At 72.7% G+C, this 57671-nt stretch carries 42 protein-coding genes and 17 pseudogenes (1 of these 59 cut by a window edge); 7 read left to right on the forward strand and 52 right to left on the reverse strand.

Annotation, left to right across the window (positions count from 1 at the left end; translation table 11 throughout):
- Window positions 1-247, reverse strand: a pseudogene (locus DEJ15_RS18525) (methionyl-tRNA formyltransferase) (its annotated part extends 56 nt beyond the left edge of the window); the annotation flags it as partial.
- A gap of 301 nt (window positions 248-548) precedes the next feature.
- On the opposite strand from DEJ15_RS18525, the gene DEJ15_RS11545 reads away from it, so the two are divergent.
- Window positions 549-875: a DUF8129 domain-containing protein gene (locus tag DEJ15_RS11545; protein ID WP_110825057.1), complete on the forward strand. Its 327-nt coding sequence runs from the start codon at window positions 549-551 to the stop codon at window positions 873-875.
- 207 nt (window positions 876-1082) lie between these two features.
- Window positions 1083-1472: a DUF4383 domain-containing protein gene (locus DEJ15_RS11550; protein WP_502866165.1), complete on the forward strand. Its 390-nt coding sequence runs from the start codon at window positions 1083-1085 to the stop codon at window positions 1470-1472.
- Window positions 1473-1615: 143 nt separating this feature from the next.
- Here the strand turns inward: DEJ15_RS11550 and DEJ15_RS11555 are convergent, their stop codons facing one another.
- The 26 genes and pseudogenes from DEJ15_RS11555 to DEJ15_RS11675 all read right to left on the reverse strand — a co-directional run bounded on the left by DEJ15_RS11555 (window position 1616) and on the right by DEJ15_RS11675 (window position 28576).
- A complete protein-coding gene (locus DEJ15_RS11555) occupies window positions 1616-3532 on the reverse strand; it encodes a primosomal protein N' (RefSeq protein ID WP_284175013.1) in 1917 nt (638 codons plus the stop codon).
- Window positions 3450-3767, reverse strand: coding sequence for a primosomal protein N' family DNA-binding protein (locus tag DEJ15_RS11560; protein WP_284175014.1), 318 nt, complete (start codon window positions 3765-3767; stop codon window positions 3450-3452). Before DEJ15_RS11560 ends, DEJ15_RS11555 begins: the two co-directional genes overlap by 83 nt.
- 8 nt (window positions 3768-3775) lie before the next feature.
- Entirely contained in the window at window positions 3776-4987 is a 1212-nt protein-coding gene (metK, locus tag DEJ15_RS11565) for a methionine adenosyltransferase (RefSeq protein ID WP_110825060.1), read from the reverse strand.
- Window positions 4988-4992: 5 nt separating this feature from the next.
- Window positions 4993-5256: a DNA-directed RNA polymerase subunit omega gene (gene rpoZ / locus DEJ15_RS11570; protein ID WP_110825061.1), complete on the reverse strand. Its 264-nt coding sequence runs from the start codon at window positions 5254-5256 to the stop codon at window positions 4993-4995.
- A 29-nt stretch (window positions 5257-5285) separates the two neighbouring features.
- Window positions 5286-6248: a guanylate kinase gene (gene gmk / locus DEJ15_RS11575; protein WP_110825062.1), complete on the reverse strand. Its 963-nt coding sequence runs from the start codon at window positions 6246-6248 to the stop codon at window positions 5286-5288.
- Between the two features lie 336 nt (window positions 6249-6584).
- Window positions 6585-7022 (reverse strand): annotated as a pseudogene (gene pyrF, locus DEJ15_RS11580) (orotidine-5'-phosphate decarboxylase); the annotation flags it as partial.
- Between the two features lie 81 nt (window positions 7023-7103).
- Window positions 7104-10383: pseudogene (carB, locus tag DEJ15_RS11585) on the reverse strand (carbamoyl-phosphate synthase large subunit).
- A 90-nt stretch (window positions 10384-10473) separates the two neighbouring features.
- Window positions 10474-11599, reverse strand: a pseudogene (gene carA, locus DEJ15_RS11590) (glutamine-hydrolyzing carbamoyl-phosphate synthase small subunit); the annotation flags it as partial.
- Between the two features lie 103 nt (window positions 11600-11702).
- Window positions 11703-12143, reverse strand: a pseudogene (locus DEJ15_RS19555) (PH-like domain-containing protein); the annotation flags it as partial.
- Window positions 12140-13496, reverse strand: a pseudogene (locus DEJ15_RS11595) (dihydroorotase). The pseudogenes DEJ15_RS11595 and DEJ15_RS19555, both read right to left, overlap by 4 nt.
- Window positions 13493-14452: an aspartate carbamoyltransferase catalytic subunit gene (locus DEJ15_RS11600; protein WP_110825067.1), complete on the reverse strand. Its 960-nt coding sequence runs from the start codon at window positions 14450-14452 to the stop codon at window positions 13493-13495. The pseudogene DEJ15_RS11595 and the gene DEJ15_RS11600 overlap by 4 nt, the downstream one beginning before the upstream one ends.
- The gene (gene pyrR, locus DEJ15_RS11605) at window positions 14449-15018 is read right to left on the reverse strand and encodes a bifunctional pyr operon transcriptional regulator/uracil phosphoribosyltransferase PyrR (protein WP_110825068.1); all 570 of its coding nucleotides are present in this window, start codon (window positions 15016-15018) and stop codon (window positions 14449-14451) included. The genes DEJ15_RS11600 and pyrR overlap by 4 nt, the downstream gene beginning before the upstream one ends.
- Window positions 15019-15095: 77 nt before the next feature.
- On the reverse strand, window positions 15096-15548 hold the full coding sequence (gene nusB / locus DEJ15_RS11610) for a transcription antitermination factor NusB (protein WP_110825069.1): 453 nt from the start codon (window positions 15546-15548) through the stop codon (window positions 15096-15098).
- Between the two features lie 11 nt (window positions 15549-15559).
- Window positions 15560-16120, reverse strand: coding sequence for an elongation factor P (efp, locus tag DEJ15_RS11615; protein WP_110825070.1), 561 nt, complete (start codon window positions 16118-16120; stop codon window positions 15560-15562).
- Window positions 16121-16219: 99 nt separating this feature from the next.
- On the reverse strand, window positions 16220-17911 hold the full coding sequence (locus DEJ15_RS11620; RefSeq protein WP_110825071.1) for an ABC1 kinase family protein: 1692 nt from the start codon (window positions 17909-17911) through the stop codon (window positions 16220-16222).
- A 57-nt stretch (window positions 17912-17968) separates the two neighbouring features.
- Entirely contained in the window at window positions 17969-19066 is a 1098-nt protein-coding gene (gene aroB, locus DEJ15_RS11625; RefSeq protein WP_375232115.1) for a 3-dehydroquinate synthase, read from the reverse strand.
- Window positions 19063-19347 carry a hypothetical protein gene (locus DEJ15_RS11630; RefSeq protein WP_349814701.1) on the reverse strand — a complete coding sequence of 95 codons (285 nt, stop codon included), beginning with the start codon at window positions 19345-19347 and terminating at the stop codon, window positions 19063-19065. The genes aroB and DEJ15_RS11630 overlap by 4 nt, the downstream gene beginning before the upstream one ends.
- Window positions 19304-19576 (reverse strand): shikimate kinase, encoded by a 273-nt coding sequence (locus DEJ15_RS11635; protein ID WP_284175016.1) that lies wholly within the window; start codon window positions 19574-19576, stop codon window positions 19304-19306. The genes DEJ15_RS11630 and DEJ15_RS11635 overlap by 44 nt, the downstream gene beginning before the upstream one ends.
- Window positions 19577-19648: 72 nt before the next feature.
- The gene (gene aroC, locus DEJ15_RS11640; protein WP_110825072.1) at window positions 19649-20869 is read right to left on the reverse strand and encodes a chorismate synthase; all 1221 of its coding nucleotides are present in this window, start codon (window positions 20867-20869) and stop codon (window positions 19649-19651) included.
- A gap of 56 nt (window positions 20870-20925) precedes the next feature.
- Window positions 20926-21945, reverse strand: a complete 1020-nt coding sequence (mltG, locus tag DEJ15_RS11645) for an endolytic transglycosylase MltG (protein ID WP_284176200.1) — start codon at window positions 21943-21945, stop codon at window positions 20926-20928.
- Window positions 21842-22630, reverse strand: coding sequence for a hypothetical protein (locus tag DEJ15_RS11650; protein WP_284176315.1), 789 nt, complete (start codon window positions 22628-22630; stop codon window positions 21842-21844). The genes mltG and DEJ15_RS11650 overlap by 104 nt, the downstream gene beginning before the upstream one ends.
- 176 nt (window positions 22631-22806) lie before the next feature.
- Window positions 22807-23151 (reverse strand): annotated as a pseudogene (gene ruvX, locus DEJ15_RS11655) (Holliday junction resolvase RuvX); the annotation flags it as partial.
- A 2-nt stretch (window positions 23152-23153) separates the two neighbouring features.
- A pseudogene (alaS, locus tag DEJ15_RS11660) lies at window positions 23154-25813 on the reverse strand (alanine--tRNA ligase).
- Between the two features lie 115 nt (window positions 25814-25928).
- Window positions 25929-26126: a hypothetical protein gene (locus DEJ15_RS11665; protein WP_110825076.1), complete on the reverse strand. Its 198-nt coding sequence runs from the start codon at window positions 26124-26126 to the stop codon at window positions 25929-25931.
- 169 nt (window positions 26127-26295) lie between these two features.
- Window positions 26296-26925: a 30S ribosomal protein S4 gene (gene rpsD, locus DEJ15_RS11670; RefSeq protein ID WP_110825077.1), complete on the reverse strand. Its 630-nt coding sequence runs from the start codon at window positions 26923-26925 to the stop codon at window positions 26296-26298.
- A gap of 284 nt (window positions 26926-27209) precedes the next feature.
- A pseudogene (locus tag DEJ15_RS11675) lies at window positions 27210-28576 on the reverse strand (replication-associated recombination protein A).
- Window positions 28577-28716: 140 nt separating this feature from the next.
- On the opposite strand from DEJ15_RS11675, the gene DEJ15_RS11680 reads away from it, so the two are divergent.
- The 3 genes from DEJ15_RS11680 (at window position 28717) to DEJ15_RS11690 (ending at window position 30874) form a co-directional block, all read left to right on the forward strand.
- Window positions 28717-28986 carry a hypothetical protein gene (locus tag DEJ15_RS11680; protein WP_284175017.1) on the forward strand — a complete coding sequence of 90 codons (270 nt, stop codon included), beginning with the start codon at window positions 28717-28719 and terminating at the stop codon, window positions 28984-28986.
- 266 nt (window positions 28987-29252) lie between these two features.
- The gene (locus DEJ15_RS11685) at window positions 29253-29528 is read left to right on the forward strand and encodes a peptidylprolyl isomerase (protein ID WP_284175018.1); all 276 of its coding nucleotides are present in this window, start codon (window positions 29253-29255) and stop codon (window positions 29526-29528) included.
- A 113-nt stretch (window positions 29529-29641) separates the two neighbouring features.
- Window positions 29642-30874: a DUF349 domain-containing protein gene (locus DEJ15_RS11690; RefSeq protein ID WP_110825080.1), complete on the forward strand. Its 1233-nt coding sequence runs from the start codon at window positions 29642-29644 to the stop codon at window positions 30872-30874.
- A gap of 69 nt (window positions 30875-30943) precedes the next feature.
- On the opposite strand, the gene DEJ15_RS11695 is transcribed toward DEJ15_RS11690, so the two are convergent.
- The 5 genes from DEJ15_RS11695 to DEJ15_RS11715 all read right to left on the reverse strand — a co-directional run bounded on the left by DEJ15_RS11695 (window position 30944) and on the right by DEJ15_RS11715 (window position 34365).
- Window positions 30944-31906 carry a bifunctional riboflavin kinase/FAD synthetase gene (locus DEJ15_RS11695; protein WP_110825081.1) on the reverse strand — a complete coding sequence of 321 codons (963 nt, stop codon included), beginning with the start codon at window positions 31904-31906 and terminating at the stop codon, window positions 30944-30946.
- 17 nt (window positions 31907-31923) lie between these two features.
- Window positions 31924-32448: a hypothetical protein gene (locus tag DEJ15_RS11700; RefSeq protein ID WP_258365880.1), complete on the reverse strand. Its 525-nt coding sequence runs from the start codon at window positions 32446-32448 to the stop codon at window positions 31924-31926.
- 81 nt (window positions 32449-32529) lie between these two features.
- Window positions 32530-32895, reverse strand: coding sequence for a hypothetical protein (locus tag DEJ15_RS11705; protein WP_110825082.1), 366 nt, complete (start codon window positions 32893-32895; stop codon window positions 32530-32532).
- On the reverse strand, window positions 32892-33833 hold the full coding sequence (gene truB / locus DEJ15_RS11710; protein ID WP_110825083.1) for a tRNA pseudouridine(55) synthase TruB: 942 nt from the start codon (window positions 33831-33833) through the stop codon (window positions 32892-32894). The genes DEJ15_RS11705 and truB overlap by 4 nt, the downstream gene beginning before the upstream one ends.
- Window positions 33834-33918: 85 nt before the next feature.
- Window positions 33919-34365 carry a hypothetical protein gene (locus DEJ15_RS11715; protein ID WP_110858047.1) on the reverse strand — a complete coding sequence of 149 codons (447 nt, stop codon included), beginning with the start codon at window positions 34363-34365 and terminating at the stop codon, window positions 33919-33921.
- Between the two features lie 98 nt (window positions 34366-34463).
- On the opposite strand from DEJ15_RS11715, the pseudogene DEJ15_RS11720 reads away from it, so the two are divergent.
- Window positions 34464-35319: pseudogene (locus DEJ15_RS11720) on the forward strand (iron-sulfur binding domain-containing protein).
- A gap of 56 nt (window positions 35320-35375) precedes the next feature.
- On the opposite strand, the gene rbfA reads toward DEJ15_RS11720, so the two are convergent.
- The 14 genes and pseudogenes from rbfA to DEJ15_RS18530 all read right to left on the reverse strand — a co-directional run bounded on the left by rbfA (window position 35376) and on the right by DEJ15_RS18530 (window position 49456).
- The gene (rbfA, locus tag DEJ15_RS11725) at window positions 35376-35852 is read right to left on the reverse strand and encodes a 30S ribosome-binding factor RbfA (RefSeq protein ID WP_110825086.1); all 477 of its coding nucleotides are present in this window, start codon (window positions 35850-35852) and stop codon (window positions 35376-35378) included.
- 75 nt (window positions 35853-35927) lie between these two features.
- Window positions 35928-38798: pseudogene (gene infB / locus DEJ15_RS19560) on the reverse strand (translation initiation factor IF-2).
- 186 nt (window positions 38799-38984) lie between these two features.
- Window positions 38985-39248: a YlxR family protein gene (locus DEJ15_RS11745; protein WP_349814702.1), complete on the reverse strand. Its 264-nt coding sequence runs from the start codon at window positions 39246-39248 to the stop codon at window positions 38985-38987.
- A gap of 33 nt (window positions 39249-39281) precedes the next feature.
- Window positions 39282-40279, reverse strand: a pseudogene (gene nusA, locus DEJ15_RS11750) (transcription termination factor NusA).
- A 144-nt stretch (window positions 40280-40423) separates the two neighbouring features.
- A pseudogene (locus tag DEJ15_RS11755) lies at window positions 40424-42177 on the reverse strand (proline--tRNA ligase).
- 100 nt (window positions 42178-42277) lie between these two features.
- The gene (gene ispG, locus DEJ15_RS11760) at window positions 42278-43408 is read right to left on the reverse strand and encodes a flavodoxin-dependent (E)-4-hydroxy-3-methylbut-2-enyl-diphosphate synthase (RefSeq protein WP_110825091.1); all 1131 of its coding nucleotides are present in this window, start codon (window positions 43406-43408) and stop codon (window positions 42278-42280) included.
- A 66-nt stretch (window positions 43409-43474) separates the two neighbouring features.
- The gene (locus DEJ15_RS11765) at window positions 43475-43657 is read right to left on the reverse strand and encodes a cysteine hydrolase family protein (RefSeq protein WP_284175021.1); all 183 of its coding nucleotides are present in this window, start codon (window positions 43655-43657) and stop codon (window positions 43475-43477) included.
- 436 nt (window positions 43658-44093) lie between these two features.
- Window positions 44094-45627, reverse strand: a pseudogene (locus DEJ15_RS11775) (purine-cytosine permease family protein).
- A gap of 37 nt (window positions 45628-45664) precedes the next feature.
- Window positions 45665-46597 (reverse strand): site-2 protease family protein, encoded by a 933-nt coding sequence (locus DEJ15_RS11780; RefSeq protein WP_284175022.1) that lies wholly within the window; start codon window positions 46595-46597, stop codon window positions 45665-45667.
- 214 nt (window positions 46598-46811) lie between these two features.
- Window positions 46812-47021 (reverse strand): annotated as a pseudogene (locus tag DEJ15_RS11785) (site-2 protease family protein); the annotation flags it as partial.
- Between the two features lie 75 nt (window positions 47022-47096).
- Window positions 47097-48185, reverse strand: a pseudogene (locus DEJ15_RS11790) (1-deoxy-D-xylulose-5-phosphate reductoisomerase).
- 5 nt (window positions 48186-48190) lie between these two features.
- Window positions 48191-48766 carry an FKBP-type peptidyl-prolyl cis-trans isomerase gene (locus DEJ15_RS11795; protein WP_284175023.1) on the reverse strand — a complete coding sequence of 192 codons (576 nt, stop codon included), beginning with the start codon at window positions 48764-48766 and terminating at the stop codon, window positions 48191-48193.
- The gene (locus DEJ15_RS11800) at window positions 48717-49169 is read right to left on the reverse strand and encodes a hypothetical protein (RefSeq protein ID WP_284175024.1); all 453 of its coding nucleotides are present in this window, start codon (window positions 49167-49169) and stop codon (window positions 48717-48719) included. The genes DEJ15_RS11795 and DEJ15_RS11800 overlap by 50 nt, the downstream gene beginning before the upstream one ends.
- A complete protein-coding gene (locus DEJ15_RS18530) occupies window positions 49166-49456 on the reverse strand; it encodes an OsmC family protein (protein WP_349814703.1) in 291 nt (96 codons plus the stop codon). The genes DEJ15_RS11800 and DEJ15_RS18530 overlap by 4 nt, the downstream gene beginning before the upstream one ends.
- A 385-nt stretch (window positions 49457-49841) precedes the next feature.
- Between DEJ15_RS18530 and DEJ15_RS11810 the strand changes: the two genes are divergently transcribed.
- On the forward strand, window positions 49842-50693 hold the full coding sequence (locus tag DEJ15_RS11810; protein WP_284175025.1) for an asparaginase: 852 nt from the start codon (window positions 49842-49844) through the stop codon (window positions 50691-50693).
- Window positions 50694-51745: 1052 nt separating this feature from the next.
- Here the strand turns inward: DEJ15_RS11810 and DEJ15_RS11815 are convergent.
- The 6 genes and pseudogenes from DEJ15_RS11815 to DEJ15_RS18545 all read right to left on the reverse strand — a co-directional run.
- Window positions 51746-52090, reverse strand: coding sequence for an FHA domain-containing protein (locus DEJ15_RS11815; RefSeq protein WP_284175026.1), 345 nt, complete (start codon window positions 52088-52090; stop codon window positions 51746-51748).
- A gap of 1478 nt (window positions 52091-53568) precedes the next feature.
- Complete coding sequence (locus DEJ15_RS18535; RefSeq protein WP_349814704.1) at window positions 53569-53898, reverse strand: zinc-ribbon domain-containing protein; 330 nt, start codon at window positions 53896-53898, stop codon at window positions 53569-53571.
- 60 nt (window positions 53899-53958) lie between these two features.
- Complete coding sequence (locus DEJ15_RS11820) at window positions 53959-54639, reverse strand: hypothetical protein (RefSeq protein ID WP_284176316.1); 681 nt, start codon at window positions 54637-54639, stop codon at window positions 53959-53961.
- 19 nt (window positions 54640-54658) lie between these two features.
- Entirely contained in the window at window positions 54659-54775 is a 117-nt protein-coding gene (locus DEJ15_RS18540) for a hypothetical protein (protein ID WP_349814882.1), read from the reverse strand.
- A 1558-nt stretch (window positions 54776-56333) separates the two neighbouring features.
- Entirely contained in the window at window positions 56334-56678 is a 345-nt protein-coding gene (locus DEJ15_RS11830) for a hypothetical protein (RefSeq protein WP_284176318.1), read from the reverse strand.
- Between the two features lie 79 nt (window positions 56679-56757).
- Window positions 56758-57645 (reverse strand): annotated as a pseudogene (locus DEJ15_RS18545) (DUF58 domain-containing protein); the annotation flags it as partial.
- Between the last annotated feature and the right edge of the window lie 26 nt (window positions 57646-57671).

Here is a 57671-nt window from a genome sequence, read left to right on the forward strand (position 1 = left end):
GGGCCTCGACGAGCTGGAACACCGTCGCCGCGGTGGTCGTCTCACCGGCCATCACGGCGCGCTGCACCGGGGCGGCGCCGCGGTACGCGGGAAGGTCCGAGAAGTGCAGGTTCACCCATCCGAGCCGCGGGGCGTCGAGGGCCGGACGGCGGAGCAGCGCCCCGTACGCGACGATCACGCCGAGGTCGACGTCCAGGTCCGCGATCCGGGCGGTCACCTCGTCGTCCACGCGGGCGGCCTCGATCACCGGGAGCCCGAGCTCCGACGCGACCTGCGCGACCGGCGTGGGGGGTGAGCACGCGCTTCCGTCCCTGCGGCGTCGGCGGCCGGGTGAGCACCGCCGCGATCTCGTGGTCGGACGCCGCCAGAGCGCGGAGGGTGGGGACCGCGGCAGCGGGGCTGCCGGCGACGACGAGACGCATCGGACCAGTCTCCCACGAGACCCGGACGGGACGGGCGGCCGAGGTCGCGCTCGGTCCGCGCCGGGACTGGGTGTGTGCGGAGGCGGTCCTGCCTACGGTCGCTGGCACCTCGACGGAAGGACCACCATGACCAGCGACGCACTGCCCCTGCCCGACTTCGACCACCTCCCGCTCGGCAACCTCGCCGAACACGTCCGCCCGCTCGACCGCGACCAACTGCAGACCCTGCTCGACCACGAACGGGGCCACGGCGACCGACTGCCGGTCGTGCAGGTGCTGACCTCCCGCATCGCAGCCCTCGACGCCGGCGCCGAGCCGACCGGGACGGTCCCCGAGCACCTGCCCGAGGTCCAGCAGGGCACCGCCTCGCCCGCCGTCACGCCAGCGACCTCCGGCCCGGTGGTCAACCCGCCGTCGCACGGCGACCCGACCAACCCCGCCCAGCCGCGCTGAGCCCGGCAGCCGGAGGTTCCGTCGGCCGCTCCGTCCCCGGGACGAGGGCCCGCGGCACCTCCGGACGTCCCCGTCGTCGCACGGGTACGGTCACAGGCAATCCGCTGAAAGGAACGACCATGTCAGACCGACTGTCCACCCCCCGCTCCCACCAGCTTCGCCGAGACGCCCGTCCAGAAGGGCGCCCTCGTCGTCGGGATCGTCTTCCTGCTCGTCGGCCTCGCCGGCTTCGTCCCCGGCCTCACGACCGGTGACCTGGGCGGCGCCGGCAACGACTCCATGGGCATGCTGCTCGGCATCTTCCAGGTGTCGGTGCTGCACAACATCGTCCACCTGCTGTTCGGTGTCGTCGGGGTCCTCGCAGCACGTCGTGCCAGCGGGTCCCGGTTCTACCTGGTGATCGGCGGCGTCGTGTACTTCGTCCTCTGGATCTACGGCCTCTTCACCGCGAACAGCGACAGCGCGGCGAACTTCGTGCCGCTCAACTCGGCCGACAACTGGCTGCACCTCGTCCTCGCGATCGGCATGGTCGCGCTCGGCGTCGTGCTGTCCCGCGGCCGTCGCGCACCGGTCGGTGCGGAGCGCACTGCTCGCTGATCCGCGTCGGTGACGGACGGGAGGCCCGTGGCGGGATCGCCACGGGCCTCCCGTCCGTCCGGGCGGCACAGCGCGGGGGGCGCGTACAGCGCGGGGCCCGTGGAGCGCCGGGCGCGTACAGCGCGGGGCCCGTGCAGCGCGGGTCAGACCTCGGAGAAGGGTTCGGCGTCGTCCATCCGGACCCGGAGCGCCGGGGCCGCCCGCCGCTTCGTGCCACCGGCGACGACCCGTCGCGTCGAGGAGCGCCGGATCACCTCCGCCTTGAGCGTCGCCGCGACCTCGGCGCCGTGTCCGTACGGGAACCGCACGATCGCGCGGACCGTGCCCGGCGTCGGGTCCTCCACCGGGACGGGCCCGAGGACGGGCCCCACCGGAGCGTCGCCGAGTGCCTCGACCGCGCCGGTGACGGCCTCGTCGGTGCCGGTGAGGGTCGCGACCCGGACGGCCGGCGGGAAGAACAGCTCGCGGCGGTCGGTCAACTCGTCGTGCGCAGGCAGGTCGAGCCGCCAGAGTGCCATCGCGTTCGCGAGCTTCCCGCCGATCCCGACCAGGTAGACCGGAGCACCGGGCGCGCCCTTGGCCGCGGCGTTCGCCCACACGCGCAGGACGTCCTCCTGCACCCGGAGCCCCTCCCGCGCCAGCATCCGCTCGCCGTCGAGGAGCAGGACGCACGCGTACCCGCCGGCGACGTCCGGCTCGGCTCCGCGGGTCGCGACGACGACCGCGGGACGCGCCGGGACCTCGTCGATCGGGCGGGACCCGTCGGCGACGACGATGCGGGTGTTCGGGAAGGCCCGGCCGAGTTCGTCGGCGGTGCGCTGTGCCCCCTGGCCGACCGGCTTGAGCGTGCCGTTGCCGCACGTCGGGCAGCGGTAGCCGGCGGCGAGGGCACCGCAGAACCGGCACTGCGGGGTCGACCCCGCGTGTGGACTGCCGAGCGGGCCGCCGCAGACCCGGCAGTGCGCGCGCTCCCCGCACTCGGAGCAGACCAGTCCCGTCCCGAACCCGGGGTTCGACACCTGGACGAGGACCGGACCCTCACGACTCGCCTCGCGGGCGGCCCGCCACGCGCTGCTCGGGATCCGGGCCTGCGCGGCGTACCCGTCGGCGTTCGTCTGGTGCGCCGTCGGCACGACCTTCGGCACCCGGACCCGGTGCGGAGCGAGCTCCTGCAACCAGCCGAGCTCGACGAGCCGCTGCACGTCGGTGCTCCGGGCGTGCGAGAGCATGAGCAGCGCCGCGCCCGACTGCGCGGTCCGCACGAGGGCGACGTCCCGGGTGTGCACGTACGGTGCACGCTGCTCGGCGAAGGACGGGTCGCCGTCGTCCCACAGCGCGATGAGCCCGAGGTCGGCGGCCGGGGCGTACACGGCGGCCCGGCTGCCGATCGCCACCACGGGGTGGGTCCGGGCGGTCAGGAGCGCGCGGGCCCGCTGCCCGTTCGTCTGCTTGGCGTCGAAGCGGACGACCCGCTCCGGCGGCACGAGGACGTGCAGCGCACGCTCGAGGTCGGCGACGTCCCGGAAGTCGGGGACGGCGAGCACGGCGGAGCGCTCGCCCGCCAGGGTGTGCGCCGCGGCCTGGGCCAGGGTGGCGGCCCAGCCCGGCACCCAGACGCCGTCGGGCGCGTCTGCGGCGACCGGCTGCGGACCGCCGTCGGCGGGAGCAGGGCCGTCCGCTGTCGGGTCGGCGTCAGCGCCGGCGTCAGCGTCAGCGTCAGCGTCAGCGTCGACGTCTGGCTCCGTCGCGGGCGTCGGTGCCGGTGCCGGTGCCGGTGCCGGTGCCGCGAGCAGCACCGGGTGCGGGACGGCACTGACCGCCGCACGGCCACCGGCGTCGATGACGGCCTCGAGCGCGCCGTCCGCGTACCCGGTGACCGGGACCGCCTCGACCGCCGGCGGTACGTGCTCCGGGTCCCGCTCGAGCCAGGCCTTCTCGGGCCGGACCTGCCGGGTCGGCACCGCGAGCCGCAGCACGTCACTCGCGACCCCGGCGGCACGGTCGGCCACGGCCCGCGCGAGTCGCCAGACCTCGGGCGCGAGCACCGGCACCGGGCTCACGAGTTCCTCGATGACGCTGAGTTCCCCCCGGGAAGTCGTGTTCCGGGGACAGGGCGTCGTCCGACACGACCTCGACCACGTAGGCGTCGGTCATGCGCGCACCGGAGCGCAGCGGCACCTTCACGCGGACCCCCGGCACGCAGTCGTCCTCGAACTCGGCCGGCACCCGGTAGTCGAACAGACGGTCGAGCTGCGGGAGCGGCGAGTCGAGGACGACGCGCGCGACGGTGGCCACGGAGGGCCTCAGGCGGTGGCGGGGACGAGTCCTGCCGCGGTGCGGAGCTCCTCGACGCGGTCGAGCTGCTCCCAGGTGAATCCGGGCAGGTCGCGACCGAAGTGCCCGTAGGTCGCCGTCTTCGCGTACTTCGGCGTGAGCAGGTCGAGGTCGCGGATGATCGCGGCCGGTCGGAGGTCGAACACCTCGGTGATCGCGGCTTCGATCGTGGCGTCGTCGACGTGGCCGGTGCCGAAGGACTCGACGTACAGACCGACCGGCTTGGCGCGACCGATCGCGTAGGCGACCTGCACCTCGAGCCGGTCGGCGAGTCCCGCCGCGACGGCGTTCTTGGCGACCCAGCGCAGGGCGTACGCCGCCGAGCGGTCCACCTTCGAGGGGTCCTTGCCGCTGAACGCGCCACCGCCGTGCCGCGAGGCCCCACCGTAGGTGTCGACGATCACCTTGCGCCCGGTCAGGCCGGCGTCGCCCTGGGGCCCGCCGATCTCGAACCGACCGGTCGGGTTCACGATGACGTCCACCCGGGACGAGTCGAGGTCCACCAGGTCGAGGACCGGACGGATGACGTGCTCGGTGATGTCGGCCGTCAGCTGCTCGAGCGTGACGCTCGGCGCGTGCTGCGTCGACAGCACCACGGTCTCGACGGTCTTCGGCGTGATGCCGTCGTACCCGACCGTGACCTGGGTCTTGCCGTCCGGGCGCAGGTACGTCAGCTCACCGGACTTGCGGACCGCTGCGAGCTTCTCCGCCAGGCGGTGTGCGAGCCAGATGGCGACGGGCATGTACTCGGGCGTCTCGTTCGTCGCGAAGCCGAACATGATGCCCTGGTCGCCCGCGCCCTGGCGGTCGAGCGGGTCCACCCCGGCACCCGAGCGGGTGTCGAGCGACTCGTCGACGCCCTGCGCGATGTCGGGCGACTGCGCTCCGATCGAGATCTCGACGCCACAGGTACGGCCGTCGAAGCTCACGTCGGAGGAGTCGTAGCCGATGCCCGTGATGACGTCACGGACCAGCTGCGGGATCTCGACGTAGCCGGAGGTGGTGACCTCGCCGGCGACGTGCACGAGCCCGGTCGTCACCATCGTCTCGACGGCGACCCGGGCGTGCGGGTCGACCGTGAGGAGGGCGTCCAGGATGGCGTCCGAGATCTGGTCGCAGATCTTGTCGGGGTGGCCTTCGGTCACCGATTCCGACGTGAAGAGACGGAGTGCGCTCGTCACCGGGATCAGACGGTGGGCTGCTGCTGCTTGGTGACGGTCAGCTTGTCCTCGTTGATCTCGTGGAGCGCGACCGAGAGCGGCTTGTCGTCGATCGTCGAGTCGACGAGCGGACCGACGTTGTCGAAGAGCGAGCCCTCGTGCAGGTCGGCGTAGTAGTCGTTGATCTGGCGGGCGCGCTTGGAGGCGAAGATCACGAGCGCGTACTTCGACTCGACCTTGCTGAGCAGGTCGTCGATGGGCGGGTCGATGATGCCCTGGGGGTTGGCCATGGGGTTGCTCCTCGTCGTCGGTGCACCCGTCAGGGCGCAGAGAACAAGTCTACGACCTCGCGTGCCGCCGTGCTGACATCCGAGTTCACGATCCGCACGTCGAACTCGTCCTGCGCGGCGAGCTCCACCTTCGCGGTCTCGAGCCGCCGGGCCTGCTCCTCGGCGGACTCGGTGCCGCGGCCGATGAGCCGTCGGACGAGTTCGTCCCAGGTCGGCGGCAGCAGGAACACGAGCACCGCCTCGGGCATGGCGTCCCGCACCTGCCGGGCACCCTGCAGGTCGATCTCGAGCATGACCTTCTCGCCGGCGTCGAGCGCACGGTCGATCGGCGGCCGCGGGGTGCCGTACCGGTACGAGTTGTGCACGGTGGCGTACTCGAGCAGTTCGCGGTCGCGGATCATCCGGTCGAACTCGGCGTCGTCGACGAAGTAGTAGTGCACGCCGTCGACCTCGCCCGGGCGGGGCTTGCGGGTCGTCGCGGACACGCTGAGGTTCACCTCGGGGTACTGCTCGCGGATGTGCGCACTGACGGTGCCCTTCCCGACCGCGGTCGGCCCCGCGAGCACGACGAGCTTCGAGGCCCCCCGCTTGCGCCCACGTGCCGCCAACCAGTCCGCGAGCTCGGTGCGCTGTCGACTGCCGAGGCCACCCAGGCGCTTGGACGGCGCGATGCGGAGGGCGCCCATCACGGCCTCGGCCCGGGCCGGACCGACACCGGGCAGGCTCGTGAGGAGGTCCCGCACCCGGAGCGACCGCTCGGCGGCGGTCGCCGCGACGACCGACTCGTCCTCCGACCACGCGGCCTTGGCGACCTCGAGCGGCGACCGCTCCCCCGACGCCACCGCGGCCTTGACGGCGGCACGTGCTCGTCGTGCGGCGACGGCGGCCTTCGCGGCCGCGACACGGTCGACCTCCGGCGGGTTCCGGTGCGCGGGGAGCTCGGCGCGGTCGTCCGTGGACGTGTCGGGCGCTGCCCCGGTCTGCTCGGTCACGCGGCCACCGCCAGGGCGCGCGCGATCCGCTCCGCGCGGTCCGCCACCAGGCCGGCGACGGCGTCCGGACCGTCGACGAGCAGGCCGCGCGACTCGTTCACCAGGACCTGCTCGGCACGGCTGCCGTACAGCCCGCGGAGGTCCCCGATGCGTGCGCCCTGCGCGCCGAACCCGGGCGCGAGCACCGGCGCCGCGCCGATGTCGTCGGCGGTGATGCCGAAGTCGTCGAGGTCGAGCGTCGCGCCGAGCACGAGCCCGACGTCCCCCCAGGGCCTGGTCGGCCGTCGTCCGGTTCTCGTCTGCCACGTCCACGACGATACCGGCCGCCACGGTCCGACCGGCACGCGGCCCCTCGGCCACCACCGCCGTCTGGAGCACGCGTGCCTCCGGGTTGCTCGTCGCGGCGAGCACGAACACACCCGCTCCGTGCGCACGGGCGACGCGGATCGTCCCGGCGAGCGAGGCGTACCCCAGGTACGGCGACACGGTCATCGCGTCCGCCGCGAACGGCCCGTCGCGGTCCAGCCAGGCGAGCGCGTAGTCGTCCCCGGTGGACCCGATGTCGCCGCGCTTCACGTCGGCCACGACCAGGAGGCCCGCGTCCCGCGCCCGACGGATCGTCGCCTCGAGCGCCCGGAACCCGGCCGCCCCGGCGGCCTCGAAGAACGCGACCTGCGGCTTCACGACGGCCGCACGGCCCGCGGCCGCGTCGACGAGGGTGGCGCCGAACGCCGTGAGGCCCTCCTCGTCGCGGCCGAGCCCCCACGCCGCCAGGGTGGCGGCGTGGGGGGTCGATCCCGACGCACAGGGCCGAGCGCGCGTCGATGGCGGCCGCGAGCCGGACGCCGAACGGCGTCACCACCCGGCTCGCTCGAGCGCGTAGTCCTGCAGGCTCCGGACGCTGTGCGGCGTCCCGATCGTCTCGATCGCCGCGACCGCCGCGCCGAGCTGCGAGATCGTCGTGAACAGCGGCTTGTCGGCCGCCACGGTGGCCGCACGGATCTCGTACCCGTCCGCACGACCCGAGGCACCGCTCGGCGTGTTGATGACGATGTCGACCTCGTTGCGGGCGAGCAGGTCGACGACGCTCTCCTGCCCCTGGCTGTACTTGCCGACCGTGCCGACCAGGATTCCGTTGCGGCGGAGCACCTCGGCGGTGCCCTCGGTCGCGATGATCCGGAACCCGAGCTGCTGCAGGCGGTGCACCGGCAGGACGATGGCGCGCTTGTCCGTGTCGGCGACGCTCACGAAGACCGTGCCGCTGGTCGGGAGCCCGCCGTACGCGGCCTCCTGGCTCTTCAGGAACGCCCGCGGGAAGTCGCGGTCGATGCCCATGACCTCGCCGGTCGAGCGCATCTCCGGGCTGAGCACGGAGTCGACGACCTGCCCGTCGGCGGTGCGGAAGCGCCGGAACGGGAGCACGGCCTCCTTGACGGCGACCGGCGCCTGCGCCGGGACGAACGCGCCGTCGCGGGCGGGCAGCATCCCCTCGTCGACCAACCCGTCGATCGTCGAGCCGGTCATGATGCGCGCGGCGGCCTTCGCCAGGGCGATGCCCAGTGCCTTCGACACGAACGGCACCGTGCGGCTGGCACGCGGGTTCGCCTCGAGGACGTAGAGCACGCCCGCACCGATCGCGAACTGCACGTTGAGCAGACCGCGGACGCCGACGCCCCGCGCGATCTCCTCGGTCGCGTCCACGACGGCCTGGATCTCGGCTCGACCGAGGCCGACCGGGGGCAGGGTGCAGGACGAGTCACCGGAGTGGATCCCGGCCTCTTCGATGTGCTCCATGATGCCGCCGACGTACAGCCGCTCGCCGTCGTACAGGGCGTCGATGTCGATCTCCACCGCGTCGTCGAGGAAGCGGTCCACCAGCAGCGGCAGGTCCGGGCCGATGATCGCCTGGTCGGCCATCCGGTCGAAGTAGTCGGCGAGGGCGGCGGAGTCGTAGACGATCTCCATGCCGCGCCCACCGAGCACGAAGGACGGGCGGACGAGCACCGGGTAGCCGATGCCCTCGGCGACGGTGGTCGCGCTCGCCAGGTCGTGGGCGGTGCCGTTCTTCGGGGCGAGGAGGCCGGCGTCGTCGAGGATGCGGGAGAAGGCCCCGCGCTCCTCGGCGAGGTCGATGGCGTCCGGGCTCGTGCCGAGGATCGGGATGCCCGCGGCCTCGAGCGGCTTCGCCAGGCCCAGCGCGGTCTGCCCGCCGAGCTGCACGACGACGCCCACCACCTGCCCGGACGCCTGCTCGGCCTCGATGACCTCGAGGACGTCCTCGGCCGTGAGCGGCTCGAAGTACAGGCGGTCCGAGGTGTCGTAGTCGGTCGAGACCGTCTCCGGGTTGCAGTTCACCATGATCGTCTCGAACCCGGCGTCGCTCAGCGCGAAGGACGCGTGCACGCAGGAGTAGTCGAACTCGACGCCCTGGCCGATGCGGTTCGGGCCGGAGCCGAGGATGACGACCTTCTTGCGGTCGCTCGGGGCGACCTCGGTCTCGGTGTCGTAGGACGAGTAGTGGTACGGCGTCAGGGCGGGGAACTCGCCCGCGCAGGTGTCGACGGTCTTGAACACCGGCCGGATGCCGAGCGCGTGCCGCTGGTCGCGGGCCTCCTGCTCGGTGATGCCCCGGAGCGCGGCGATCTGCACGTCGCTGAAGCCGTGCTCCTTCGCCCAGCGGACCGTGTCGGCGTCGAGCGTCGCGGCGTCCCGGACCTCGGCCGCGACCTCGTTGATGAGGACGATCTGGTCGATGAACCAGGGGTCGATGCCGGTGGCGTCGAAGACCTCCGCCGTGGTGGCGCCGGCGACGAGGGCCTGCTGGACCGTGACGATCCGGCCGTCCGTCGGGACGCGCGACTTCTCGAGCAGGGCGGCCTTGTCGAGCTGGTCCGCCGGGACGTCCCAGTGGAAGCTCGACCCGCGCTTCTCGAGCGACCGGAGCGACTTCTGCAGCGCGGTGGCGTAGTTGCGGCCGATGGCCATCGCCTCGCCGACGCTCTTCATCGTCGTGGTGAGCGTCGCGTCGGCGGCGGGGAACTTCTCGAACGCGAAGCGCGGGGTCTTCACGACGACGTAGTCCAGCGTCGGCTCGAAGCTCGCCGGGGTGACCTGCGTGATGTCGTTCTGGATCTCGTCGAGCCGGTACCCGATGGCGAGCTTCGCGGCGATCTTGGCGATCGGGAAGCCCGTCGCCTTCGACGCGAGGGCCGACGAGCGGGAGACGCGCGGGTTCATCTCGATGACGATCACGCGACCGTTCGAGGGGTCGACCGCGAACTGGATGTTGCAGCCGCCGGTGTCGACGCCCACCCGACGGATGATGTCGATGCCGATGTTCCGCATGTTCTGGTACTCGCGGTCGGTCAGCGTGAGCGCGGGGGGCGACCGTGATCGAGTCACCGGTGTGCACGCCGACCGGGTCGACGTTCTCGATCGAGCAGATGACGACGGTGTTGTCCGCGTTGTCCCGCATCAGCTCGAGCTCGTACTCCTTCCAGCCGAGGATCGACTCCTCGAGCAGGACCTCCGTCGTCGGGGACGACTGCAGGCCGTCGCCGACGAAGCGGACGAGCTCCTCCTCGTTGTAGGCGAAGCCCGAGCCGAGCCCGCCCATCGTGAAGGAGGGCCGGACCACGAGCGGGTAGCCGAGGTCCTGCGCGAACTCCTTCGCCTCCTCGAGCGTGTGCGCGATGTGGCTGCGGGCGACGTCCGCGCCCGACTCGAGGACGAGCTCCTTGAAGAGCTGTCGGTCCTCACCGCGCTGGATGGCGTCGACCTTCGCGCCGATGAGCTCGACGCCGTGCTTCTCGAGGATGCCGGCCTCGTCGAGCGCGATCGCGGCGTTCAGGGCGGTCTGCCCGCCGAGTGTCGGCAGGACCGCGTCGGGCTGCTCGATGCGGATGATCTCCTCGAGCGACGCGTTCGTGATCGGCTCGATGTACGTCGCGTCGGCGAAGTCCGGGTCGGTCATGATCGTCGCCGGGTTCGGGTTCACGAGGATGACCCGGACGCCCTCGGCGCGCAGGACGCGGCACGCCTGGGTGCCGGAGTAGTCGAACTCGGCGGCCTGCCCGATGACGATCGGACCGGAGCCGATGACCAGGACGGAGCTGATGTCGGAGCGCTTGGGCATCAGTTGCCCTCCTTCGTGGTGTCGGCGGTCGTGACGTCGGCGGCGGGGGGTGGTCGCGTCGGCGGTGGCCGCGTCGAGCGGCTCCCCCTGTCGTCGGGCGAGGACCATGTCCCGGAAGCGGTCGAACAGGTACATGCTGTCGTGCGGTCCGGCGGCCGCCTCGGGGTGGTACTGCACGCTGAACGCGGGCATGTCGAGCGCGCGGAGGCCCTCGACGACGTTGTCGTTCAGCGAGTAGTGCGACACCTCGACCCGGCCGAAACCGACCGGCGACTCGAGGGTCTCCCCGACCGGGGCGTCGACCGCGAAGCCGTGGTTCTGACTCGTGATCTCCACCTTGCCCGTCGTGGTGTCGAGCACCGGCTGGTTGATCCCGCGGTGGCCGAACGGCAGCTTGTAGGTGCCGAAGCCGAGCGCGCGGCCGAGCAGCTGGTTGCCGAAGCAGATGCCGAAGAACGGTCGGCCGTCGCGCAGGCTGTCCTGCAGGAGCGACACCTGGGCGTCGGAGGCGGCCGGGTCGCCGGGGCCGTTCGAGTAGAACAGCGCGTCGGGGTCGAGCTCGCGTAGCCGCTCGACGGTGACGTCCTGCGGCAGCACGTGCACCTCGAAGCCGCGCTCGGACAGGTACCGCGTGGTGGACGCCTTGACGCCGAGGTCGAGGACGGCCAGCGTGCCGATCCGCTCCCCGACCGGCGCGACCACGTACTCCTCGGCCGTGGAGACCTCGGCGGACAGGTTCCTGCCCGTCATGCCGGTCTGCTCGGTGACGATCCGGAGCTGCTCGTCGGCGTCGAGCGTCGCGTCGGCCCCGCTGAAGACACCGCCCTTCATCGCGCCGGCGTCGCGGATGCGCCGGGTCAGGGCCCGGGTGTCGATCCCGGAGATGCCGACGATGCCGTCGCGCACGAGGTGCTCGTCGAGCGAGGCGTTGGCCCGGTGGTTCGACACCACCCGGCTGGGGTCGCGCACGACGTACCCGGCGACCCAGATGCGCCGGGACTCGGGGTCCTCGTCGTTCACCCCCCGTGTTGCCGATGTGCGGTGCCGTCTGCACCACGATCTGGCCCGCGTACGACGGGTCGGTGAGCGTCTCCTGGTAGCCGGTCATGCCGGTCGCGAAGACCACCTCGCCGAGCGTGCGCCCGCGGGCGCCGTAGGCCCAGCCGTCGTACCGGGTGCCGTCCTCGAGGACCAGTACGGCCCGTTCGCGTGTCATCAGTTCGTCCCTTCGCCCGCGGTGTGCGGGGGAGTCGTTCGTCATCGCCGGTCCCTGCAGCGCGCGGAGCGCGTCCGCGTCGCCCTGGGGGGAACCGGAAGTAGGTGTCGAGGTCCGTCGCAGCTGCGGCGCCGGTCGCCGTCCATCGCAGTCGGACCAGTCCCCCGGGCTCGACCACCCGGTCGATGGCCCACGTGGCCCGGTCGGCACCGCGCACCGCGCTCCGGGCGATCCAGCGGTCGTCCGTGCCGGCGTGGTGCAGCACGACGCCGGACCGGTGGACCGTCACACCGCCGCGGCCGCGGAACCCGAGGCCGCCGGCCGTGATGCGTTCGAGCGGCTCGTCGGCGCGGGTCGTCGCGACGGTGAACCCGTCCCACGACCCGACCACGGGCCCGGGGTCCGCTGGGACCGGGACGGGAGGCACGGCCTCCGCCTGCCGTCGGCTGCGCGTCCGCCACGTGCGGGCCATCACGACGAACAGCGCCGCCACCGCGAGCAGGATCACCCCGCCGAGCAGCCAGCGCGCCGTGTCACCGCTCATGCGGTCGCCGCCCGCTCGTGCGCGGCCCGTGCCGCGACCGTCCCGGCGTCGAGCAGTTCACCGTCGAGGACGGTGGGCATGCCGTGGTGGAACGTGGCGACCACCCGGCCGGGCAGGCGCATGCCGAGGTACGGCGAGTTCTGCGACTGTCCGTGCAGGTCGTCGACCGAGAACGTGCGCACGGCGGCCGGGTCGTACAACGTGACCTCGGCCGGTGCCCCCCTCGGCGATCGCGTGCCCGTGGCCGGCGACCTGGCCGATCCGGGCCGGCGCGCTCGAGAGCACCCGGGCGACGTCGGCCCAGTCGAGGCGACCGTCGGCCACCACGGCGGCGTGCACGACGCTGAGCGCCGACTCGAGCCCGACCATCCCGTTCGCGGCGGCCGGCCACTCGCAGTGCTTCGCCTCGGCCGGGTGCGGCGCGTGGTCGGTGGCGACGATGTCGATCGTGCCGTCGGCGAGGGCCGCGCGGAGCGCGTCGACGTCCTCACGACTGCGGAGGGGCGGGTTGACCTTGTAGCGGGCGTCGTACCCGGGCGCACCGTCGTGGCCCGCGATGAGGTCCTCGGTCAGGACGAGGTGGTGCGGGGTGACCTCCGCCGTCACGTCGATCCCGCGGGACTTGGCCCAATGGATCACCTCGACGCTGCCCGCAGTCGAGACGTGGCAGACGTGCAGCCGGGCACCGACGTGGTCGGCGAGCAGGACGTCGCGCGCGATGATCGACTCCTCGGCCACGGCGGGCCATCCGGCGAGGCCGAGCTCGGAGGACAGCCGGCCCTCGTTCATCTGCGCGCCGATGGTCAGACGGGGTTCCTGGGCGTGCTGCGCGAGCACCCCGCCGAAGCCCTTGATGTACTCGAGCGCGCGCCGCATGAGCAGCGGGTCGGCGACGCACGAGCCGTCGTCGGAGAACACCCGGACGGCCGCGCGCGAGGTCGCCATCGCGCCGATCTCGGACAGGTGCGTGCCCTGCAGGCCCTGCGACACGGCGCCGATCGGCCGGACCGTGACGTAGCCGGCGTCGTCCCCGAGCGCCTGCACCTGCTCGACCACCCCGGCGGTGTCGGCGACCGGCGAGGAGTTCGCCATCGCGTTGACCGCGGTGAACCCGCCGGCGGCGGCGGCCCGTGAGCCGGACAGCACGGTCTCGGACTCCTCGTGGCCGGGTTCGCGGAGGTGGGTGTGCAGGTCGACGAGACCGGGCAGGGCGAGCAGCCCGTCGGCGTCGACGACCGTGGCACCGGCCGTGTCGAGACCGGACCCGACCGCGGTGACGAGCCGACCCTCCAGGCGGATGTCGGCCCGGGTGCCGTCGACCAGCTGCGCGCCGCGGATGAGGTGTGCGGTCATGCGACGGTCTCCTTCTGGTGGTCACCGGTGAGGGCGAGGTAGAGCACGGCCATCCGGACCGAGACGCCGTTCGCGACCTGCTCGACCACGGTGGAGCGGGCGTCGTCGGCGGCCACGCCGGCGATCTCGAGCCCGCGGTTCATCGGGCCGGGGTGCATCACGAGCGTGCGCTCGGGCAGCCGGGCGAAGCGCGCGGCGGTGAGCCCGAAGTGGCGGGTGTACTCGCGCGGGTTCGGGAAGAAGGCGTCGTTCATCCGCTCCTGCTGGATGCGCAGGGTCATCACGACGTCCGGGTCCTCGGCCAGTGCGGCGTCGAGGTCGTGCTGGACCGCGGCACCGAAGGGGCGGTCCACCGCGGGCAGCAGCGTCGGCGGCGCGGCGAACGTGACGTGGGCGCCGAGGGTCCGGAGCAGCCAGGCGTTGCTGCGGGCCACGCGGCTGTGCAGGACGTCGCCGACGATGAGCACGCGGACGCCGTCGAGGCCCTGCCCGCGGCTCGCCGTGCCGTGCAGCCGGCGGCGCATCGTGAACGCGTCGAGGAGCGCCTGCGTGGGGTGCTCGTGGGTACCGTCGCCGGCGTTCACGACCGGCACATCGATCCAGTCGGCCTCGGCCAGGACGCGCGGGGCGCCGGACGCCCCGTGGCGGATGACGATGCCGTCGATGCCCATCGCGTCGAGGGTCTGCACGGTGTCCTTGAGCGACTCGCCCTTCGAGACGCTCGAGCCCTTCGCGGCGAAGTTGATGACGTCCGCGGAGAGGCGCTTGGCGGCCGCCTCGAACGAGATCCGCGTGCGGGTCGAGTCCTCGAAGAACAGGTTGACGACCGTCCGGCCGCGCAGCGCCGGCAGCTTCCGGACCTCGCGCGTGTTCACCTCCGCCATCTCCTCGGCGACGTCGAGGATGCGGACGGCTTCCTCCCGCGACAGGTCCGCGGTCGAGAGCAGGTGCCTCATGCCGCACCGCCCTGCTCGATGACGACCTCGTCGACGCCGTCGGTCTCGGTCAGGTGCAGCGAGACCCGCTCGTCGCCCGCGGTCGGCAGGTTCTTGCCGACGTGGTCGGCCCGGATCGGCAGCTCGCGGTGGCCCCGGTCGACGAGGACCGCCAGGCGGACGGCGCGTGGGCGGCCGATGCCCTGCAGGGCGTCGAGCGCCGCGCGGACCGTCCGGCCGGAGTAGAGGACGTCGTCGACGAGGACGACGACCTTGCCGTCGACGCCGCCGGCGGGGATGACCGTCCGGTGCGGGGACCGACCGATGCCCCGACCGAGGTCGTCGCGGTACATCGTCACGTCGAGTGCTCCGACGCGCTCGGTGCCGATGCCGCCGGACGCGGACTCCCACCCGGGCTCGATGTCGGCGAGGACCCGACCCAGGCGCTCGGCGAGGACGGCCCCGCGGGTCGGGATGCCGAGCAGCACGAGGTCCGAGCCGCCGTGGTTGGCCTCGAGGATCTCGTGTGAGATGCGTGTCAGGGCACGCGTGATGTCGGACTGCTGCAGGACCGTTCTGGTGCCCACGCCGACCTCCTTCCTCGTCTCTCTGGACGACCCCCGCCTCACTGGACGGCATCAAAGGATGCTGGTTGCGTTCGAGCCTAGCGGGACTCCCGGTCCTCCGCGACAGTCCGACCGGACGGTCCACGGCCCTCCGCGACGGCGCCGAGGACGCCGTTCACGAAGCCGGCCGAGTCGTCGGTGGACAGCGACTGGGCGAGCTCGACGGCCTCCGCGATCGCCACGGCGTCCGGGACCTCCGGGTTGAACCGGATCTCCCACACGCCCATGCGCAGGATGCAGCGGTCGAGGACCGGCATCCGGGCGATCGCCCAGCCCTGCGCGTGGTCGGAGATGACGCCGTCGATCTCGTACCGGGCCTCGTCGACGCCCGTCACGATCTGCCGCGCGTAGTCCCAGCTGGAGGCGCGCTCCGGCTGGTCGAGGTGGCGGACCGTCTCGGTCGCGAGGACGTCCGCGATCGGCAGCTCGCGCACCTCGGCCACGTACAGCATGTCGAGGGCGCGCTTGCGGGCCTTCGAACGAGCACTCATACGGTCAGCGCCTAGTCGTTGACGCGGCCGAGGTAGTTGCCGTCGCGGGTGTCGACCTTGACCTTGGTGCCGGACTCGAGGAAGAGCGGGACCTGGATCTGGTACCCCGTGACGATCGTCGCCGGCTTCGTGCCGCCGGAGGAGCGGTCGCCCTGCAGGCCGGGCTCGGTCTCGATCGTGGTGACGATCGAGGTCGGGAGCTCGACGTAGAGCGGGTTGCCCTCGTTCATCGCGATGGTGACCTGCGCGGACTCGAGCAGGAAGTTGCGCGCGTCACCGACGACGGCCGCCGGGACGTTGACCTGGTCGTAGGTGTCCTGGTCCATGAAGACGTACGAGTCGCCGTCCTCGTAGAGGTACTGGAAGTCGCGACGGTCCACCGTGGCGGTCTCGATCTTCGCGCCGGCGTTGAAGGTGCGGTCGACGACCTTGCCGGAGACGACCTGCTTGAGCTTGGTGCGCACGAAGGCGCCGCCCTTGCCCGGCTTCACGTGCTGGAACTCGACGACCGACCAGAGCTGCCCGTCGATGATGAGAACGGCGCCGTTCTTGATGTCAGTGGTACTCGCCATGGGTCTTCCGTTCGATGGTGTTGTGAAGGTGTCCAGGCTCGTGGAGCCCCGGACGAGTGTAGCGGACGGGGCCCGGCGTGCCGGGACCGGACCGCCGGCCTACTGCCGTCTCCGCGCCAGCCACGCGTCGACGGCCGCCCACGCGAGCAGCACGACACAGGTGCCGCCGAGCAACGCCCCGGCCACGAGCGTGCTGATCACGGCCGTCGGCCGGGCCGGCGCGGCCAGGTAGACCACGGCCAGGAGGCCCGCCCCGGCTCCCAGGAGCACGAGCAACACCCGGCGGATCATGCCGGAGACGGTCTGGCGGTCACGCCGGTCGCTGAGCAGCCGGATGTTCACCGACAGCCGCCCCGCCTCGACCGCCTCGGTGATCTTGTCGATGCGGCGCGGCAGCCGCCGCGCCGAGGTCACCAGCCCGAAGAGCTCGCGGACGAGGACGCTCCGCACCGCGGCGGGCCGGAGCTGGTCGCGGATCTGCTCCGCCGCGAGGCCGCGCGACTCCTCGAGCAGGTCGAACGACGGCGCGAGCGTGCGGAGCGTCCCCTCGAAGATCGCCAGCGCGCGGGCGGCCGCCACGAAGTCGGCCGGAGCACGCAGCCGGTAGCGACCGAACACCTCGACCGCGTCGTCCACCGTCTCGACGCCGATCCGCGCGCCCGGACCGAGTTCCTCGGCGACGAACCGCGCCATGTCGCGCCGGAAGTCCGCTTCGTCCTCGGGGTCGCGGACCGGCGCCATCCGGAGGACCGCGTCCGCGATGCGTGAGGTGTCGTCCTGCAGGTAGGCGGCGAGCAGTTCCTGGACCGTGTCCCGGAGACCCGGGTCGAGCCTCCCGACCGATCCGAAGTCGATGAGCGCGGGCCGTCCGTCGGGCAGGAGCAGGACGTTCCCCGGGTGCAGGTCCGCGTGGTAGACGCCGTCGAAGACGACCTGACGGAGGAACGCGCGGAGGACCGAGCGCATCGGCTCGTCGAGGTCGCGGTCCGAGCGCTCGGCTCGGATCGCGCTGAGCGTGTCGCCCTCCAGGAACTCCATCACGAGCACGCGTCGCGTCGACAGGTCGCGGTACGGCTCCGGGAACCGCACCTCGTCGGGACGCGCGCTCCGGGCCTGGGCCGCGCGGAGCGACTCGAGGTTCCGCAGCTCCGCGGTGAAGTCGACCTGTCGGACGAGGTCGGCGCCGTACTGCTCGGCCACCTCGACCACGCCGAGCTGCCGCGCCTGCGCGGACGTCCGGGTCAGGAAGCGCACGAGCCGCAGGGCGATGTCGACGTCCCGCCGGACCGCGGCGTCGATGCCCGGCCGCTGCACCTTGACCGCGACCGCGGTGCCGTCGGCGAGCCGTGCGCGGTGCACCTGCGCGATGGAGGCCGCGGCGACGGGCTCCGGGTCGAAGGACGCGAACACCCCGGCCACCGGCGCGCCGAGCTCGGCCTCGAGCAGCGCGGCGACCTCGTCGGGCGCGGCGGGACGCACGCTCCCCTGCAGGAGCGCGAGGCGCTCCGTCCACTCGTCGGGCAGCAGGTCGTCGCGTGTGGACAAGACCTGGCCCATCTTCACGAAGCCACCGCCGGCCTCCTCGAGCGCCAGGCGCAGGTGGTCGGCCTGGTCCCGGCGGAGGTCGGCCGTGGCCGGCTCCCGCGAGAAGTCGAGCCGACGGATCGGCAGGAGCCCGTGGCGCCGTGCGATCCCGAGCACCTCGGCGAACCGACGGGCCCGACCGCGGGCGGTCCCCGCGTCCGGACGCTGCTGGGTGGAGAAGTCGCTGAGACGGGGCGGGTTCGGCACGTCCTCAGTCTGCTCCGTGGGCCTGGGGCGGACCGGGGTGCCGGGACCCGTCGGACCTCAGGCGCCGACCTCCTGGTATGCGGTGAAGAGCAGGTGGTCCTCCGGGCCCTCGAGCGTCACCGGCTTGCCGATCCCGTCGAGGATGATGAACCGGAGCATGCCGGCGCGTGCCTTCTTGTCCCGACGCATGGTCGCGAGGAGGCTCTGCCACCGTCCGAGCGGGTAGGTGGTGGGGAGCGAGAGCGAGTCCAGCACCGCCCGGTGTCGGTCCACGGTGGCGTCGTCCAAGTGCCCGGTCAGGCGTGCGAGTTCGGCGGCGAAGACCATCCCGACGGAGACCGCAGCGCCGTGTCGCCACTGGTACCGCTCGGCGTGCTCGATCGCGTGACCGAGGGTGTGCCCGTAGTTGAGCACCTCGCGACGGCCCTGCTCCGTGAAGTCGTCCGACACGACCTGCGCCTTGAGACCGATCGCGAGTTCGACGACGCGACGGAACTCGGGCGTCGTCGGGTCGGTGACGCGATCGACGTCCGCCTCGATGACGTCGAGGATCTCCGGGACCGCGATGAAGCCGGCCTTGACGATCTCGGCGAAGCCCGCGAGGACCTCGTTCCGCGGCAGGGTCCGGAGGAGGTCCAGGTCGGCGACCACCGCGCGCGGGGCGGCGAAGGCGCCGACGAGGTTCTTGCCCTCGTTCGTGTTGATGCCGGTCTTGCCGCCGACGCTCGCGTCGACCATGCCGAGCACCGTGGTGGGCATCGACAGGTACGGCACGCCGCGCAGCCACGTGGCGGCGACGAACCCGGCGAGGTCGGTGACGGCGCCGCCGCCGAGCCCGATCACGGCGTCGGTGCGGGTGAAGTCGGACTGGCCCATGACCTGCCAGCAGAACGAGGCGACCTCGATCCGCTTCGCGGCCTCGGCGTCGGGGACCTCCGCGATGAGGGCCTCGAGCCCCGCGTCGACGAGCAACTGCCGGAGGTCCTCGGCCCGGGCCCCGAGTGTCGGTGCGTGCACGATGAGGACCTTGGCGACGCGCGGGCCGAGCAACGCGGGGACGGCCCCGAGCAGGCCGTTCCCGACCGCGACGACGTAGCCGTCGTCGCCGCCGACGCGGATCTCGGTGGTGCCCTCGGGCAGGGTCGACTCGGTCACGGTGCTCCTTCGTCGGAGGTGGTGGGGCTGCTGGGTCGGCCGTCGGTCCGGCCATCGGTCCGGGCGCTCGACGGTGCCGTGCGCCGGACCCACGCGACGACGTCCTCCGCCACGCGGGACATCGGCCGCCGCGAGGTGTCGAGCACCAGGTCGGCCAGCCGCTCGTACGTCGGTGCCCGCTCGTCGAGGATCGACTGCCACGCCGTGATGCCGCCGGTCGCGATGAGCGGCCGGTCGCTACCGAGGATCCGGGGCGCGACCGCCTCGGCCGAGACGGTCAACAGGACGACGTGCGCGTCCGCGATCGCCGCGCGCGTGCCCTCGTGCATGACGGCTCCCCCCGCCGAGGGACACGACGCCACCCGTCTCGACCGCTCGTCGGACCGCCTCGGCCTCGAGCTCGCGGAACACGGGCTCGCCGCGCTCGGCGAACAGCCGCGGGATCGGGCCGTGCTCGCGGGCGATCACCCGGTCGGTGTCGGTGAACGGGACGCCGAGTGCCTTGGCCACCCGGCGGCCGACGCTCGACTTCCCCCGCGCCCATCGGTCCGATGACGACCACAGGCCGGGGCACGGCCACGTTCACCGTGCTGGCGTCGGCGCGGTCGGGTCGCTCCGGCGCGTCCGGAGCGTCTCCGGGATCGCGGCGAGGTAGCCCTCGAGGTTCCGCTTCGTCTCGGCCACGCTGTCACCGCCGAACTTCTCGAGCACGGCGTCGGCGAGCACCAGGGCCACCATCGCCTCGGCGACGACGCCGGACGCCGGCACCGCGCAGACGTCGGAGCGCTGGTGGTGCGCACTCGCATCCTCGCCCGTCGCGACGTCGATGGTCTGCAGCGCGTGCGGGACGGTGGCGATCGGCTTCATCGCGGCACGGACGCGGAGGACCGTACCGGTGGACATGCCGCCCTCGGTGCCGCCCGCACGGTCGCTCGTGCGCACGATCGCACCGTCGGCGCGCTGCAGTTCGTCGTGCGCGGCGGACCCGCGGCGGGCCGCGGTCGCGAAGCCGTCACCGACCTCGACGCCCTTGATCGCCTGGATGCCCATGATCGCCGCTGCCAGGCGCGCGTCGAGCCGACGGTCCCACTGCACGTGCGACCCGAGTCCCGGCGGGACCCCGTAGAAGAGCACCTCGACCACGCCGCCGAGGGTGTCGCCGTCCTTCTTCGCGGCCTCGACCTCGGTCACCATGCGGGCGGAGGTCGCGGGGTCGGCGCAGCGGAGCTGGTCGTCGTCGAGGCGGTCGACGTCGGCGGGCACGGGCAGTGCGGCGTCCTCTGGCACGCGGACCGTACCGACCTGCAGCGTGTGCGCGACCGAGGTCATCCCGAGTTCGGCGAGGAAGGACTTCGCCACGGCGCCGAGCGCGACCCGGGCCGCGGTCTCACGGGCGGACGCGCGCTCGAGGATCGGTCGGGCCTCGTCGAAGCCGTACTTCTGCATCCCGACCAGGTCCGCGTGCCCGGGGCGCGGGCGCGTCAGCGGGGCACCGCGGCCGCGGGAGGCGTCGGTCTGCTCGACGGGCTCGGGGTTCATCACCTCGACCCACTTCGGCCACTCGGTGTTGCCGATGCGGATCGCGATCGGGCTGCCCATCGAGAGACCGTGGCGGACGCCACCGGACAGGTGCAGCTCGTCCTGCTCGAACTTCATGCGGGACCCACGGCCGTAGCCGAGCTTGCGGCGCGCGAGGTCGGCGCGGATGGACTCGTACGACACCGGGACGCCGGCCGGGAGGCCTTCCATCATGGCGATGAGTTCGGGTCCGTGGGACTCTCCAGCGGTCAACCAACGAAGCATGGAGCCATCCTCCCACAGCGCACGGCCGTGCGACGTGCCGTGCGCTGCGGGAGGGACTACTGGTACTCCGGGTGCGCCCGCAGCCAGCTGCGGAAGCGCTCGACCGCGACGAGGTGCTGGTCGTACGTGTCCGAGAACACGGTCTCGCCGGTCTCGAGGTCGACCGTGACGAAGTACAGCCAGTTGCCCGTCGCCTGGTGCACGACCGCGTCGATCGCGATGTCACCGGGGTTCGAGATCGGCGCCGGCGGCAGTCCGTCGTGCTGGTAGGTGTTGTACTCGTTCGACGCGTCCGCACGCTCGGCGTCCGTGGTCGTCACGGTGTGCGTGTTCCCGGTGCCGTAGGCGACGGTCGCGTCGGACTGCAGCCGCATGCCGTCGTCCAGCCGGTTCTGGAACACCCGCGCCACCTTCGGGTAGTCCGCGGCGAGACCGGCCTCCTTCTGCACGAGCGAGGCGAACACCACGACGCGCTCCTGGTCGGCCTCGGCGACGCCGGCCTTCTCGAGCCGCTGCTTCATCGTGTCGACCATGGCCTGGAAGTACTGCTTCGCGGTCCAGTCGGGCTTGATCGGGTAGGTCGCCGGGAACAGCCAGCCCTCGAGGGTCGTGACGCCCGCCGGGAGACCGTACGCCGAGACGTCCTCCGCCGCGGCGGCGACCTCGGCCTTGCTCAGGCCGGCCTTCGAGACCATGCCGGCCTCGATGTCCTGCAGGGCCGTCCCCTCCGGGATGACGAGTGACGGGTCCTCGACGCGGTTCGCCTTGTCCTGCAGCGCCGAGAGCGCGGCCTTCGAGCTCATCTTCTTCTTGAGCGCGTAGGAGCCCGGCTGGAACTGGACCTCGGGCGACGCGAGCAGCAGTTCGTAGAACGCGCTCGAGGTCTTCACCACGCCGCTGCGTTGCAACGTGGCGGCGACGTCCTCGCCGATGTCGCCCTCCTTGATCGTGATGGTCACCTTCGAGGTGCCGTCACCGGTGTAGTCGTCGGTCTCCTTCGCGCCGGAGATCGCGCTCATCACCGCCTGGACCTTCGGTGCGGCGAACGCGTAGGCACCGCCGGCGGCGGCGAGCACCAGCGCGACGATGACGATCCCCGCGATGAGCGGACCCTTGCGACGGGCGGGACGGTCGTCCCGCGGCGGACGGGAGGCTCCCCCCGCGTCCGCCCCGTCGGCCGCCGTCGTCCCCGCCCGCGCCACCGCGTCCGGCACCGCCGCGGGGCCCGTCGCCACCGGATCCGTCGGCACCGGACGCGTCGTCGTCCGTGGCGCCGCTGCCCGTGCCGGTGGACCCGACCGGAGCTGCTGCGACGGTGCGTGCGGCAGGAGCGACGCCGTCGTCGGCGCCGACCCCTTGCCAGGTCCCGCGACGGCGGACCGGGGTCTCGTCGTCCGCCTCGTCGCGCGTTCCTCGACCGGCGGCAGCCGGCACGTGACCGCTGTGCAGGGTGCCGCCGAGCAGGGCGTGCACGTCGGGGTGGACGTCGTCACCCGCCGGGGCGGTGCCGACGCTGCGACGCGGGCCGGGCCTCCCGGGCTCGCCCGCCGACTGCTCGGCCGGTGCCGCTGTCGGCTGATCGCGCTGCGTCGCCGCCGACGCGGCCTCCTGTCGCTCTCGTGCCGCACGGGCGGCTCGGCGCGAGAGCGGCGCGTGGCCGCTGCTCTGGCCGGAGCCGTCCGTCGGGGTCCCGGTGCGCTCACGGCGCTCGGCGTCGTTGCCGGTCGCGATGATCGCGTTCCAGTCCAGATCGTCTGCCAACGGTCCTCGGTCTCTCGGTCGGGAACTCCGCGGCTCCGGGCCGCGGGTGCGACGTCGGGAGGGCAGCCGATCAGGGGGAGCTCGGCCCCGGGTGGGGCGCCGGATGCGCGCTCGTGGTCGAGCGCATGTTGCAGAATGATAACAGCGGCCGCTTGGTCGATCACGGCGCGCGACTTCTTCGTGTTCTTGCCGGCCTGGTGCAGGCCCCGCTGGGCGGTGACGGTGGAGAGTCGCTCGTCCACGAGCCGGACCGGCCGGTGCGCGGCGATGCGGCCGGCGAAGTCGCGCGCGTCGGCGGTGGAGGCGGTCTCCCCGCCCGACATCGACAGCGGGAGCCCGACGACGACCTCGAGCACGTCGTACTCCTCCGCGATCGCCAGGATCCGTCGGAGGTCGGACGAGTCGTCCCGTCGCACGGTCGCCACCGGGGTCGCGAGCAGACCGTCGCGGTCGCACACCGCGACCCCGATCCGGGCACGGCCGACGTCGACGCCGAGCCGCCGCCCGGAGCGGATCGCCACGATCAGGCCGCGATGCGGTCGGTCACCGCACGGAGCGCAGCGGGGAGGGCCGACGCGTCGGTCCCGCCGCCCTGCGCCAGGTCCGGCTTGCCGCCGCCGCCACCACCGAGCACGCCGGCGGCCTCCTTCGCGAGGGGGCCGGCCTGCACGCCCGCGGCGCGGGCCGCGTCGTTCGTGGCGACGATCACGACGGGCTTCCCGCCGACGACGGCGCCGAGGACCACGACGGCCGCATCCGAGCCGAGCTGACCGCGGACGCCGGTGGCGAGGGAGCGGAGGTCGTCGCTCGACGTCAGCCCCTCGACCACCTGCGCGACGACCGAGACGCTCCCGGTGCGCTGGGCCGTGCGGGCGATCGACGGCACGCGCTGCTGCAGGTTCGCCGACTCGAACTCGGCGATCCGCTTCTGTGCGGTCTTGAGGTCCTCGAGCAGCGCCTGCACGCGGCCCGGCAGGTCGTCACGCTGTGCCTTGAGGGCGCTCGAGAGCTGCGAGACGATCGTCCGCTCCACGGCGAGCTCGCGGAAGCCCTCGAGTCCGACGAGCGCCTCGACGCGGCGGTTCGTCGATCCGACGCTCGCCTCGCCGACGAGGTTGACGAGGCCGACCTGCGCGCTCGACGCGACGTGGATGCCACCGCAGAGCTCGCGGGACCACGGGCCGCCGATGTCGACCATGCGGACCTCGGCGCCGTACTTCTCGCCGAACAGCGCCTGCGCGCCGAGTGCCTTCGCCTCGTCGATCGGCAGGATGCGGGTCGACACCTCGAGGTCGGAGCGGATCGCCGTGTTCACGACCTCCTCGATCTCGGAGCGGGTCTCGAGCGACACCGGCTGGCTCCAGGAGAAGTCCAGGCGCATGTAGCCGGCCTTGTTGTACGAGCCGGCCTGGAGCGCCTCCGGACCGAGCACGTCCCGGAGCGCCGCGTTCACGAGGTGCGTCGCCGAGTGCGCCTGCGTCGCGCCGCGGCGGTACTCGGCGTCCACGACCGTGGTGGCGGGGTCGCCCACGCCGACCTCGCCCGAACGCACCTGCACCGTGTGGCTCCACAGCCCGGAGACCGGGCGCTGCACGTCGAGGACCTCGAGGTCGAACCCGTTGCCGACGATCGAGCCCTGGTCGGCGTCCTGCCCACCGGACTCGGCGTACAGCGACGTCTCGCCCAGGATGACCTCGGCGATGTCCCCGGCGACCGCGCGGTCGACGCTGCGCCCGTCGACGATGAGGCCGAGCACGCGGCTCTCGGCCTGGAGGGCGTCGTAGCCGAGGAACACGGTCTCACCCGCGGCCCGGAAGGCGCTGTAGACGCTGAGGTCCGCGAGCGCGGTCTTCTTGCTCTTGGCGTCGGCCTTCGCGCGGGCGCGCTGCTCCGACATGAGCGTCTCGAAGGCGGAGCGGTCGACGTGGACGCCGGCCTCCTCCGCCATCTCCATGGTCAGGTCGATGGGGAACCCGAAGGTGTCGTGCAGCAGGAACGCGGTGTCGCCGCCGATCGCCTGCCGGCCGTCCTGCTTGGCTCGGTCGACCGCGACGTCGAGGATCGTCGTGCCCTGTGCGAGCGTGCGGAGGAAGGTCTCCTCCTCGGCGTAGGCGATGCGGGCGATGCGGTCGTACTGCTCACCGACCTCCGGGTAGGCGTCGCGCATGGCGTCGCGGGAGGCCGGGAAGAGCTGCGGGAAGGTCGCGCCCTCGACGCCGAGCAGGCGCATCGCACGGACCGTGCGACGGAGCAGCCGACGGAGGATGTACCCGCGGCCCTCGTTCGACGGCGTGACGCCGTCGGTGATGAGCATGAGCGCCGACCGCACGTGGTCCGCGACGATGCGCATCCGGACGTCGTCCTCGTGGTCGGCACCGTAGCGCCGTCCGGAGACCTCGGCAGCCTTGTCGAGCACCGGGCGGACCTGGTCGATCTCGTACATGTTGTCGACGCCCTGCTTGATGAAGGCGACGCGCTCGAGCCCCATGCCGGTGTCGATGTTCTTGCTCGGCAGCTCGCCGGTGATCTCGAAGTCGACCTTCGACCGCACGTCGGCGATCTGGTACTGCATGAAGACCAGGTTCCAGATCTCGACGTAGCGGTCGTCGTCGGTGGCCGGACCGCCGTCGACGCCGTACTCGGGACCGCGGTCGAAGAAGATCTCCGAGCAGGGCCCGGCCGGCCCGGGCTGGCCGGTGGACCAGTAGTTCGTGTCCTTGCCGAGCTTCTGGATGCGGTCGTCGGGCAGCGTCGAGTGGCGCTTCCAGAACGCGATCGCCTCGTCGTCCTCTTCGTACACGGTCACCCAGAGGTCGTCGGCGGAGAACCCGAGCCCGCCGTCGGACTCCGGGTCCGTCAGGAACTGCCAGGCGTACTGGATCGCCTGCTCCTTGAAGTAGTCCCCGAACGAGAAGTTGCCGTTCATCTGGAAGAACGTGCCGTGCCGGGGGGGTCTTGCCGACCTCTTCGATGTCGTTCGTGCGGATGCACTTCTGCACGCTCGTGGCACGGGGGGTACGGCGCCGGGATGAGCCCGGTCAGGTACGGGATGAACGGCACCATGCCGGCCACCGTGAACAGCAGCGACGGGTCGTCCGAGACGAGCGACGCGGACGGGACGACGGTGTGGCCGCGGTCACCGAAGAACTGGAGCCAACGGCGGCGGATCTCTGCGGTCTGCATGGTGCTTCCTGTAGGGCGTGTGGCGGGGACGGGAGGCTCGGGGCCGGTGGAACGGGACCGCGCGTCCTGAGGGGACGGTGCGGCTGAGGGGACGGTGCGGTGGTGTGGGAGGGCGTCAGTCGTCGACGCCGTGGCCGGTGGGACGCAGCTCGGCCTCGCGCGAGCGGTACCCCTCGGCCACGGCGCCCGTGAAGGCCTTCGCCCGGGCGTCGACCTGGGCGAGGAGGTGCGCGGCGGAGGGCGTCCGGCTGACGCGCTGTGCGGCGACGAACCCGATGACCACGCCGACGGCGACGAAGAACAGCTGCTTCACGGTGCCTCCCTCTCGCGCACGCCGGAGCGCGCGTCCGACAAGCGTATCGCGGCACCCCGACGGCCCGGGTCCCGCGACGGCACGGTCTGCGCGCCCGCGGGGCCCGGGAACGCAGAACGGCGGGCCGCCCTCCGGAGAGGACGACCCGCCGTTGCCACCGACGCTGGGGTCAGCGGGCTGCGTAGTACTCGACGACGAGCTGCACTTCACAGGTCACGGGGACCTCGGCGCGCTTCGGACGACGGACCAGGCGCGCCTGGAGCTTGTCGATCTCGACGTCCAGGTAGCCCGGGACCTTCGGGAGGACTTCCTGGTGACCACCGGCAGCGGCGACCTGGAAGGGCTCGAGCGACTCGGAGCGCTGCTTGACGTGGATCAGCTGGCCCTCCTTGACGCGGAAGGAGGGACGGTCGACGAGCTTGCCGTCGACGAGGATGTGACGGTGCACGATCAGCTGGCGGGCCTGCGCGGTCGTCCGGGCGAAGCCGGCACGGAGCACGAGGGCGTCCAGGCGGGTCTCGAGGAGCTCGACGAGGTTCTCACCGGTCAGACCGGCCGACTTGCGGGCCTCTTCGAAGACGATGCGGAGCTGCTTCTCGCGGATGCCGTACTGGGCGCGCAGACGCTGCTTCTCACGGAGACGGACGGCGTAGTCGCTGTCCGCACGACGGCGCGTGCGGCCGTGCTCACCGGGCCCGTAGGGGCGCTTCTCGAGGTAACGGGCCGCCTTCGGCGTCAGCGGGATGCCGAGCGCGCGCGAGAGGCGGGTCTTGCTGCGGGTGCGGGACTTGGTAGACACAGGGTCCTTTTCTCTGTACTGAACTGAAGATGTCACGGGTCTCGGAGCGCGCACGCACCGACGGACCCCGTGACGGGATCCAGAGGGATGAGCCTGTGGGATCGGACGGCTACAGTCCGAACCTCTGCCCCCGTGCCGGGCTGTTGGACCACACGAGGTGGTCCGACCGCTCCGGCACTGTGTCCTCGACGCAGCCGCACGCGAGGACCAGGACGTAGGCCCGTCAACGATAGCAGCACGACGGCCCCGCGCACAGCCTCCATCCGGTGTCGGCGCGTCGGCGTTCAGTCGCCGCGGATGATGCCGCGCAGGCGGTCGAGCCGGGGGGCCGATCTCGCGCTCGAACCCGTTCGCCGTCGGTGTGTAGTACTCGGTGCCGTCGATGGCGTCCGGCAGGTACTGCTGGGTGGCGACGCCGTGCTCGGCGTCGTGCGAGTACACGTACCCCTTGCCGTGCCCGAGCCGCTTCGCCCCGGCGTAGTGCGCGTCCCGGAGGTGGTTCGGCACGACGCCCATCCGCCCGGCCTTGACGTCGGCGATCGCCTGGTTCACACCGTTGTACGCCGCGTTCGACTTCGGCGCGGTCGCGAGGTAGACGACGGCCTCGGCGAGCGGGATCCGCCCCTCCGGCATGCCGATCAGCTGCACGGCCTGCGCCGCGGCGACCGCGATCGGCAGGGCCTGCGGATCGGCCATGCCGATGTCCTCCGACGCCGAGATGATGATCCGGCGGGCGATGAACCGCGGGTCCTCCCCCCGCCTCGATCATCCGGGCGAGGTAGTGCAGTGCGGCGTCGACGTCGCTCCCCCCGCACCGACTTGATGAACGCGCTGATGACGTCGTAGTGCTCGTCGCCGGCCCGGTCGTAGCGGAGCAGTGCACGGTCGACCGCGGCCGCGACCGTCTCGGCGTCCACGACCGGTGCCGTGCCGTCCTCGCGCTCGTCGTCGTCCTGGCCGGCGACCGCCGACGCCGCGGCTGCCTCGAGCGCGGTCAGGGCCCGGCGGGCGTCCCCCCGACGCGAGCCGGACGATCGCGGCGCGGGCTTCGTCGCCGAGGACCACGGCGCCGCCGAGGCCGCGTGCGTCCTCCACCGCGCGGTCCACGAGCATGCCCAGGTCGGCGTCGGTCAACGGCTTCAGGGTGAGCAGGAGCGACCGGGACAGGAGCGGCGAGATGACGGAGAAGGACGGGTTCTCGGTCGTCGCGGCGATGAGGATGACCCAGCCGTTCTCGACACCGGGCAACAGGGCGTCCTGCTGCGCCTTGCTGAAGCGGTGGATCTCGTCGAGGAACAGCACCGTCGTCGAGCCGTAGAGGTCCCGGTGCGCGAGGGCCTTCTCCATGACCTCGCGCACGTCCTTGACGCCGGCGGTCACGGCGGAGAGCTCGACGAACTCACGGCCGGACTGCCGGGCGATCGCCTGCGCGAGGGTCGTCTTGCCGGTGCCCGGGGGGACCCCAGAGGATCACGGAGACCCCGCCCGGGTGCTCCCGCGTGCCCGTCGCCAGCTGCACGAGCGGGGACCCGCGACCGAGCAGGTGCTGCTGTCCCGCCACCTCGTCCAGGCTCGTCGGACGCATGCGGACCGCCAGCGGCACGGAACCCTGCGCGAGACCGGCCCGCCCACCCGTCGTCGGCGCGTTCATCCCCGAGCGGTCTGGTGCCATGCCTCGATGGTAGGCGTCCACACCGACGTGCTCGCCACCGCACGGCACCGACCCGGGCCCGAGGGGGGCGACCCGGTACGCTCGCAACCGACACCGCGACGAGAGGTCAGAAGAGCACCGTGGCACCGAAGAACCAGAGCCGTGAAGCCCGCGAGCGACTCCGTCTCTACCAGGCCAGACAGGGCCTCCACGAGCGTCAGCGACGTCGTCGGGTCCGCGACGACGTCGTCTGGGCCGGGGCCCTCGTGCTGGTCGCCGCGCTCGCGACCGGTTCCCAGTTGGTGTACGCGGCGACGCAGGACGACGACCGCGCCACCGCGTCGGCCAGCGCGACCGGCACCGCCACCCCCCACGCCGTCACCCAGCGCGACCGCGGCGGGCACCGGTGACGTGCCGAGCAAGGACATCGCGGCGGGGTCGACCTGGACCGGCTCCCTGACGCTCAACGACGACGTCCGGCTCGGCATCGAGCTCGACGGCGCAGCGGCACCGCAGGCCACCAGCGTCGAGATCGACCTCATCCGCAAGCGGTTCTACCAGGGCACGACCTGCCACCGCCTCGCCGACAGCGACGACTTCCACTTCCTGCAGTGCGGGTCCGCGAACGGGGACGGCACGGGGGGACGCCGGCTTCCAGTACGGTCCGCTCGAGAACGTGCCCGAGGACGGCCGGTACGCGGCGGGCACCATCGCCATCGCCCGCGGGTCGTCGCCCGCGTCACAGACCACGCAGTTCTTCATCGTGACGGACGACACCACGCTCGACCCCTCGTCGGGTGGGTACACGGTCGTCGGGAAGGTCACGAGCGGCCTGTCGGACCTCGTGTCGCAGGTGACGTCGAAGGGCATCGCGGACCCCGGCGCCGACGGCTCCGGGAAGCCGGAGGTGCCGACGGAGATCACCGGCGCCACGATCGCCCGGGAGAAGTAGTCCACGGCGAAAGCGCACACGCCCGTCGCACGGCCCGACCGTGCAATAGGCTGACGACCTGACCGTGCCGACGGCGACGTCGGTGATGCACGACCACGATCGAGGCGAGACCTGTGGCATCTGACGAAGCAACGACCTGGGGCAGGGTCGACGAGAGCGGGACGGTCTACGTCCGGTACGAGGACTCGGAACGGGTCGTCGGCGAGTACCCGGACGCGTCCGCCGAGGAAGCCCTCGCCTACTTCGCCCGGAAGTACGCCGATCTCGAGGGCCAGGTGAAGATCGCCGAGCAGCGCGTCAAGGGCGGCGCGTCGGCCGGTGACGTCGCCCGCACCGTCGAGCACCTGCGGAGCCTGGTGGCGGACGCGCGGGTCGTCGGGGACATCAAGTCGCTCGAGGACCGCATCGGCGCACTCACCGACCAGGTGGGCTCCCTGACCAAGGAGCAGGCCGCGCAGGCGCAGCAGGCCCTGACCGAGGCGCTCGCGTACCGCACCGCGCTGGTGGAGGAGGCCGAGGCACTCGCCGCGGTCGACCCCGCCCGGGCGCAGTGGAAGCAGGTGACCGCGCAGCTCGACGACGTCTTCGCCCGCTGGCAGCAGCACCAGCACGACGGCCCGCGCATCCCGAAGAACGACGCGAACGACCTGTGGAAGCGGTTCCGGACCGCGCGCTCGACGGTCGACCAGCACCGACGCGCCTTCTACTCGGAGCTGGACTCGCAGCACCGCGATGCCCGAGCCCGCAAGCAGGAACTCGTGCAGCAGGCCGAGGCGCTCGCACCGCGCGGCTCGGACGCGATCCCCGCGTACCGCCAGCTGTTGGACGAGTGGAAGGGTGCCGGGCGCGCCGGCAAGCGTCACGACGACGCGCTCTGGGCTCGCTTCAAGGCCGCCGGCGACGTCCTCTTCGAACAGCGGCACGCCGAGGCGTCCGCCGAGAACGAGGAGTACTCGGCGAACCTCGAGGCGAAGCTGGCGTTGCTCACCGAGGCAGAACCGATCCTGCAGATGCAGGACCGCGCTGCGGCACGCAAGGCGCTGACGGACGTCCAGCGTCGCTGGGACGAGATCGGCCGCGTCCCGCGCGCCGACGTCCGCCGCGTCGAGGACCGCATCCGCGCGGTGGAGGACCACGTCCGTGGCCTCGAGGACCAGCACTGGAAGCAGTCCGACCCGGAGCGCAAGGCACGGCAGACCGGGCTCGCGAGCCAGCTCGAGGGCGCGATCGCGAAGCTCGAGGGCGAGCTCGCCGACGCCGAGGCGAGCGGGGACGCGCGCCGGATCAAGGACGCACGCGAAGCGCTCGACGCCCGCAAGATCTGGCTCGACGCGCTGGGCGGCTGAGCGCTCGACCGACGACGGACGGATGCCCCGTGGCCGATCGGCCACGGGGCATCCGTCTGTCACGTCCCGTCAGGCGGAGACGGGCATGCCCAGCAACGCCCGGATGGCGAGGTCGTCCTGGCGCATCTGCGCGGCGAGCTCGTCCATCCCACCGAAGGCGACCATCCCGCGGACGTAGGCGACGAACAGCACCGAGATCGTCTCGTCGTACAGGTCGATGTCCACGTCGAGCAGGTGCGCCTCGATCTGCTTCTCCGGGACGCCCTCGAACGTCGGGTTGTTGCCGACCGACACAGCGGCCGGGTACGTCACCCCGTCGTACACGACGCGCGCGGCGTACACCCCGTCGGCCGGGACGAATCCCTCGCAGTGCGGGTCGAGGTTCGCGGTGGGGTAGCCCATCTCGCGCCCTCGCTGGTTGCCCCGCACGACCGTGCTCCGGACGGCGTGCTCGCGGCCGAGCAACCGTGCGGCCTCGGCGACGCGACCGACGCCGAGGAGTTCGCGGATCCAGGTGGAGGACACGCGTCGCTCTCCCGCGGGACGGACGTCGTCGACCAGGCCGACGTCGTCGATGAGCTCGACGAGGAACCCGTGCCGCTCACCGAGCTCCCGGAGCAGGGCGACGTCCCCGGCACCGTGTGCCCCGAACCGGAAGTCGCTCCCGACGAACACCAGACGCGCGTGCAGCGTGCCCACGAGGATCTCCGACACGAACGACTCGGCGGACTTCGCCTGCAGTTCGGGGTCGAACCGGAGCAGGAGGGTGGCGTCGACGCCGACGTCCGCGAGGAGTTCGCGCCGCTGTGCCGTGCTCGTCAGCGGCGGCGGCACCCGCTGCGGGTCGATCACGTTGAGCGGGTGCTGGTCGAAGGTGACGACGGTCGAGGTGAGACCGCGCGCGCGGGCCGCCTGCTCGAGGTGGGCGATCACGGCGCGGTGCCCGACGTGCACACCGTCGAACTTGCCGATGGTGACGGCACTCGGGCCGAAGTCCGTCGGCACGGCTGCCGGGTCGTCGTAGAACTGCATGCTGGCGTCCCTCCCCGTCACTCGGCGGACCCGAGGTGCTGGTCCGCGGCGGCCGCTGCGGGCGTCGTGCCGCGCTCGAGGGCTGCGCGGTGGTGCTTCCGGAGCCACCACAGGCCCGCGATCGGCAGCACGAGCGGCGCGAACGCGTACCCCATGCCGTAGTAGGACCAGATCGTCAGGTCCGGGAACAGCTGGCGGTCGAGCAGCGAGAGCGTCCCGACGACGAGCACGCCGGTCATCTCGAAGACGATGGTCACGCAGGCCACCCGGTACCAGGTCCGGCCGGGCACGATGAGGGCGACCATGGCGAGGATGTAGACCACGGCGGCGATGGCGCTCAGCGTGTACGAGAACGGCGCGAAGGAGAAGTCCTCCGCGATCTGCACGACGCTCCGACCGGTGGCGGCCAGGGCGAGGATGCCGTAGACCGCGATGAGGACCCGGCCGACACCGGTGGCCAACGAGGACACCCTCGGTGCCGAGGTGCGCTCGGCCGCGGTGCTCGCCGAGGAGGATCCACCTGCAGAGGACTTGGTCGCCATTGCACCGATCCTACCGACCACCCGGGACACCCGGGCACGGTGACGCGGGGAGCACGGCCGTCGCGTGCAGCACCGTTCCCGTCAGTTCAGCGCGAACCAGATCTGGTACATCCGGTACACCATGACCGCGGCGGTGAACGCACCGGCGCCGAGCACGACGGTGCTCCAGCGCGTGCGGTCGATGAGGGCCCAGACGATGGTGGCGGGCGGTACCAGGACCACCGAGACGGCGTAGACCCAGAACTCGAGCACGTTGCCCTGCGGCGGGTTGCCGACGGCCGGGGCGATGAGCGCCACCACGAACTGGACCAGGAGCAGGAGCTCGACGAGGGCCAGTGCGCCGACGGTGGCGTCGTCCGGCTTCCGGCCGACGAGGCCGAGGACGACGGCCGCCACCCCGATGACGCAGGCGATCGCGAACTGCACCCACATGAACCACTCGATCACGCGTTCGCTCCTGCCGCTGTGGGGAAGTTCGTGATGACGCGGAGCTGTCCGCGGCGGACGGCGACGAGCCCGACGAGTCGGTCCCCACCGGTGGCGATGGCGGCCACGGGTCCCTCCGAGTCCGGGTGCTCGACGCTGATCCGCTTGCCGTCACCCAGGTCCTTCGCCTGGTGCCCGTCCAGCTGCACGACCGGGAAGAGTCGCCGTGCCACGTCCGCCGGTCGGGCGAGCGCCCCGTGGACGTCCACGGCGTCGTCCTCGAGGTCGACGGCGTCGTCGACCGTGAAGGGACCGACGACGGTCCGACGGAGCGCGGTGAGGTGTGCGCCGGTGCCGAGCGTGACGCCGACGTCACGGGCGAGTGCCCGGATGTAGGTGCCGGACGAGCAGGACACGACGACGTCGAGGTCGATGACGGAGACGTCGGCTCCGTCGACCGACACGACCCGGTCGACCCGGCCGAGGACCTCGAACCGGTCGACGGTCACGCGCCGGGCGCGGAGTGTGACCGCTTCACCCTTGCGGGCCAGGTCGTAGGCCCGGCGCCCGTCGACCTTGATGGCGCTGACGGTGGACGGGACCTGGTCGATCGGACCGCGGAGCGCGGCGACGGCGGCCTCGATCGCCTGGTCCGAGACGCTGTCCGCAGCCGCACCGACCGACGACACCGGCTCGCCGTCGGCGTCGTCCGAGTCGGTGCCGACGCCGAGCCGGATCGTCGCCGTGTAGGTCTTGCCCAGTCCGACCAGGTGCGTCAGGAGCCGGGTGGAGGGGCCGACGCCGAGCAGGAGCAGCCCGGTCGCCATCGGGTCGAGGGTGCCCGCGTGGCCGATCTTCTTGAGGCCGAGTCGTCGGCGGGCGATCGAGACCACGCGGTGGCTCGAGATGCCCTGCGGCTTGTCGACGAGGATGATGCCGTCGGGCGGGGTCACGAGCACCGCAGCAGCGTAGCAGCGGGACCGCCCGCCGTCGCGTCCGCTCGTCCCGACGTGCGACCCGGACGGCCCACCGGTCGCGGCGGGCTCAGCAGGCGTCGTTCCACTCGCGGCGCGGGTGCTCGGGGTCGGTCACGTCGAGCACGGCCGATGCGGCGATCTTCACGTCCGCTCGGCGCTCGAGCCGCCCGGCCTCCTGCTCCACCCAGAGGGACCAGCGCCACAGCGACCGTGTCCCCGGCGCGAGGAGCCCGGCTCCGTGCACGACGAGCACGCCGTCGCCCGCGCCGGTGGTCCGGAACGGGGTCACGAGGTCGGCGCGGAGCGTGTCGGCGTCGGTCGAGGGAGCAGCGGCCGCCATCGCGTGGACGCCGTGCCGCTCGAAGCCGGCGACGAGTGCAGCCGCCACACGTTCGAGGTCGAGGCCGTCCTGTCCGTCGACGGCGACCACGGTGCGGTTCGTCCCGACCTGCGCGATCACCTCGCTCGCGATCGCGGCCATCGTGTCGGTCTCCTGCGGTGCCCAGCGTGCCATGCCACCACCGTAGGCTGTCGTGGTGAACGCGGGCCGAGCCTCCAGTCCGTCGGTGGACGACACCGGCCTCCACACGCGATCCGCCTTCCTGTCCCCCCGTGCTCGACTGGTTCCGCCGGGAGGCGCGCGACCTGCCCTGGCGGCGGCCCGGGTTCCCGGCATGGGGCACGCTGGTGAGCGAGGTCATGCTGCAGCAGACGCAGGTCGCCCGCGTCGTCCCCCCGGCTGGAGGCGTGGCTCACGCGCTGGCCGACCCCCGCGGACCTCGCGGCGTCGCCGCCCGCGGAGGCCGTACGGGCCTGGGACCGGCTCGGGTACCCGCGCCGTGCGCTGGCGCTGCACGCGGCGGCCACCGCCATCGCGGAACGACACGGGAACGTCGTGCCGCGGGACGTCGACGAGCTCCTGGCCCTGCCCGGCATCGGCGACTACACGGCCCGCGCGGTCGCGGTGTTCGCGTACGGCGACCGGCACCCTGTCGTGGACGTGAACGTGCGGCGGGTGCTCGCCCGGGCCGTGCTCGGGCAGGGCGAGCCCGGACCGGCCAAGGCGAAGCAGGACCTGCCGCTCATGGAGTCCGTGCTCCCGGTCGAGCGCGACGCCGCGGCCGCCACGAACGCGGCCGTCATGGAACTCGGGGCGCTCGTCTGCGTCGCCCGGGCGCCGGCGTGCGACGCGTGCCCGATCGCCGACCGCTGCGCCTGGCGGGCCGCCGGGTACCCGGACCACGACGGCCCACGCGCACCGAAGCAGGCGCGCTTCGCCGGCAGCGACCGTCAGGTGCGGGGCCTGCTCATGGCGGAACTGCGCGCCAGCGACGTGCCGGTCACGACGGACGAGATCGCGCTGGTCTGGCCGGACGCCGAGCAGCGGGACCGGGCGCTCGCCTCGCTGCTGCGCGACGGACTGGCCGAGGGCGACGATGCCGAGGGGTACCGGCTGCCACGTGGCTGAGACGCACGGAGCGCCCGCCACCGACCGGTGACGGGCGCTCCGTGTGCCGGATGCGGTCAGGTCCGGGCAGCGTCCGACGCCTCGTCGTCCGACGCGTCGTCGTCCTCGTCCTCGTCCTCGTCGTGCTTGTACGGGTCGGCCTCGCCGGCGTACGTGGCGCCGACCGCCGCGGCCTTGACCTGCTGGTCGCGCATCTGCGCCTGCGCGAGCAGGTCCTCGAGGTGCGCCGAGGTGTCGGGCAGGGCGTCGGCGATGAACTCGAGCGACGGCGTCAGCCGGGCCGTGATGTTCTTGCCGACCTCGGTCCGGAGCATGCCGGTCGCGGCCTTGAGCGCGGCGGCCGAGTCGGCACGCTCCTCGTCGGTGCCGTACACCGTGTAGAAGACGGACGCGTGCTGCAGGTCACCGGTCACGCGGACGTCGGTGATGGTGACGAAGCCGAGTCGCGGGTCCCGCAGGCCCTTGTCGAGCCGACGAGCGACGACTTCCTTGATGCGGTCCGCCATCTTGCGTGCGCGCTGCGGATCAGCCATGGGTTCCTCCTTGCGGAACGGGGTGAGGCCCCGCCCCTCCGGTCGGAGAGGCGGGGCCCAGGGTACTCAGTGCGATCAGTCGCGCGGCTTCTCGACGAGCTCGGTGGTCTCGATCTCGTCGCCGACCTGGATGTCGTTGAACTTGCCCAGACCGATACCGGCTTCGAAGTCCGTCCGGACCTCGGTGACGTCGTCCTTGAAGCGACGCAGGGACTCGATGGCGAGCCCGTCCGCGACCACGACGCCGTCACGGATGACGCGCGCCTTGGCGTTGCGCGTGATCGTGCCGGACCGGACGATGACACCGGCGATGTTGCCGAACTTGGAGGAACGGAACACCTCGCGGATCTCCGCCACACCCGACTGGACCTCTTCGTACTCGGGCTTGAGCATGCCCTTGAGCGAGTTCTCGATGTCCTCGAGTGCGTTGTAGATGACCGAGTAGAAGCGCACGTCGATGCCTTCACGGGCAGCGCGCTCGCGGGCCTTGACGTCCGGACGGACGTTGAAGCCGACGACGATCGCGTTGTCGATCGTGGCGAGGTCGATGTCCGACTCCGTGATCGCACCCACACCGCGGTGCAGGATGCGCAGCTGGACGCTGTCGTCCACCTCGATGTCGAGGAGCGACTGCTCGAGTGCCTCGACGGCACCGGAGACGTCACCCTTGATGATGAGGTTGAGCGAGTCGACCTTGCCCTCTTCGAGTGCACGGGTGAAGTCCTCGAGCGAGATGCGCTTGCGGGCCTTGGCCAGCTGGGCGTTGCGCTGCGCGGCTTCACGCTTCTCGGCGATCTGACGAGCGGTGCGGTCGTCCTCGGTGACAAGGAACGTGTCACCGGCGCGCGGCACCGACGACAGACCCTGCACCTGGACCGGACGGGCCGGCGTCGCGGCGTCGACCGCGTTGCCGTTCTCGTCCGCCATCGCCCGGACACGGCCGTACGCCGTGCCGGCGACGATCGCGTCACCGACGTGCAGCGTGCCGGACTGGATGAGGACGGTCGCCACCGCACCGCGGCCCTTGTCGAGCCGTGCTTCGATCGCGACGCCTCGGGCGTCCTTGTCGGGGTTGGCACGCAGGTCGAGCCCGGCGTCAGCGGTCAGCAGCACCGCGTCCAGGAGGTCCTGGATGCCGATGTTGTTGCGCGCGGAGACGTCGACGAACATGACGTCGCCGCCGTACTCCTCGGCCACCAGGTTGTACTCGGTGAGCTGCTGGCGGACCTTCGCCGGGTTGGCGCCGTCCTTGTCGATCTTGTTGACCGCGACCACGATCGGCACACCGGCCGACTGCGCGTGGTTCAGCGCCTCGATCGTCTGCGGCATGATGCCGTCGTCCGCCGCGACCACGAGGATCGCGATGTCCGTCACCTGGGCACCACGGGCACGCATGGCCGTGAAGGCCTCGTGACCCGGGGTGTCGATGAAGGTGATCGGGCGCTCGATGCCCTCGTGCTCGGTGACGATCTGGTACGCACCGATGTGCTGCGTGATGCCGCCGGCTTCGCCCTCGACGACCTTCGAGTTCCGGATCGCGTCGAGCAGTCGGGTCTTACCGTGGTCGACGTGACCCATCACGGTGACGACCGGGGGGGACGCTGCTGCAGGACGGAGTCGTCCTCGTCGGCGTACTCGGCGTCGATGTCGATGTCGAAGCCCTCGAGGAGCTCCTTGTCCTCGTCCTCGGGCGAGACGACCTGGATCTTGTAGCCGAGCTCCTCGCCGAGGACCTCGAAGGTGGCCTCGTCCAGGGACTCGGTCGCGGTCGCCATCTCACCGAGGTGGAACAGCACCGTCACCAGGTTGCCGGGGCTCGCGTCGATCTTGTCCGCGAAGTCCGAGATGCTCGCACCGCGACGGAGGCGGATGACCGTGTTGCCGTCACCGCGCGGGACCTGCACGCCGCCGAGCGACGGCGCCTGCCGCATCTCGTACTCGGCGCGCTTCGTCCGCTTCGACTTGCGGGCACGGCTCTTGCCGCCACCACGGCCGAACGCACCAGCGGTACCACCGCCGGGGCCACGACCACGGCCGCCACCACCTGCGGGGCGCGGACCCGTGAACGCGGGACGGGCGAAGCCGCCACCGGCGCCGGCACCGGCACCACCGGGACGGTTGAACCCGCCACCGGCGCCACCACGACCGCCACCGCCCTGACCCGGGCGCTGCCCGAAGCCGTTCGGTCGGTTGTTCTGGCCGGGACCACCGGGACGCGGGGCACCCGGGCGGGGCGCACCGGGACGCGGCGGCTGAGGACGGGGGGATGCCGTTCCCGCCACCCGCACCGGCGGCCGGGCGCTGGCCCATGCCCTGGTTCGAGGCGAACGGGTTGTTGCCGGGGCGCGGCGGACGTGCACCCATGCCCTGGCTCGACGCGTAGGGGTTGTTTCCGGGACGTGCGCCGGGCTTCGGGCCACCCGGCTTCGGGGCGGCACCGGAGGGCTTCGAGGCACCGGGCTTCACGGCGTCGCTCGGCCCGGAGTCCTTCGGGGCGTCACCGCCCTGCTGGCCCTTCTGCTCGGCGGCCTTCTGCTCCGCGGCGGCCTTGCGTGCGGCCTCGGCCTCGGCCTGGCGCTGCGCGACCGACTTCGGTGCAGCGGGCACCGGCGCGCCGTCGACGGCGGGGGCAGCGGGTGCTGCCTCGACGACGGGCTCGGGCTCGGGGGGCGGGTGCCGGACGCTTCGGGCCGGGCTTGGGGCCACCGGGCTTCGGGGCACCGGAACGCGGTGCCGCGGGGGGCCTTGGCGGCGGGGGCTGCGGGCGTCGACGACGCGGACGCGCCCTCGGCCTGCAGGGCTGCACGGAGCTTCCGTGCGACGGGGGGGCTCGATGCTCGAGCTCGGGCCCTTGACGAACTCGCCGAGCTGCTTGAGCTTCTCGAGTGCGGTCTTGCTGTCGACGCCGAGCTCGCTTGCGATCTCGTGTACGCGTGGTTTAGCCACTGTTCTCCTTCACGGGTCCCACCCCGTCAAGGGGCAGGACTCACTGGATGACGGGTCTCATTTCGAGCCGCTCATCAGTTGTCCATAAGCCGTTCAGCCTGTTCTGTCATGTCCGGGTGCTCGGGTTCCGTGCCGTTCGGGCTCTGCAGCCCGGCGAGGTACTCGCGCACCGCGGACGTGTCGGGATCACGCTCCAGCCGGAGCGCACGGCGGAATGCCCTGCGCTTGACGGCCAGTTCGTACGCTTCGACGGTCGGTGTGAGCCATGCCCCCCCGGCCCGGCATGACTGCCTTCGGATCCGCCACGACGGAACCGTCGCTCAGGGCGACGACTCGGAGGAGGGAGGATCGGGTTGCACGACGACGACTGCCGATGCACGTTCTGACGGCGTCCACTCTACTCCTTGACTCCGACGACCGCGATCCGGCGCGCCCGAGGCCTCTCGCCACGAGCGAACCGGACCGCGTCGATGGGGATGTCGCTCAGTCGTCGCCGTCGAGGATCGAGTCCGGCTGGATGTCGATCCGGGCGCCGGTGAGCTTCGCGGCGAGGCGGGCGTTCTGCCCTTCCTTGCCGATGGCGAGCGACAGCTGGTAGTCCGGCACGAGGGCCCGGACGGCCTTGGTCGAGGCGTCGAGCACGAACGCGCTCGTCACCTTCGCCGGTGACAGGGCGCTCGCGACGAAGGTCGAGAGGTCCGAGGACCAGTCGACGATGTCGATCTTCTCGGCGCCGAGCTCGTTGGTGACCGAGCGCACGCGGGCTCCGAGCTCGCCGATGCAGGCCCCCCTTGGCGTTGACCCCGGGCTCGTTCGCCTTGACCGCCATCTTCGTGCGGTGTCCGGCCTCGCGCGCCAGGGAGGTGATCTCCACGACGCCCGACGCGATCTCGGGGACCTCGAGTGCGAAGAGCTTGCGCACGAGGCCCGGGTGCGTGCGGGACACGGTGATCTGCGGACCCTTGTTGCCGCGGCCGACGCTCGTCACGTACACACGGAGTCGCATGCCGTGCGTGTAGGTCTCCCCCGGGACCTGTTCCTCCGGGGGGCAGGATCGCCTCGACGGTGCCGAGGTCGACCATGACCATCTTCGGGTTCGGGCCCTGCTGCACGATGCCGGCGACGATGTCGCCCTCCTTGCCGCGGAACTCGCCGAGGATCTTGTCGTCGCCGATGTCGCGGAGACGCTGGTTGATGACCTGCTTGGCCGCGAAGGCCGCGATCCGACCGAAGTCGCTCGGCTGGTCCACGGACTCGCCGATGACGTTGTCGTCCTCGTCACGTTCGGGGACGAACACCGAGACCTCGCCGGACTTCCGGTCGAGCTCGACACGGGCCTGGGCGTCGACGGGTTCGTCGTTTTCGGCGCGGTGCTTCTGGTAGGCGGTCAGGATGGCAGATTCGATGATCTGGACGAGCTCGTCGAACGGGATCTCCCGTTCACGCTCCATGAGTCGCAGGACTGCGAGGTCGATCTTCACCGAGGTGCCTCCGTATTCAGATGAGTCGCTCCCGCGGATGGGACCACGCGGAAGCCGTCGTCGATCGTACCGCAGGAACGACGCAAGGCCCGTGGCGCATCCGCCACGGGCCTTGCGTCGGACGCCCGGCTCGACGCCGGGCGCTCAGATCGCGCGGACGGCCTCCAGCAGATCCGCGACGGGGACCTCCCGGCGGTCGCCGGTCGCCCGGTCCCAGAGTTCGACGATGCCGTCGGCGGCGTTCCGGCCCGCGACGACGACGACCGGCATGCCGAGCAGCTCGGCGTCCCGGAGCTTCACGCCGGGCGAGACCTTCGGGCGGTCGTCGTACACGACCTCGTATCGTTCGGCCTCGAGCTGCGCGACGATCGATTCGGCCAGGTCGAATGCGGTCGCGTCCTTGCCGGTCGCGACGACGTGCACGTCGAACGGTGCGACGTGCTTCGGCCAGGCCAGGCCCTTCTCGTCGTTGTGTGCCTCGGCCAGGATCGCCAGGATGCGCGTCACGCCGATGCCGTACGAGCCCATCGTGACGGTGGCGAGCTTGCCGTTCTCGTCCTGCACCTTGAGACCGAGCGCCTCGGCGTACTTGCGCCCGAGCTGGAAGACGTGGCCGATCTCCATGCCGCGGGCGGTCTCGAGCGGGCCGGAACCGTCGGGGGGCCGGGTCGCCGGCGCGGACGTCGGACACCTCGGCGACACCGTCGGCGACGAAGTCACGCCCGGCGACGAGGCCGGAGACGTGCACACCGCGCTCGTTCGCGCCCGTGACCCAGCTCGTACCGTCGACCACGCGCGGGTCGACGAAGTAGCGCAGGTCGGTCGCGCTGTCGGCGCCAAGGACCTGCGGGCCGATGTAGCCCTTCACGAGGCCGCGGTGCTTCCGGAAGTCGTCGTCACCGGCGGCCTCGACCTCGGCCGGGGCGAACGCGACCTCGGCGCGCTTGAGGTCGACGTCGCGGTCCCCGGGGGAGTCCGACGACCACGACCTCGCGCGTGCCGTCCAGGTGCGTCAGTGCGAGCACGACGTTCTTGAGCGTGTCCGCCGCGGTCCAGGGCGCACCGGCACGCGGGGCGACCTCGTTGGCGTGCGCGACGAGCGACTCGATCGTCGGGGTGTCCGCCGCGGGCAGGAGCACGGGCTCCGGGAGCCCCTCGGTCGACCGCGCCTCGGGCACCGGGGTCACGTAGGCCTCGACGTTGGCCGCGTAGCCACCGGCGCTCCGGACGAACGTGTCCTCGCCGACCGCGATCGGGTGCAGGAACTCCTCGGACTTCGACCCGCCCATCGCGCCGGCGTCCGCCTTCACGATGACGTACTCGAGGCCGAGCCGGGTGAAGATCCGCTCGTAGGCGTCGCGCATCACCTGGTAGCTGCGCTCCAGGCCGGCGTCGTCGAGGTCGAACGAGTACGCGTCCTTCATGGTGAACTCGCGCCCACGCAGCAGACCGGCGCGGGGCCGGGCCTCGTCGCGGTACTTGTCCTGGATCTGGAACAGCGTGACCGGCAGGTCCTTGTAGGAGGAGTACAGGTCCTTCACCAGGAGCGCGAACATCTCCTCGTGCGTGGGCGCGAGGAGGTAGTCGGAGCCCTTGCGGTCCTGCAGGCGGAACATGCCGTCGCCGTACTCGGTCCAGCGGTTCGTCGCCTCGTAGGGCTCGCGCGGCAGCAGCGCCGGCAGCAGGACCTCCTGCGCCCCGGCGGCGACCATCTCGTCGCGGATGATGCCCTCGATCTTCGCGCGGACCTTCAGGCCCAGCGGCAGCCAGGCGAAGATGCCCGGCGACTGGCGGCGGACGTAGCCGGCGCGGACGAGCAGCTTGTGGCTCGTCACCTCGGCGTCGGAGGGGTCGTCGCGGAGCGTGCGGAGGAAGAGGTGAGAGAGCCGTGTGACCACGCCGCAAGCCTAGCGGCGCGCGGTCGCGGTCCGCCGCGCCTGTGGACGGGAGGCTCCCCGCCGCCGGTTCCGGGCCGTGCGTCCGGAACGGGGCCGGGACCTAGGAGGTGACGACGAGCGGCTTGCCGGTGCCCGCCGCCGGTCCCATCTCCGCGGCGAGGCGGTTCGCCTCGTCGATGAGGGTCGCGACGATCTCGGCCTCGGGGACGGTCTTGATGACCTGGCCCTTCACGAAGATCTGCCCCTTGCCGTTGCCGGAGGCGACACCGAGGTCGGCCTCACGTGCCTCGCCCGGACCGTTCACGACGCACCCCATGACGGCGACGCGGAGCGGGACGGTCATGCCCTCGAGCCCGGACGTGACGTCGTTCGCGAGCTGGTAGACGTCCACCTGCGCACGGCCACAGCTCGGGCAGGAGACGATCTCGAGCTTGCGCTCGCGGAGGTTGAGCGACTGCAGGATCTGCAGCCCGACCTTCACCTCCTGGGCGGGCGGAGCCGACAGCGACACGCGGATGGTGTCGCCGATGCCCTCGCCGAGCAGGATGCCGAACGCGGTGGCGCTCTTGATCGTGCCCTGGAACTCCGGGCCGGCCTCGGTCACGCCGAGGTGCAGCGGCCAGTCGCCGCGCTCCGCGAGCTGCCGGTACGCCTTCACCATGATGATCGGGTCGTTGTGCTTGACCGAGATCTTGAAGTCGTGGAAGTCGTGCTCCTCGAACAGGCTGGCCTCCCACACGGCGGACTCGACGAGCGCCTCCGGCGTGGCCTTCCCGTACTTCTGCAGCAGGCTCGGCTCGAGCGACCCGGCGTTGACGCCGATCCGCAGGCTCACACCCGCGTCCTTCGCGGCCTTGGCGATCGCACCGACCTGGTCGTCGAACTTCCGGATGTTGCCCGGGTTCACGCGCACCGCGGCACACCCGGCGTCGATGGCCTGGAAGACGTACTTGGGCTGGAAGTGGATGTCCGCGATCACCGGGATCTGCGACTTCTTCGCGATGATCGGCAGCGCGTCGGCGTCGTCCTGGCTCGGCACGGCCACGCGGACGATGTCGCACCCGGACGCGGTGAGCTCGGCGATCTGCTGGAGGGTCGCGTTGATGTTCGTGGTCGGCGTCGTGGTCATCGACTGCACGGACACCGGGGCGTCACCACCGACCAGGACCTTGCCGACCCGGATCTGCCGGGACTTGCGACGCGGGGCCAGGGTTTCGGGGGCCTTCGGCATTCCGAGGTTCACTGCGGGCACGGTGGGAACTCTACGCGCTCGTCCACGGAACGCGGTGCGGCCTGCTCACAGGGAGTCGACGACGGTGACGAGCGGGGCGTACAGGCGCATCGCATCGAGCGCGCGGGCGTGGTCGTCGTCGCTCGCGCCGGCGCACGCCTCGGCCACGACCGTGACGCGGACGCCGGCGTCGGCCGCAGCGAGCGCGGTCGACAGCACACAGCAGTCCGTGGAGACCCCGGTGAGCACGAGGTGCGGCTGCTCCCCCCGTCACCCGTCGGAGGTCCGTCCCCCCACTTCCCGAAGGTCGGCACGGTGACGACCGAGGCGCCACCCGCCGCGAGTGCTGCGAACGGCTCCGTGAGCGCGTACAACGGGTCGGCGTCGGGCACGAGGGCGAAGGGCCAGTCGCGGTAGTACGGCTGCCACGCGCCGGACGGGTGCTCCGGGGCGACGAACCGGGTGAGCACCGTGCGGTCGCGGAAGCGCGGGAGGAGCCGCTCGACCGCCGCGGACGCCTCGGCGTAGCGCGGTGCCGCCCAGGGGCTGTCACCCGTGAAGACGTGCTGCATGTCGATGACGACGAGCCACGCGTCGGCGGTGTCGGGTGCGTCGGACGTGCCCGTTGCGTCGGCGGCGCCCGGACCGTCGGGAGCCGCTGCGCCCGCGCGTGCCGGTCCGGCCGTCACGGGCGCAGCTCGTCCGCGGGGACGCGGGACACCGGCTCGGTGACGGGCAGCGCCTCCTGGCGGCGGATCGCGCGTCGGCCGAGCAACACCGTCCCGAGGAACCCGACGAGCAGCGCGACGAGGACGCCGAGGTTCGCGTAGGCCCAGGCGCCGTCACGTCCCCCCGAGGCCGAACGGGCCGAGCAGGAAGCCCTGCCAGTTGAGCCAGGCCGGGACGCCGTAGGTGTTCGTGACGAGCCCCCACCCGAGCACGGTGCCGACGACCACCAGCGCGATCGCGGTCCAGCGGACGTCGCCGTAGCGGCCGCGCGGGGTGTCGAGCTCGTCCTCCGCGTACGCCCGCCGCCGGAGCAGCACGTCTGCGACGAACACACCGCACCAGGCTGCGACGGGCACACCGAGCGTCACGAGGAAGGCCTGGAACGGCTGGATGAAGCTCGTCGCGAAGAACACCACGTAGACCGCGCCCGCGATCATGAACACGCCGTCGACGCCGGCTGCGACCGGTCGCGGGATCCGCACACCCGCGCTGAGCAGGGCGAGACCCGACGAGTAGATGTCGAGGACGGCACCACCGACGAGACCGAGGATCGCGACCACCGCGAAGGGGACGAGGAACCAGACCGGCAGCAGGGTCGTCAGCGCGCCGATCGGGTCGGCACCGATCGCGGCGTCCAGGTCCGGCGACGAGCCGGCGAGCATGACGCCGATGACGACGAGGACCGCGGGGGCCAGCGCGCCACCGAACGTCGTCCAGCCGACGACGCCGCGCGTCGAGGCGGACCGCGGCAGGTACCGGGAGTAGTCGGCGGCCGCGTTCACCCAGCCGAGCCCGAAGCCGGTCATCACGAGCACCAGGGCGCCGATGACGTTCTGGGCGCTGCCGGACGGCAGGTCGGCGAGGGTCCCGAGGTCGATCGACGGCGCGGCCAACACCACGTAGACCACCGTCAGCACCGCGGTGACGACCGTGATCCACGTCTGCAGGCGCATGATCACGTCGAACCCGGCGATCCCCGCCCCGATGACGAGTGCCGCGACCACCACCAGGGCGACCGCCTTCGTGACGACGCCGTCGTCCCACCCGAGCTCGCGGAACACCGTGGACGTCGCGAGGACCGCCAGCGAGGCGAGGGCGGTCTCCCACCCGACGGTGAGGACCCAGCTGAGGAAGGACGGCAACCGGTTGCCCCGGACGCCGAACGCCGCGCGGCTCAGCACCATCGTCGGGGCGGACCCGCGCTTGCCGGCGATCGCGACGATGCCACAGAGCAGGAACGAGAACACGACGCCGATGACCGACACCACCGTCGCCTGCGCGAGCGAGATGCCGAAGCCGAGGACGAACGAGCCGTAGGCCAGTCCGAGCACCGAGATGTTCGCGGCGAACCACGGCCAGAAGAGGCCGCGGGGACGGCCCTTCCGCTCGGCCTCACCGATGACGTCGGTGCCCTGCTGTTCGACGGTCCGGGTCCGCCCGGCGGTCGACGCCTTCGACGGCTCCGGTCGGGCGACGGGTTCTGCGCTCATGCGCGCCAGCGTAGTGGTCCGACGCGCGGCCCCGGCGCTACCCGAACAGGTCCACCGGTCGGACCAGGTCGGCGTAGATGAGCAGCGCGCTCATGCCGGCGAGCAGGACGACCACGACCATCGTGAGCGGCATCGTCTTCGCCAGGTCGATCGGCCCCGGGTCGGCCTTGCCGAACAGCCGGAAGGCACGACGCTTGACCGCTTCCCAGATGGCGCCGGCGATGTGGCCGCCGTCCAGCGGGAGCAGCGGCACCATGTTCAGCACGAACAGCCCGATGTTGAGCGAGGCCAGCAGCCCCAGGATCGTGTACACCTTGTCGACCACGGGCACGCCGCTCATCGAGGACACCGTGCCGATCGCCCGGCCGACGCCGACGACCGACACCGGACTGTCCTGGGAGCGCTCCTGCGCCCCGAACGCGGCGTTCCAGACGGCGACGAGCCGCTGCGGCAGGTCGACGATGAGGTGCGCCGAGGCAGCGATCTGTGCACCGGTCGCGGGGAGCACCGCGGCGGGCGACTGCCGGACGAGCGTCTGTCCGATGCTCACCCCGACGACGCCGACTCGCTCGGTCTTCGTGGTCCCGTCGCTGTCCTTCGCGACCGACCCGTCCTCCGTGTACACATCGCGGGTGGCGAGCTGCGGGGTGACCTGCAGGGTGCGCTCGGTGCCGTCCCGCTCGACGACCACGGTGACCTGCTCGCCCGCGGAGCGCTGGAAGAGGTCGGAGACCTGGGTGATCGTGGGGTTGCGTCGGCCGTCGACGGCGACCACCACGTCGCCCGCTCGGATGCCGGCCTCCTTCGCCGGGGACACCGCGTCGCCGTCGGCGCAGGTCGTCCGGGCACTCGTGGGCAGGACGCAGTCGACACTCGAGGTGAACGTCGTGGTCGGTGCACCGAAGCCGACGAGCAGCACCCCGAACAGCAGGATCCCGATCACCAGGTTCATCGCCGGCCCGGCGACCATCACGATGATCCGCTTCCAGGGGGGTGAGCCGGTAGAAGGCCCGGGAGTCGTCGCCGCCGGACTCCGCGATCTGCTCGGCACTCGCGGCCCGGGCGTCCTGCACGAACGCCGAGTACATGCCCGTGTTCGTGATCTCCCGTCCGGAGGCACGCGGCTTGAGCATGCCGACCATGGAGATGTACCCGCCGAGCAGGATCGGCCGGATGCCGTACTCGGTCTCACCACGCCGGAAGGACCAGATCGCCTTGCCGAACCCGAGCGAGTACTGGGTCACCTTGACGTTGAAGAGCTTCGCGAAGGCCAGGTGGCCGAGCTCGTGGAGGCCGATCGACACCAGCAGCCCGATGACGAAGACGACGACGCCGAGGACGAAGAGCAGGACGGTTCCGACGGTCACCGGGAAAGGGTACGGGACGCTCGCCATGACGAAAGCCGTGAGCGACCTGGGTGGTGCTGCGTGCCTCCCGGTCGGAGCGACCGACGGGAGGCCCGGCGCGCGTCAGCGGGCGAGGATGCGGTCGGCCTGCTGGCGGGCCCACCGCTCCGCGGCGAGGACGCCGTCGAGCGACGGCTCCCCCCGCCGTGTGGTCGTCGACGACCCGCGCCACCGTGTCGACGATGTCGAGGAACCCGATCGCCCCCCGCGTGGAAGGCGGCGACGGCCTGCTCGTTGGCGGCGTTGAACACGGCGGGGAAGGTGCCGCCGAGCGAGCCCACCCGCTTGGCGAGGTCGACGGCGCCGAAGGCGGCGGCGTCGAGCGGCTCGAACGTCCACGTGCTCGCGGTCGTCCAGTCCAGCGGCACGCCGACGTGCGGGACCCGGTGGGGCCAGGCGAGGCCGAGGGCGATCGGCAGCCGCATGTCCGGCGGAGACGCCTGCGCGATGGTCGAGCCGTCGACGAACTCCACCATCGAGTGCACGACCGACTGCGCGTGCACGGTGACGTCGATGCGGTCGTAGGGGACGCCGAAGAGCAGGTGCGCCTCGATGACCTCGAGGCCCTTGTTCACCAGGGTCGCCGAGTTCGTGGTCACCACGAGGCCCATGTCCCACGTCGGGTGGGCGAGCGCCTGCGCCGGTGTGACGTCCACGAGGTCGTTCCGCGAGCGCCCGCGGAACGGACCGCCGCTCGCGGTGAGGACGAGCCGACGGACCTCGGCGTCGGTGCCCGATCGGAGTGCCTGGGCGATCGCGGAGTGCTCGCTGTCGACCGGGACGATCTGCCCGGGTGCCGCGGCGGCCTGCACGAGCGGGCCCCCCGACGATGAGGCTCTCCTTGTTCGCCAGCGCGAGCGTCGCGCCGGTCTCGAGGACCGCGAGGGTCGGACCGAGCCCGACGGATCCGGTGATCCCGTTGAGCACGACGTCGGCCTCGACGCTGCGGACGAGTCGTTCCGCGTCGGCGGCCCCGAGCGCGGTGTCGCGGACCCCGTACCGGTCGGCCTGCTCGGCGAGGGTGGCGGTGTCCGTGCCCGCGGTCAGGCCGACGAGCTCGAAGCGGTCGGGGTTCCGCTCGATGACGTCGAGCGCCTGCGTGCCGATCGACCCCGTGCTGCCGAGGAGGACGACCCGGCGGCGGCCCGACACCGGGCTCAGCCCTTGGCCAGCAGGTCGACGACGAACACGAGGGTCGCGTTCGCGGGGATGCCCGAGCCCTCCGGCGGGTTGGCGCCGTAGCCGTCCTCCGGCGTGACGACGATCATGACCTGCGAGCCGATCTTCTGCCCGACCAGTCCCTTGACGAACCCGGGGATGAGCCCGCTGTTCGAGATCGTGAAGGTCGTCGGCGAGCCCTTCGACCACGAGGAGTCGAACTCCTTGCCGCCCTTGTACGCGACGCCCTTGTACTGCACGAGCGCGGTGTCGCCGTCCTCGATGACGTCACCGTCGCCCTGCTTGATGACCTCGGCCGTGGTCTTCGTGGGTGCGTCGGTGTCCGGGATGGTGATCTCGGGCTCGCCGTCCGCCTTGTCCTCGACCGTGGGGAGCGCCGGGTCCTGGTCCTGCGGCGTGCCGGTCGACTTGGTCGGGGTCTGCTCGACGACGTCCGCGACGACGACGATCGACCCGCTCGTGTTGAAGCCCAGTGCGGCTGCCTGACCGACGACGGCGACGCGGTCACCGACGTGCGCACAGGCGAGGAGGGCGCCGAAGCCGGTGCCGCCCACGGAGAGGACCTGGGGGGTTCCCCTGGTCGAAGCCGACGGTCACGAGGTTCTTCGCGTCCTTCGCGTCGTACGCGGAGTACGCGACCTGGACGAAGTCGCCCTCGGCGAGTGCGGCGCCCGTGCCCTTCACGGTGCGGGTCGCCTGCGGCGGGTCGGCGGTGAGGCCGTCGTCGAACGTCACCTTCGGCGCCCGGGATCCGCCGACGTCACCCGTGGCGTCGATCGAGTCCGACGCTCCGCCCGGCTTCGGGCACGACGTGATCGGCGCGGCCGTGGCCTTCGGGGTGGACGATGCGGAGGCCGAGGCGTCCGAGGAGCCGGACCCCGAGCAAGCGGCGAGGCCGAGGATCACGGCGGGCACGAGGGCGATCGGGAGCAGGCGGAGACGCTTCACACGGGTCATCCTGCCGTACCCACCGATGCGTCGGCTCCGAGGACGACGATCTCGGGCTCGTGGTGGACGGGGAACGCGACGGACCGCGCGATGAAGCACAGCCGGTTCGCTTCGGCGTGTGCCGCCCGTGCATCCGCCACCCGGTCCGCCTCGCGGATCGTCACGACGGGACGGAGGACCGCACCGGTGAGTTCGCCCGAGCCGTCGCGGTGGAGGTCGAGACCGGCCGTGGCACGGTCCTCGTACGCGACCACCGTGAAGCCCGTGGTCACGGCGACGTGCAGGTAGCTGAGCATGTGGCACTGGCTCAGGGCGGCGAGGACGAGCTCCTCGGGGTTCCACCGGTCGCGGTCCCCGCGGAACGTCGGGTCGGCACTGCCGAGGACGTCCGGCTTGCCCGCGGCGCTGACGACGTGCTCGCGTCCGTAGTCGCGGTGCCCGATCGTGCCGGTCCCCCCGGTCGCCGGTCCAGTGGACGGAGACCTCGTAGGAGTGGTCGTTCATCGCGGTCCTCTCGTCGTGTGGGTCGTCGGTAGGATCGCGCCATGCGCACGGCCACCAGCACCGACCGTCATCCTCTCACCGCCGACGGCTCGGTCGAGCTGGCCGTCCTCGAACGGTCCGGCTTCGACGAGAGCCGTCACGTCGGCGCGGGGGGTCGTCGTCGGCGCGGACGGCACCGTGCTCGACGCCGTCGGCGACGTGGGCGCCAGCATCTACCCCCGATCGACGATGAAGCCCCTGCAGGCGCTGGCGGTCCGACGCGCCGGGGCGCTCTTCTCGGGCGCGGAGCTGGTGATGACGACGGCGAGTCACGCCGGGACACCGTCCCACCAGTCCCTCGCGATGCGGATGCTCGAGCGCTTCGACCACGTCGAGGAGGACCTCGGGTGCCCGCCCGACCTGCCGTTCGACCGGGACACCGCCCGGAGCATGACGGGTCCCCGTCGGCTGGCGATGAACTGCTCGGGCAAGCACGCCGGCATGCTCGCCGCGTGCCGGGTGCACGGGTGGGACGAGGCGACGTACCTCGACATCGAGCACCCGCTGCAGCAGGCGGTCCGGAGCACGGTGGAGGACGCCACCGGCGAGGTCGTCGACGTCGTCGGGACCGACGGCTGCGGCGCACCGGTGTTCCCGCTCACCCTCACCGGACTGGCGCAGGGCATCGCCGGGGTCGTGGCGCGTGCCGACGAGGACTCCGCCGCCCTGACCGACGCGGTCCTGGCGGATCCGTGGGCGATCGACGGCGTCGGCCGGGCGAACACCGTCACCATCGAACGACTCGGTCTCCTCGCGAAGCTCGGGGCGGAGGGCGTCATGGTGATGGGTGTGCCGGGCGGGCCGGCCGTCGCCGTCAAGGTGCTCGACGGAGCCCTCCGTGCCGGGACGCTCGCGGCCCTGACGTTGCTCGTCCGCAACGACCTGGTCGACGCCGTCGCCGCGGACGAGGTGCTGCAGGCGACCGGCGAGCGTGTCCTCGGTGGCGGTCTGCCGGTCGGCACGGTCCGCGTCGGAGCGGGTCTCCGCTGAGCTGACCGGGGGGCGACGAGACCGGCCCTCCGGACGCACCGTGCCGGATGGACACGTCCCGGACCCGACCGGGGAAGCCGATGCCCTCTCGGTCCCCCCGCCCGTGCCCGCTGTGGTCGTCGGCGAGGGACGAGCGCTCGTCCGCGGAGAGCACGAGGAGCGGCAGCGTCGGCATGATGACCGTCCCGACGTCGTCGTCCCCGGCGGTGTCCGCGGTGCCCCCCGACCCGGTGTCTCCCGGTCAGCCGGCACCCGTAGCGCGTCACGTCCACGACGGCACCCGTCCGGCGCGGGGTGGCCGCGAGCCCGGGGACCAGGACGACGGTCCCGAGCAGGGCACCGTCGTCGGCGACCGCCGCCGCCGCCGCGTGCCCCTCGGGGAGCCCGGCGCGGGCGGCGCGGCGGCCGAGCACGCCCGTGTCCGCCGCGACACGGAGCTCTGCGCCGGGCACGTCCGGTCCGGCGCGCGGCACGAGGCCCTCGAGCTGGTCGACGAGGGCTTCGAAGACGGCGAGGGCCAGCGCGCCGCGACCACGCACGACGACTCCGCCGGCAGCGCCGACCGTGACGATCCGGCCCGCGGGGTCCCGCCCGACGACCAGTTCCCCACCCGGCGTCGGCGGGAACGCGCAGACGTCCGCGTCTGGCCCGGTCCCGCCGCACCGGTCGTCCGCGGGACCGGCCGCCGATGCCTCGCCGCCGCACCGGTCGTCCGCGGGACCGGCCGCCGGGCCTGGCGGGACGACGACCGTCGGTGCTCGCGGAGAACCGTCAGCCGGTCGCGCCGCGAGACCGAGCACCGCGACGACGGCCGCCGCCACGAGCAGCACCGTCCGGTCGTCGCCGGTGGACACGACGGCCCAGACCGTCACGAGGATGGCGACGGCCGAGGCGACGCTCCGAGCGGTCCGCGGGTCCATGCGCCCATCGCACCGCACCTGACCGTTGCGCGGCGCCTGCTCCGGGCCGCTGTGGAGAACCGGCGCGGAGCAGGTCGGTCGTGGACGAGCGGCCCCGCCACGAGGCGGTGCTGCGCGCGCACCGGCCCGACCTCACTGGACGAGGAAGAACTGCTCCCCGATGTCGACGCGTGCGCCGCGCTCGACGCGGTACCGCCGTCCGGGCTCGCACCGCCGGATCGACCCGTCGATGTGCCGGATCATCGTGCCGTTGCCCGAGTAGCGGTCGGAGACCCAGAGGTCGTCACCGTCCCGCCCGAGTTCCAGGTGGGTCTTCGAGACGGACTTGCCCGGGTCGCGGATCGTCAGCAGGCCGTCGAACTGCTCGTCGGCTTCGGGGCGCGGGAGTCGGCCGAGCAGCGCGGACCCGTGCACGCCGAGGCGCTCGCCCGTGCTGAAGTGCAGCAGGAACGGAGCCTGCGCGGGTGCGCGGGACACGATCCGGGTCTCCTCGACGTCCTCGTCCGGGCCCGCGTCGTGGTCCGTCGGAACGGCGGCACCGGTCGCCTCGGTCGCACCGGACCGCGGCGGGGCGACCGGCGGGAGCGGGGCGGCGACCGGTGGGACGGGAGCACCGTCGGACGTGAGCCGGGGGGCTCGTGCCGGGCAGGGCCTCCGCGCCGGGTCCGTCGGCACGGTCGACGGACGGCGCACCGACCGACTCATCGGGTTGTGCGTCGGACGCTCCAACCGGACGGGCCGCACCGTGGTCGTCGGCGTCGTCGTCCGGCACGACGGCCGTCGTCCCGTCGGTCCCGGCCTGGCCGGCGCCGTCATCGTGACCAGCGCCGTCATCGTGACCAGCGCCGTCGTCGTGACCGGCGGCGCCGTCGTCGTGAGCGTCGTCGGAGGTGGAGGAGGGGCGACCAGCCGCATCCGAGTCCGCGGCGGCAGGGGCCCCCGGGGTGCTCGTGCTCACCGGACCGCTGTCCGGACCGCGGTCGTCGAGGTCCTCGTGGCCGTCGCGGTCCGCCGACGCGTCCTGGTCGTCGGACGGTTCCCCAGCACCGGGCGCATCGGGAGCGACGGGTGCCACGGCGCCGTCGCGCCCACCAGGGGCGACGTCGTCCCGGCCGTCCGCGTCCGGACCGCTGCGGGCGGCGTCGTCGTCCGCGTCGGGGAGCTCGCCGGAGTCCGCGTCCGGCAGTCCGTCCGACTCCTCGGTCAGGTCGTGGGCGTCGGAGACGGCGCTGCGGAGGGCGTCCTCGTCGGCGGCCCAGTCCGGGCGGGCGAGCGGGAGGGGCATCACCGGCCCCGTGAAGGCGGCGGTCACGGCGGGGCGGACCGATCCGCACTCCTCACAGAAGATGTCGTCCGGCTCGAGGGTGTGGCCGCAGACGTGGCAGACCGTGCTCTGGCTGCCCGGGGCGACGAGCGGTGTGGGGCGCGGAGCCCGGCGCTCGGCCGGCAGCTGGAAGACCGCGGTGTCGCCCGGCCGCGGCGCATCGTCCGTCCGCTGCACGACCGCGTCGTCGCCGGTCCCCCCCGGGAGTCGTCTGCTCGCTCGTCGCCTCGGCGGACGGGGCGCGACCGATCCACCAGGACGGTCCGGTCGGAGGGGCGGCGGGCGTCGGCGGCGGTGACCAGACCGGCTCGACGACGGCCGACCCGGCCCCTGTCGACGGGGGCGTGTCCCCCCTGGTCCGCCGCTCCGCGCTCGTCCCAGGCGTCGGCGCGCTGGACCTCCGGGTCGTCCTGCGGCGCGAGCGTCTCGGCGGGGAAGGCATCGGGGTCGAGCGTCGGTTCGACGGGTTCCGCTCCCGGGCCCTCGATCGAGCGACCGGTCCAGTCGCCGAGACCGGTCCCGGAACCGTGCACGTGCGACGGCGCGCTCCGCGGGGCGAGGTCGTCCGCTGTGGGAGTGCCCCGATCGACGGAGGCGGCTGGCTGCCCGGAGCCCGCTCGCGGGGGAGGCGTTAGCGTCGTGGTCCTGGTGCTCCGTCCCGGTCCGGTCCTGGCGACCCGCCGTCGTGGCGTCCGCGACCGGGGACGCGCCGTGGTCGGCACCGGTCAGCCATGCGCGCGTGGCCGGGTCGAGAGTGGACTCGGGCAGCCAGCCGTCGGCAGCGGGATCGACCCCGCGTCCGGGGACGCCGGGCTGCTGCAACGGGGGGCGGGGTGCCACGGTCGACGGCTTCCGCGGGTGCGGTGCGACGCGCTGCCGAGGTCGTGACGGCTCGTCCGCACTCACCGCAGAAGATCGCTCCGTCCGGGAGCGTCGATCCGCAGTGTTCGCATCTGATCACAGGGTGCCTCTGTCCTCGTCCGACCGTCCGTCAGGTGGTTCCGGCCTCCGGACATCGTAGTCACCGCCGCTCCGAGCGCCCTCCGCTCGTCCGGAGTCGGCGGACCCAGCGGCCGGAGCGGAGTGAACGCAACGAGACGGCGGCGCGGAACCGCTCCCGCCGCGTCCGCCCGGACCGCAGCTCGGCCACGGCCGCGTCGGTCGCGTCCCACATCCGGTCCGCCGTCCGGTCGTCGACGTCCGACGGGCCGAAGACCGCCCGGTCCGCCAGGGCCGAGAGGCCGGTCGCTGCGTCTCCCGGTGCCGCCACCGCGACCTCGCGCCGGGTGGCGGTGGCGGCGACCGCATGACCGTTGTCGAGCAGGGCGTCCCGGTACTCGTCCCAGGCGCCGACGACCCGGGCCCGTGCGGCCGGGGCACGGCGGCGACGACGACGGCGGAGGCGCTTCAGGACGAGCACGACGACGATCGGCAAGAGCACGAGCGCCGCGACCCCGAGCACGCCCAGCGCCCACGGCAGCACCGCGAGGAGCAGCTGCAGCCAGAACGGGCGCGCGGGCGGGGCGTCCGGGTCGGCCTGCGGCGGCGTCTGCTGCTCCTGCACCTGGGGTTCCGCGGGCGGCGGCGGGACGATGGTCTCGGGACGGGTGACGGGCTGCGGCGTCTGGTCGGACTCCTCGGGGATCTCCCGGACGACGGGGTTCGGGTCGAGCAGGACCCACCCGTACTCGGCCGTGTCCACCTCGATGCGTGCCGTGACGTCACTCCCCCCGGAACGTCGTGCGGCCACCGGCACCGGTGGCGGGCGTCGTCCCGGAGTCACCGCCCGCCGTGAACCCCATGACGACCCGCGCCGGGAAGCCGATCTGCTGCGCCATGAGCGCGGCCGCGACGGCGTACTGCTCCTGGTCCCCCCACCACGGGCTGGCCGGTGAGCAGCTCCTCGATGCGGTCGGCCCCGTGCCCGGACCGGCTCGCGCGGTCGTCGCCGACGCCGTGGCTCACGTACCCGGTGCGGGCCAGGGCCGAGAGCGCTGCGACGAGTCGGGCCCCGTCGGACGCGCCGGGCTCGGACACGGCCTGCACGGCGTCCCGGACCGCGTCCGGCACGGCCCGTGGCGTCGGCACCGAGGCCGTCCCGGGGCGGGCCGCCGTGAGTTGGCGCTCGGACGGCTGGGCGGGCAGGACCGCGGAGAGCGTGTAGCGGGTGCCCGCGGAGACGCCGCCGACGAGCGCACCCGTGCTGGTCGCGCGGTCGTAGAAGAACCCGGTGCGGTCCCGGTCCGCGGTGCGTCCCTGGAAGGTCACCGTCTCGAGGTCGCCGACGGTGGGCAGCCAGACGTCCCGGTACCCGTCGACCGTGACGCCCACCCTGACGCGCGTGCCGCGGACACCGGACACGTCGACCGAGGTCGGGACGCGCTCGAACGTCCCGGACGCGGTGGCGCCGTCCGGGCCACCCACGCGGTAGACGACGCCGTCGTAGGTGTCGAGGGTCGCGATCCGGACGAAGCCGCCGCGCGGCAGGCCGGTGACGGTGAGCTGCGGGACGTCGACCTGGTCGTCCTCCTGGTAGGCGCGGAAGCCGCTCAGCGGGCTGACGTGGTCGCGCGGGTCGAACGGCCGCACGACGTCGGTCCGTGCCACGGTCCGGCCCGTCGACGGCGGGACGAGGAGCCCGAGCCCGGTCGCGACGAGGGCCGCCGCCGCGATCGTCGCGGTCCCGACGAGCGCCGGCCGCACGACCGCCCGGAGCACCGGGACGGGCTGGCCGACGGTCTCGGCGACCGTCGTGGCCCGCCGGACGTGCCGGACGCTGAGCGCCCAGACCAGCGCGGCACCCACGAGCGCGACCGCCAGGGCGACCGAGGTGGCCAACCGGGTCGGTCCGACCGCCACCCCCCGCGGCGAAGACCACGAGCGGTGCCAGCCCCGCCACCTCCGGACGGGAGGCCCGGGTCGCGACCGTCACGCCCACCACCGTCGCGAGGAGGGCCGTCACGAAGTACGGCACGAGCAGCGCCTCGTAGGACCCGACCGGCAGGCTGACGGTCACGAGCTGCCGCCACCCGAGCGCGACGCCGGCGAGGAGGTCCACGACACCCGGTCCGGTCGGGAGGACCCCGTCCGCGCGGTCCGGGACGGCCGCGGGCACCCCGGTCACGACGAAGCCGACGACGGTGAGCACCGCCACCGCGGCCGCCGGCAGCCGGAGGACGAAGCCGAGGACCGCCACGAGGGTCCCGACCACCACGGCCGTCGTGCCGGCGACGACCATCGCGCCGTCGCGGTGCACGGGCCACCAGGCGACGCTCGCCAGGGCGACGAGGACCCAGACGGCCGCGGTGCCCGCGACGAGGCGCACGACGGGACGACGACGACGCGCCGGCGGTCGACGTGCGGCGCCGCGGGGCCGTTCACGGAGGGGCGTCGTCGTCATGCGGCAGCCGACCGGTGCAGCGCGTGCCGGAGGTCCTCGAGGTACCCGATCGTCAGCACGGTCAGTCCGGCGACCCGGACCGAGCGCGGGACGGCCTCGGGCTCGCACACGACGGCGACGACCTCGACCCCGACCGGGAACCGCGTCGCCGCGAGGCGGAGGGCGGGCAGGCCGACCGCGCTGCCGACGACCAGGAAGGCGACCGAGATGCCTGCCGCGTCCCGCCCGACGAGTCGCGCGACCTCGGCGACCGGCAGGCATGCCTCGGCGAGGCGGACGCTCGCGAAGGCGTCGAGCAGCCGCGTCGGCGTGACGGTCGGCAGTGACTCGAGCGCGTACACCGGGCGCTTCGCGAACTCGGGGGGTGCGTTCGGACACCACGACGGTGACCTCGCGGCCGTCCCGGACCGCTCGAGTGCCGAGCGAGGCGGCGGCGCTGACGGCCAGCTCGAACTCGTCCTCGTCGCGGTACTCGGTGTCCGAGACACCGAGGGCGACGACGAGGTGCGACCGACGCGTGTCCTCGAACTGCCGCACCATGAACGCACCGGTCTTCGCCGTCGACTTCCAGTGGATGGTGCGCGGGTCGTCCCCGGGCATGTACTCGCGGACGGCGTGGAAGGCGATGTCGGCCGGGGACAGGTCGTTCGTCGCCTGCCCCTCGAGGTCCCGTACCAGGCCGGTGCTCGTGGAGGGGATCGCGACCGTGCGCGGGTGGACGATGACCTGTTCCTGCTCGGCCCAGACGAGCTCCCGTCGGACGAGCCCGACCGGGTCGGCACGGACGCCGGTGACCGGACCGACGTCGAGGACACCGCGGCGCGTGGTCGGCACCGGCACCCGGCGGACGTGGGTCCCGTGCGGCGCGACGACCGGCACCGCCACGTCGACGAGCCCGTTGCCGACCGGCAGTTCGAGCGTCGTGGGCACGGACGGGAGGCGCGTGGGGTTCTCGGCGGTGACGGTCACCTCGGCGGGGTCGCCGACCGCGACGCGGTGCTGCGGGAGGGTCATGCCCACGACGAGGCGCGACCGCCCGACGAGCGCCACCGCCGCCACGACGGCGAGGACCGCGCCGGCCCACCCGACGACGACGACCTCGCGGAGGCCGAACCGGTACCCGACGACGAACGCGACGACGGTCAGTGCGAGCACGGTCCAGCCGAGCCCGGTGACGACGGCGGCGACCTCGTCCCGGACACGCGTGACGAGCCTCCCGGCCGTGCGCCACACGCGGACGACACCGACGACCGCCTCGGCGGCGACGCCGTCGCGGTCACCGACCAGACGGGTCCGGACGTTCGTCATGCCGGCGACCGTCCCGGTGCGACCGT

It is taken from the genome of Curtobacterium sp. MCJR17_043 (genome assembly GCF_003224315.2).
Classification (GTDB): Bacteria; Actinomycetota; Actinomycetes; order Actinomycetales; family Microbacteriaceae; genus Curtobacterium.

Coding starts and splice junctions, on each gene's coding strand:
- efp (WP_110825070.1), bottom strand. CDS start 16,120: ATGGCGAGTACCACTGACATCAAGAACGGCGCCGTTCTCATCATCGAC.
- rpoZ (WP_110825061.1), bottom strand. CDS start 5,256: ATGGCCAACCCCCAGGGCATCATCGACCCGCCCATCGACGACCTGCTC.
- aroC (WP_110825072.1), bottom strand. CDS start 20,869: ATGCTTCGTTGGTTGACCGCTGGAGAGTCCCACGGACCCGAACTCATC.
- DEJ15_RS11600 (WP_110825067.1), bottom strand. CDS start 14,452: ATGAGGCACCTGCTCTCGACCGCGGACCTGTCGCGGGAGGAAGCCGTC.
- DEJ15_RS18540 (WP_349814882.1), bottom strand. CDS start 54,775: ATGGCGCAGCAGATCGGCTTCCCGGCGCGGGTCGTCATGGGGTTCACG.
- DEJ15_RS11800 (WP_284175024.1), bottom strand. CDS start 49,169: ATGACCCGTGTGAAGCGTCTCCGCCTGCTCCCGATCGCCCTCGTGCCC.
- ispG (WP_110825091.1), bottom strand. CDS start 43,408: ATGCCGAAGGCCCCCGAAACCCTGGCCCCGCGTCGCAAGTCCCGGCAG.
- rbfA (WP_110825086.1), bottom strand. CDS start 35,852: ATGGCTGATCCGCAGCGCGCACGCAAGATGGCGGACCGCATCAAGGAA.
- DEJ15_RS11545 (WP_110825057.1), top strand. CDS start 549: ATGACCAGCGACGCACTGCCCCTGCCCGACTTCGACCACCTCCCGCTC.
- nusB (WP_110825069.1), bottom strand. CDS start 15,548: ATGAGTGCTCGTTCGAAGGCCCGCAAGCGCGCCCTCGACATGCTGTAC.
- DEJ15_RS18530 (WP_349814703.1), bottom strand. CDS start 49,456: ATGCTCAGCTACCTGCACGTCGCCGTGACCACGGGCTTCACGGTGGTC.
- DEJ15_RS11695 (WP_110825081.1), bottom strand. CDS start 31,906: ATGCAGTTCTACGACGACCCGGCAGCCGTGCCGACGGACTTCGGCCCG.
- DEJ15_RS11780 (WP_284175022.1), bottom strand. CDS start 46,597: ATGGTCGCCGGGCCGGCGATGAACCTGGTGATCGGGATCCTGCTGTTC.
- DEJ15_RS11700 (WP_258365880.1), bottom strand. CDS start 32,448: ATGGCGACCAAGTCCTCTGCAGGTGGATCCTCCTCGGCGAGCACCGCG.
- DEJ15_RS11715 (WP_110858047.1), bottom strand. CDS start 34,365: ATGGCACGCTGGGCACCGCAGGAGACCGACACGATGGCCGCGATCGCG.